Annotated in this window: 50 protein-coding genes (1 of these 50 cut by a window edge); 34 read left to right on the top strand and 16 right to left on the bottom strand. The window is 67.1% G+C overall.

Annotated elements, in window-relative coordinates; translation table 11 throughout:
- Nucleotides 1-206 precede the first annotated feature (206 nt).
- Nucleotides 207-2,141, top strand: a complete 1,935-nt coding sequence (locus tag AC3WQZ_RS04090; RefSeq protein WP_010810074.1) for a SurA N-terminal domain-containing protein — start codon at nt 207-209, stop codon at nt 2,139-2,141.
- 70 nt (nt 2,142-2,211) lie between these two features.
- Here the strand turns inward: AC3WQZ_RS04090 and AC3WQZ_RS04095 are convergent, their stop codons facing one another.
- Complete coding sequence (locus AC3WQZ_RS04095; RefSeq protein WP_010810073.1) at nt 2,212-2,868, bottom strand: arylesterase; 657 nt, start codon at nt 2,866-2,868, stop codon at nt 2,212-2,214.
- Between AC3WQZ_RS04095 and AC3WQZ_RS04100 the strand changes: the two genes are divergently transcribed.
- The gene (locus AC3WQZ_RS04100; protein WP_010810072.1) at nt 2,867-3,565 is read left to right on the top strand and encodes an ABC transporter ATP-binding protein; all 699 of its coding nucleotides are present in this window, start codon (nt 2,867-2,869) and stop codon (nt 3,563-3,565) included. The genes AC3WQZ_RS04095 and AC3WQZ_RS04100 overlap by 2 nt on opposite strands.
- On the opposite strand, the gene pgi is transcribed toward AC3WQZ_RS04100, so the two are convergent.
- From pgi to AC3WQZ_RS04140, 8 genes are all read right to left on the bottom strand, one after another.
- Nucleotides 3,562-5,205 (bottom strand): glucose-6-phosphate isomerase, encoded by a 1,644-nt coding sequence (gene pgi, locus AC3WQZ_RS04105; protein WP_492300053.1) that lies wholly within the window; start codon nt 5,203-5,205, stop codon nt 3,562-3,564. The genes AC3WQZ_RS04100 and pgi overlap by 4 nt on opposite strands.
- 143 nt (nt 5,206-5,348) lie before the next feature.
- On the bottom strand, nt 5,349-6,311 hold the full coding sequence (locus AC3WQZ_RS04110; RefSeq protein ID WP_492300055.1) for a DMT family transporter: 963 nt from the start codon (nt 6,309-6,311) through the stop codon (nt 5,349-5,351).
- Nucleotides 6,308-7,894, bottom strand: a complete 1,587-nt coding sequence (locus AC3WQZ_RS04115; protein WP_010810069.1) for a bifunctional ADP-dependent NAD(P)H-hydrate dehydratase/NAD(P)H-hydrate epimerase — start codon at nt 7,892-7,894, stop codon at nt 6,308-6,310. The genes AC3WQZ_RS04110 and AC3WQZ_RS04115 overlap by 4 nt, the downstream gene beginning before the upstream one ends.
- Before the next feature lie 6 nt (nt 7,895-7,900).
- Entirely contained in the window at nt 7,901-9,199 is a 1,299-nt protein-coding gene (locus AC3WQZ_RS04120; protein WP_011615125.1) for a D-amino acid dehydrogenase, read from the bottom strand.
- A 61-nt stretch (nt 9,200-9,260) separates the two neighbouring features.
- Nucleotides 9,261-10,571: a TRAP transporter large permease gene (locus tag AC3WQZ_RS04125; RefSeq protein ID WP_010810067.1), complete on the bottom strand. Its 1,311-nt coding sequence runs from the start codon at nt 10,569-10,571 to the stop codon at nt 9,261-9,263.
- Nucleotides 10,571-11,122, bottom strand: coding sequence for a TRAP transporter small permease subunit (locus AC3WQZ_RS04130; RefSeq protein WP_037023387.1), 552 nt, complete (start codon nt 11,120-11,122; stop codon nt 10,571-10,573). Before AC3WQZ_RS04130 ends, AC3WQZ_RS04125 begins: the two co-directional genes overlap by 1 nt.
- Nucleotides 11,123-11,226: 104 nt before the next feature.
- On the bottom strand, nt 11,227-12,192 hold the full coding sequence (locus tag AC3WQZ_RS04135; RefSeq protein WP_492300057.1) for a TRAP transporter substrate-binding protein: 966 nt from the start codon (nt 12,190-12,192) through the stop codon (nt 11,227-11,229).
- 123 nt (nt 12,193-12,315) lie between these two features.
- Complete coding sequence (locus AC3WQZ_RS04140; RefSeq protein WP_454750083.1) at nt 12,316-13,680, bottom strand: amidase; 1,365 nt, start codon at nt 13,678-13,680, stop codon at nt 12,316-12,318.
- A 251-nt stretch (nt 13,681-13,931) separates the two neighbouring features.
- Between AC3WQZ_RS04140 and AC3WQZ_RS04145 the strand changes: the two genes are divergently transcribed.
- Nucleotides 13,932-14,537 (top strand): winged helix DNA-binding protein, encoded by a 606-nt coding sequence (locus AC3WQZ_RS04145; protein WP_010810063.1) that lies wholly within the window; start codon nt 13,932-13,934, stop codon nt 14,535-14,537.
- 190 nt (nt 14,538-14,727) lie between these two features.
- Nucleotides 14,728-18,774, top strand: coding sequence for a phosphoribosylformylglycinamidine synthase (gene purL / locus AC3WQZ_RS04150; RefSeq protein WP_492300059.1), 4,047 nt, complete (start codon nt 14,728-14,730; stop codon nt 18,772-18,774).
- 95 nt (nt 18,775-18,869) lie between these two features.
- On the opposite strand, the gene AC3WQZ_RS04155 is transcribed toward purL, so the two are convergent.
- The 6 genes from AC3WQZ_RS04155 to AC3WQZ_RS04180 form a co-directional block, all read right to left on the bottom strand.
- Entirely contained in the window at nt 18,870-19,169 is a 300-nt protein-coding gene (locus tag AC3WQZ_RS04155; protein WP_010810059.1) for a hypothetical protein, read from the bottom strand.
- 42 nt (nt 19,170-19,211) lie between these two features.
- Nucleotides 19,212-20,006: a peptidylprolyl isomerase gene (locus AC3WQZ_RS04160; protein WP_010810058.1), complete on the bottom strand. Its 795-nt coding sequence runs from the start codon at nt 20,004-20,006 to the stop codon at nt 19,212-19,214.
- 4 nt (nt 20,007-20,010) lie between these two features.
- Nucleotides 20,011-20,325: a BolA family protein gene (locus tag AC3WQZ_RS04165; RefSeq protein ID WP_010810057.1), complete on the bottom strand. Its 315-nt coding sequence runs from the start codon at nt 20,323-20,325 to the stop codon at nt 20,011-20,013.
- 40 nt (nt 20,326-20,365) lie between these two features.
- Nucleotides 20,366-20,905 carry a septation protein A gene (locus AC3WQZ_RS04170; RefSeq protein WP_010810056.1) on the bottom strand — a complete coding sequence of 180 codons (540 nt, stop codon included), beginning with the start codon at nt 20,903-20,905 and terminating at the stop codon, nt 20,366-20,368.
- 38 nt (nt 20,906-20,943) lie between these two features.
- The gene (gene msrB / locus AC3WQZ_RS04175; RefSeq protein WP_010810055.1) at nt 20,944-21,408 is read right to left on the bottom strand and encodes a peptide-methionine (R)-S-oxide reductase MsrB; all 465 of its coding nucleotides are present in this window, start codon (nt 21,406-21,408) and stop codon (nt 20,944-20,946) included.
- Between the two features lie 116 nt (nt 21,409-21,524).
- Nucleotides 21,525-23,096: a protein adenylyltransferase SelO gene (locus tag AC3WQZ_RS04180; RefSeq protein ID WP_011615130.1), complete on the bottom strand. Its 1,572-nt coding sequence runs from the start codon at nt 23,094-23,096 to the stop codon at nt 21,525-21,527.
- A gap of 458 nt (nt 23,097-23,554) precedes the next feature.
- Between AC3WQZ_RS04180 and AC3WQZ_RS04185 the strand changes: the two genes are divergently transcribed.
- The 6 genes from AC3WQZ_RS04185 to AC3WQZ_RS04210 all read left to right on the top strand — a co-directional run bounded on the left by AC3WQZ_RS04185 (nt 23,555) and on the right by AC3WQZ_RS04210 (nt 30,509).
- Nucleotides 23,555-25,180: a 3-(methylthio)propionyl-CoA ligase gene (locus AC3WQZ_RS04185; protein ID WP_492300061.1), complete on the top strand. Its 1,626-nt coding sequence runs from the start codon at nt 23,555-23,557 to the stop codon at nt 25,178-25,180.
- Nucleotides 25,181-25,319: 139 nt separating this feature from the next.
- Nucleotides 25,320-26,570, top strand: a complete 1,251-nt coding sequence (locus AC3WQZ_RS04190; RefSeq protein ID WP_010810052.1) for a branched-chain amino acid ABC transporter substrate-binding protein — start codon at nt 25,320-25,322, stop codon at nt 26,568-26,570.
- A gap of 190 nt (nt 26,571-26,760) precedes the next feature.
- Complete coding sequence (locus AC3WQZ_RS04195) at nt 26,761-27,708, top strand: branched-chain amino acid ABC transporter permease (RefSeq protein ID WP_010810051.1); 948 nt, start codon at nt 26,761-26,763, stop codon at nt 27,706-27,708.
- A 4-nt stretch (nt 27,709-27,712) separates the two neighbouring features.
- Nucleotides 27,713-29,026: a branched-chain amino acid ABC transporter permease gene (locus AC3WQZ_RS04200; protein ID WP_010810050.1), complete on the top strand. Its 1,314-nt coding sequence runs from the start codon at nt 27,713-27,715 to the stop codon at nt 29,024-29,026.
- Nucleotides 29,023-29,796: an ABC transporter ATP-binding protein gene (locus AC3WQZ_RS04205; RefSeq protein ID WP_010810049.1), complete on the top strand. Its 774-nt coding sequence runs from the start codon at nt 29,023-29,025 to the stop codon at nt 29,794-29,796. The genes AC3WQZ_RS04200 and AC3WQZ_RS04205 overlap by 4 nt, the downstream gene beginning before the upstream one ends.
- Nucleotides 29,796-30,509: an ABC transporter ATP-binding protein gene (locus AC3WQZ_RS04210; RefSeq protein WP_011615132.1), complete on the top strand. Its 714-nt coding sequence runs from the start codon at nt 29,796-29,798 to the stop codon at nt 30,507-30,509. Before AC3WQZ_RS04205 ends, AC3WQZ_RS04210 begins: the two co-directional genes overlap by 1 nt.
- Here AC3WQZ_RS04210 and AC3WQZ_RS04215 read toward each other — a convergent pair.
- Nucleotides 30,484-32,073 (bottom strand): amino acid permease, encoded by a 1,590-nt coding sequence (locus AC3WQZ_RS04215; protein WP_492293353.1) that lies wholly within the window; start codon nt 32,071-32,073, stop codon nt 30,484-30,486. The genes AC3WQZ_RS04210 and AC3WQZ_RS04215 overlap by 26 nt on opposite strands.
- A gap of 489 nt (nt 32,074-32,562) precedes the next feature.
- Here AC3WQZ_RS04215 and AC3WQZ_RS04220 point away from each other — a divergent pair, with 489 nt between their 5' ends.
- The 24 genes from AC3WQZ_RS04220 to AC3WQZ_RS04335 all read left to right on the top strand — a co-directional run.
- Nucleotides 32,563-34,644 carry a 3-hydroxyacyl-CoA dehydrogenase NAD-binding domain-containing protein gene (locus tag AC3WQZ_RS04220; protein ID WP_010810046.1) on the top strand — a complete coding sequence of 694 codons (2,082 nt, stop codon included), beginning with the start codon at nt 32,563-32,565 and terminating at the stop codon, nt 34,642-34,644.
- Nucleotides 34,645-34,674: 30 nt separating this feature from the next.
- Nucleotides 34,675-35,319, top strand: coding sequence for a bifunctional nicotinamidase/pyrazinamidase (gene pncA, locus AC3WQZ_RS04225; RefSeq protein WP_439671611.1), 645 nt, complete (start codon nt 34,675-34,677; stop codon nt 35,317-35,319).
- A 47-nt stretch (nt 35,320-35,366) separates the two neighbouring features.
- Nucleotides 35,367-36,545 (top strand): acetyl-CoA C-acyltransferase, encoded by a 1,179-nt coding sequence (locus AC3WQZ_RS04230; RefSeq protein WP_010810044.1) that lies wholly within the window; start codon nt 35,367-35,369, stop codon nt 36,543-36,545.
- Nucleotides 36,545-36,991 carry a PaaI family thioesterase gene (locus AC3WQZ_RS04235; protein WP_010810043.1) on the top strand — a complete coding sequence of 149 codons (447 nt, stop codon included), beginning with the start codon at nt 36,545-36,547 and terminating at the stop codon, nt 36,989-36,991. Before AC3WQZ_RS04230 ends, AC3WQZ_RS04235 begins: the two co-directional genes overlap by 1 nt.
- A 111-nt stretch (nt 36,992-37,102) precedes the next feature.
- Entirely contained in the window at nt 37,103-38,965 is a 1,863-nt protein-coding gene (locus AC3WQZ_RS04240) for an acyl-CoA dehydrogenase (protein ID WP_011615135.1), read from the top strand.
- A gap of 46 nt (nt 38,966-39,011) precedes the next feature.
- Nucleotides 39,012-39,794: an SDR family oxidoreductase gene (locus tag AC3WQZ_RS04245; RefSeq protein ID WP_010810041.1), complete on the top strand. Its 783-nt coding sequence runs from the start codon at nt 39,012-39,014 to the stop codon at nt 39,792-39,794.
- A 127-nt stretch (nt 39,795-39,921) separates the two neighbouring features.
- Complete coding sequence (locus tag AC3WQZ_RS04250) at nt 39,922-40,359, top strand: PaaI family thioesterase (RefSeq protein ID WP_010810040.1); 438 nt, start codon at nt 39,922-39,924, stop codon at nt 40,357-40,359.
- 94 nt (nt 40,360-40,453) lie between these two features.
- Entirely contained in the window at nt 40,454-41,464 is a 1,011-nt protein-coding gene (locus AC3WQZ_RS04255; RefSeq protein WP_011615136.1) for an NADP-dependent oxidoreductase, read from the top strand.
- Nucleotides 41,465-41,541: 77 nt separating this feature from the next.
- On the top strand, nt 41,542-42,390 hold the full coding sequence (locus AC3WQZ_RS04260) for a class II aldolase/adducin family protein (RefSeq protein ID WP_492300063.1): 849 nt from the start codon (nt 41,542-41,544) through the stop codon (nt 42,388-42,390).
- Nucleotides 42,391-42,429: 39 nt separating this feature from the next.
- Complete coding sequence (locus AC3WQZ_RS04265; RefSeq protein WP_010810037.1) at nt 42,430-43,365, top strand: glutathione S-transferase family protein; 936 nt, start codon at nt 42,430-42,432, stop codon at nt 43,363-43,365.
- Nucleotides 43,366-43,424: 59 nt separating this feature from the next.
- A complete protein-coding gene (locus AC3WQZ_RS04270; RefSeq protein ID WP_010810036.1) occupies nt 43,425-44,327 on the top strand; it encodes an SDR family oxidoreductase in 903 nt (300 codons plus the stop codon).
- A gap of 34 nt (nt 44,328-44,361) precedes the next feature.
- Nucleotides 44,362-45,309, top strand: coding sequence for an alpha/beta fold hydrolase (locus AC3WQZ_RS04275; RefSeq protein ID WP_492300065.1), 948 nt, complete (start codon nt 44,362-44,364; stop codon nt 45,307-45,309).
- Between the two features lie 378 nt (nt 45,310-45,687).
- Nucleotides 45,688-46,470 carry a GntR family transcriptional regulator gene (locus AC3WQZ_RS04280; RefSeq protein WP_011615138.1) on the top strand — a complete coding sequence of 261 codons (783 nt, stop codon included), beginning with the start codon at nt 45,688-45,690 and terminating at the stop codon, nt 46,468-46,470.
- A 25-nt stretch (nt 46,471-46,495) separates the two neighbouring features.
- Complete coding sequence (locus AC3WQZ_RS04285; RefSeq protein WP_492300067.1) at nt 46,496-47,713, top strand: ABC transporter substrate-binding protein; 1,218 nt, start codon at nt 46,496-46,498, stop codon at nt 47,711-47,713.
- 105 nt (nt 47,714-47,818) lie between these two features.
- Nucleotides 47,819-48,691: a branched-chain amino acid ABC transporter permease gene (locus AC3WQZ_RS04290; RefSeq protein ID WP_492300069.1), complete on the top strand. Its 873-nt coding sequence runs from the start codon at nt 47,819-47,821 to the stop codon at nt 48,689-48,691.
- A 15-nt stretch (nt 48,692-48,706) separates the two neighbouring features.
- Nucleotides 48,707-49,672 (top strand): branched-chain amino acid ABC transporter permease, encoded by a 966-nt coding sequence (locus tag AC3WQZ_RS04295; RefSeq protein ID WP_492300071.1) that lies wholly within the window; start codon nt 48,707-48,709, stop codon nt 49,670-49,672.
- Nucleotides 49,673-49,682: 10 nt separating this feature from the next.
- On the top strand, nt 49,683-50,450 hold the full coding sequence (locus AC3WQZ_RS04300) for an ABC transporter ATP-binding protein (RefSeq protein WP_439668807.1): 768 nt from the start codon (nt 49,683-49,685) through the stop codon (nt 50,448-50,450).
- The gene (locus AC3WQZ_RS04305) at nt 50,443-51,156 is read left to right on the top strand and encodes an ABC transporter ATP-binding protein (RefSeq protein ID WP_439668810.1); all 714 of its coding nucleotides are present in this window, start codon (nt 50,443-50,445) and stop codon (nt 51,154-51,156) included. Before AC3WQZ_RS04300 ends, AC3WQZ_RS04305 begins: the two co-directional genes overlap by 8 nt.
- Before the next feature lie 46 nt (nt 51,157-51,202).
- Nucleotides 51,203-51,895: an isochorismatase family protein gene (locus AC3WQZ_RS04310; RefSeq protein WP_492296863.1), complete on the top strand. Its 693-nt coding sequence runs from the start codon at nt 51,203-51,205 to the stop codon at nt 51,893-51,895.
- Nucleotide 51,896: 1 nt separating this feature from the next.
- Entirely contained in the window at nt 51,897-52,823 is a 927-nt protein-coding gene (locus AC3WQZ_RS04315; RefSeq protein WP_492296861.1) for a polysaccharide deacetylase family protein, read from the top strand.
- Nucleotides 52,823-53,767: a polysaccharide deacetylase family protein gene (locus tag AC3WQZ_RS04320; protein ID WP_010810026.1), complete on the top strand. Its 945-nt coding sequence runs from the start codon at nt 52,823-52,825 to the stop codon at nt 53,765-53,767. Before AC3WQZ_RS04315 ends, AC3WQZ_RS04320 begins: the two co-directional genes overlap by 1 nt.
- Entirely contained in the window at nt 53,764-54,723 is a 960-nt protein-coding gene (locus AC3WQZ_RS04325; RefSeq protein WP_011615144.1) for a hydroxymethylglutaryl-CoA lyase, read from the top strand. Before AC3WQZ_RS04320 ends, AC3WQZ_RS04325 begins: the two co-directional genes overlap by 4 nt.
- A 16-nt stretch (nt 54,724-54,739) precedes the next feature.
- Nucleotides 54,740-55,930: a CaiB/BaiF CoA transferase family protein gene (locus AC3WQZ_RS04330; protein ID WP_058697273.1), complete on the top strand. Its 1,191-nt coding sequence runs from the start codon at nt 54,740-54,742 to the stop codon at nt 55,928-55,930.
- Nucleotides 55,927-56,245 carry the 5' end (the start) of a 3-isopropylmalate dehydratase large subunit gene (locus AC3WQZ_RS04335; RefSeq protein WP_492300073.1) on the top strand. 1,103 nt of this gene lie beyond the right edge of the window, so the window shows 319 of its 1,422 coding nt (coding positions 1-319); the start codon lies at nt 55,927-55,929; its stop codon lies beyond the right edge, outside the window. Before AC3WQZ_RS04330 ends, AC3WQZ_RS04335 begins: the two co-directional genes overlap by 4 nt.

Genomic DNA, 56,245 nt, shown 5'->3' on the forward strand with positions numbered 1-56,245 from the left:
AAGGGCTGCGCTTGCAAGCGCAGCAGCGGCCCGCGGGACGTGGGCGAGTCCCGTCCACTCCGCCAGTTTTATTGAAAACGCCCGCATCAGCGGGGCGTTTTCATTTGTTCCCTCATGTTTCCCACCCTGCACAAGGGTGCGTGCCCAGCGGCTCCTGATAGAATTGTGGAGTTTGTCTTTCGTGCCAATCCACTACCCGAATCCGCATGCTTGATTTCGTACGCAACAACCGGCGCCTGATGCTCTTGCTGCTGCTGGTGCTTGTTTTCCCGTCGTTCGTGTTCTTCGGCGTGGAAAGCTATTCGCGCTTCATGGACAGCTCGCACGATGCCGCCAAGGTCGACGGCCGCGCCATCAGCGTGCAGGAGATCGATAACGTCGTGCGCGACCAGAGCGAACGCGCGCGCCAGGTCCTGGGCGCCAGCTATGACCCGCGCCAGTTCGAAGGCCCGGACGCCCGCAGGGCCGTGCTGGACCAGCTGATCCTGCAGCGCGTGATGGCCAGTGCCGTGGCGCGTGAGCACCTGACCGTGTCCGACGCCAAGCTGCTCGAGGAAATCAGCAACCTGCCGGCGATCGCGCAGTTGCCGCGCACCAAGGACGGCAAGGTCGACGACAAGGCCTACCTGCAGCTGCTGCAGTCGCAGGGCATGACGCCCGAGCAGTTCGATGCCCGCATGCGCTTCGAGCTGGCCACGCAGCAGCTGGGCGCATCGGTCGCCGCGACGGCATTCGTGCCCAAGTCGCTGCTCGATCGCCTGATCGCCGTGCGCGATCAGCAGCGCGATGTGCAGGCGCTGCTGTTCAAGCCGGCCGGCTACACCGCCAAGGTGCAGCCCGATGCAGCCGCGCTGAAGGCCTACTACGACAGCCACCAGCAGGCCTTCTCGGTGCCGGAACAAGCCAAGGTCGAGTACCTGCTGCTGTCGGGCGAGGCCCTGGCCGCGACGCAGGCGGTCACGCCCGAAGAGCTGAAGTCCTACTACGACAGCAATATCGCGCGCTTCCGCATCGACGAGCAGCGCCGCGCCAGCCATATCCTGATCAGCGCGCCGAAGGATGCGCCGGCCGCCCAGCGCCAGGCCGCGAAGGACAAGGCCACCAAGCTGCTGGAGGACCTGCGCAAGCACCCTGACACCTTCGCCGACGTGGCGCGCAAGAACTCGCAGGACCCGGGCTCGGCCGAGAAGGGCGGCGACCTGGGCTTCATGGGCCGCGGCGCGCTGGTCAAGCCGTTCGAGGACGCCATGTACGCGCTCAAGGATGGCCAGGTCAGCGACGTGGTGGAAACCGACTACGGCTATCACATCATCAAGCTGACTGGCATCAAGCCCGCCGAGACCAAGCCGCTGGAAGCCGTGCGCACGGAACTCGAAGCTGAGCTGCGCAAGCAGTTCGCCGACAAGAAGTTTGCCGAGCAGGCCGATGCCTTCGGCAACACCGTCTATGAGCAGGCTGACAGCCTCAAGCCCGCCGCCGACAAGTTCAAGCTGACCATCCAGACCGCCGACAACGTCACGCGCCAGCCGAACCCGGCGCTGGGCGCGCAGAGCCCGCTCAACAACGACAAGCTGCTCAAGGCGCTGTTCAGCGACGACGCGATCAAGAATAAGCGCAACACCGAGGCCGTCCAGGTGGCCCCGAACACGCTGGTGGCCGCGCGCATCGTCGAGTACCGCCCGGCGGCCGTGCGCAAGTTCGAGGAAGTCGAAGCCAAGGTGCGCGAGGGCTATATCGCCCAGCAGGCGGCCGAACTGGCGCGCAAGGACGGCGAGGCCCGGCTTGCCGCACTGAAGAAGGCAGACAGCGCCGACGGCTTTGGCGCGGTGCAGACCGTGTCGCGCGCCAAGGCCGAGGGTATGCCGCCGAAGGCGGTCGAAGCGGTGCTGCGCGCCGATGCGAACAAGCTGCCCTCGGTGGTGGGTGTCGACCTGGGGGCCGAAGGCTACGCGGTCTACCGTATCACCAAGGTCAGCCAGCCGACGCAGGCCAACCCGGCGCAACGCCAGGCCGAAGCGCAGCAGCTGTCGCAGCTCGCCGGCCAGACCGACCTGCAGGCATTCTATGAAAGCCTGAAGGCACGCTCGAAGGTCAAGATGCTGACGCCGGTGGGTGCCACGCAGCCGCAAGGCGCCGAGTAAGCGCCAGATCAGCCGCGGCAGCCCCGCTGCCAGCAAGGACCCCTGCCAGGCGGCAGGGGTTTTTTTATTCTTACTTCGCGCCGCTGCGCCTGAGCATCGGCTTGAGCTGCGGCCACACCGTATCGAGCAGCGCTGGCTGTGCCGCGGCGGTCGGGTGGATGCGGTCGGGCTGGAACCAGTCCTGCCGCGCGATGACATTGTCGAGGAAGAACGGCACCAGCCGCACCTTGTACTCGCCGGCCAGCTTCGGATACAGCGAGACGAACTTCTCGGTGTAGTCCTGCCCGTAGTTGGGCGGGATGCGCATGCCGATCAGCAGCACGCCCGCGCCGGCCTTCTGTGCCATGCTGACGATGTTGCGCAGGTTGGCCTCAGTGGTCTGCAGCGGCAATCCGCGCAGCGCGTCGTTGGCGCCAAGCTCCACCACCACGATGGCCGGGCGGTGCCGCGACAGCAGCTCCGGCAGCCGCGTCTTGCCGCCGATGGTGGTCTCGCCGCTGATGCTGGCATTGACAACGCTATAATCGAAGCGCTCCTGCCGCAGGCGGTCCTGCAGCAGCGTGACCCAGCCCGCGCCGCGCGCGATGCCGTACTCGGCGGAGAGGCTGTCGCCAAGCACCAGCAGTGCCGGGGCCGCAGCCTGGGCTGAGGCCCCGGCCGATATCGTCAGTGCCATGCCGGTTGCCAGCAGCAGCCGGCGCCATTTGCCTCGGATCCCAATATCCATGTCTTCTTCCATTCTCGCTGTCGAGTCCCTCGGAAAGACCGTTGCCGACACGACCGGTTCGCTGACGATTTTGCACGACGTGACCTTTTCCGTCACGCCGGGCGAAACGCTCGCCATCGTGGGGGCGTCCGGATCGGGCAAGTCGACGCTGCTCGGGCTGCTGGCGGGGCTGGACCTGCCCAGCACGGGCACGGTACGGCTGCAGGGCCAGGACCTGTTCGCGCTGGACGAGGACCAGCGCGCCGCCGTGCGGGGCCGCCATGTCGGCTTTGTGTTCCAGTCGTTCCAGCTGGTCGGCCACCTGACCGCGCTGGAAAACGTGATGCTGCCGCTGGAGCTGCGCGGCGAAACGTCGCAGGTGCGCGAGCGCGCCCTGGACATGCTGCTGCGCGTGGGCCTGGGCGCGCGGCTGGGGCACTATCCGCGCACGCTGTCGGGCGGCGAGCAGCAGCGCGTGGCGCTGGCGCGCGCGTTCGTGGCGCGCCCGGACATCCTGTTTGCCGACGAGCCCACCGGCAGCCTCGATACCGCCACTGGCGAAGCCGTGATCGCGCTGATGTTCGAGCTTAACCGCGATGCCGGCTCAACGCTGGTGCTGGTAACGCATGACCGCTCGGTGGCGGCGCGCTGTGGACGTATCCTGACCATCGACGCCGGCCGCGTGGCCAGCGATGAATGGATGGGCGCGGAGGTCTAGCTGGCGGCGCCCGCCTTCAGCACCGCGCGGGCGCGCTCGATCAGCGACGTGGTGGAGGCATCGTGCTGGCCGATGGCATTCCCGGTCAGCTCGGCCTCGATCGGACGGGCCAGGATCTTGCCCAGCTCGACGCCCCACTGGTCGAAGGAATTGATCTTCCAGACCACGCCCTGCACGAAGGTGCGGTGCTCATACAGCGCAATCAGCGCACCCAGCACATGCGGCGTCAGGTTTTCCATCAGCAAGGTGTTGCTGGGGCGATTGCCCTCGAACACCATATGGGCGATACGGACTTCGTCCTTCAGGCCGGCGGCACGCAGCTCATCGGCGCTGCGCCCGCGCATCAGCGCCTCGGCCTGCGCAAAGCAGTTGGCCAGCAGCTTGGCGTGATGGCCTGCCAGCCGGCGCGGCGGCACCAGCGGCGCGACAAAATCCACCGGCACCACCTGCGAGCCCTGGTGGATCTGCTGGAAATAGGCATGCTGCCCGTTGGTGCCGGCCGTGCCCCACACCACCGGCGAGGTATGCGTGCGCACGGGCTGCCCGTCAAGCTGCACCGACTTGCCGTTGCTCTCCATCTCCAGCTGCTGCAGGAAGGCGGGAAACAGCTCCAGCGAGGTGGAGTAGGGCGCCATGCAGCTGGTGGGCAAATGCCAGAAATTGCGGTACCAGATGCCCAGCATGCCCAGGACCACCGGCATGTTGCGTTCCAGCGGCGCGGTGCGGAAATGCTCGTCCATGGCGCGCGCGCCGGCCAGCAAGTCGGCGAAGGCGTTGAAGCCCACGGCCAGCGTGATCGACAGGCCGACCGACGACCACAGCGAGAAGCGTCCGCCGATCCAGTCCCAGAACTCGAACATATTGGCCGGGTCGATGCCGAACTCGCGCACCGCTTCGGTATTGGTCGAGACTGCGACGAAATGCTTGGCAAGGTCATGCTCGGCCACGCCGTTGGCGACAAACCAGGCGCGCGCGCTGCGCGCGTTGGCCATGGTTTCCAGCGTGGTGAAGGTCTTGGAGCAGACGATCACCAGCGTCCGTTGCGGGTCGAGCCGCACCAGCGTCTCGGCCAGGTCGGTGCCGTCGACATTGGAAACAAAGTGCATGCGCGGCGCGGCATTGCCATCGGCATTGGCCAGGTGCGACAGCGCGCGGCACACCATGCGCGGCCCCAGGTCGGAGCCGCCGATGCCGATATTGATGACATCGGTGATGCGCTCGCCGGTGACACCCTTCCAGGCGCCGCTGCGCACGCGTTCCGAGAAATCGCGCATGCGTACCAGCACCTTCCGGATTGCCGGCATGACCTGCTCGCCGTCGACCTTGTAGCCGGCGCCGGCAGTCGCGCGCAGCGCTACGTGCAGTGCCGCGCGGTCTTCAGTCGTATTGATATGCTCGCCCGTGAACATCGCGTCGCGGCGTCTGGTCACGCCGGCCTCGGCTGCCAGCTGTACCAGCAGGCGCATGGTTTCGGGCGTGATCCGGTTCTTCGAATAGTCGAGATAGAGCCCGGCGGCTTCCAGCGAGAATTGTGCGACGCGCTGCGCGCCTTCGCGATCGAACCCGTCGCGCATCTGGGCGTCGCGAAGGGTGTCGTGGTGCCGCAGCAGGGCGTTCCAGGCGTGAAGGTCAGTGGGCATGCAGGACAATCGAGGTTGCGCGAGCCGCGTGGCGTTGCCGGCTCACAAGACAGAGATGCAAGTATATCGTCAGCGCTGCCGGGATCCGGCCTGGCAGCGGCGTCATATCGTTACCACTTGCAACATACCAGCGTGGGCGCAGGCTAAGTATCGGACATTGTCTGACGGAGCGCGCCGCCGAGCCGGGCCGCGATGGCGCGTAGCACGGGTTCTCCCCCAGCGACGCACAAGCCTCCCAGACAGATGATGCCGATGCCGATTGCGGTGGTCCAGTCGGGCAACTGGCCGAAGGCCAGGTAGCCGATCACCGTCGCGGACAGGATCTGCAGGTAGAGGAAGGGGCTCAGGAACGAGGCATCCGCGTACTGGAAGGCCCGGATGACGAAATAATGGCCAAGTGATCCGGTGATCCCCGCGGACAACAGCAGCGCACATTGCATCGGCGTAGGCCAGGCGCTGAACCAGAAGAAGGGCACGATCAGCGTGGTCAGGCAGGCGCCGGTTACGCCGCTCTGGATCAGCGTGGTCATCGGTGTGTCGTGCGCGGCAATGCGGCGTGTCAGCATCTGCATCAGCGCGAACACCAGCGCCGACACCAGGCCCAGGCCGACACCGAGCGGACTGAGCTGGCCCCCCGGGCGCACCACCACCAGCATGCCGGCAAAGCCGACCACCACACCGGTCCAGCGCATCCAGCGGGCATGGCGCCCGGGGCGCTCGCCCAGCAGCCACGGCGATAGTGCCACCACGAACAGCGGCGCGCAGAAATTCAGCGCCGTGGCCTGCGCCAGCGGCATCAGCATCAGCACGCTGAAGAACACCAGCGTCGAGACCAGCATCAGCGCGCCCCGCAGCCACTGCAGCCCTGGCCTTGCCGGCCGCCACTGGCGCCGCCAGCCGGCGGGGCCGAGCAGCAGGAAGATCGCGACCACATGCCCGACATAGCGCACCCATGCCACGGCCACCAGCGGCAGTCCTTGCTGCGTCAGGGTCTTGCTGGTGGCATCGAGCAGGCTGAGGATCCATTGTCCGATGACCAGCAGGGCGATGCCGGTGAGCAGGTGGCGGCGGTCGGCGGGATCGCGCAGCATCGCGCCGCGCGTCATGCGCGGGCCCCGGCCAGCAACTGGTTGAAGATGGTGCGCGCGGGCGCGTACAGTTCGCTTGCGGTGACGCCGGCCGGCCCGGTGCCCTGGGCGACAAGGGCATCGGCGGCGCGTCCATGGATCCACACCGCCGCCCGGGCCGCGGCCAGCGGCGCCATGCCTTGCGCCAGCAGCGCCCCCAGCATGCCGGCCAGCACGTCGCCGGTGCCGGCGCTGGCAAGTGCGGCATTGCCGCTCGGGTTGAGCGTGCATGGACTGCCGTCAGGCGCCGCGATCACTGTGCCCGATCCCTTCAGTACGACCACGGCCTGCCATTGCGCAGCCAGTGCTGCGGCAGCAGCGGGCCGGTCGCGCTGCACCTCGGCGACGGGAACGCCCATCAGCCGGGCGGCTTCGAGCGGGTGCGGCGTTATCACGCAGGCCGCGCCGCTGGCGGCCAGTGCCCCGGCCAGCGCCGGATCGGCAGCCAGCAGGTTCAGGGCATCGGCATCCAGCACAAGCGGCAGCGGCGCGGCTTGCAGCAGCCGCGCAAACTGCTTGTGTGCGTTGGCGTCCGTGCCCATGCCAGGACCGATCACCAGCGCCGACATGGCAGCGAGGGCCAGTGCGTCCACGGCATGCAGCATCAGCTCCGGATGCAGCGGATCGAACAGCGGTGCGGGCTGCGCCAGGAAGCCGATATGCACCTTGCCCGCGCCGAGGAACTGCGCGGCCCTGGCGCCCAGCAGCGGCGCCCCGGTCATGCCCAGGTTGCCGCCGATGAGCGCCAGCGAGCCATGCGTGCCCTTGTTGCTGGCATGGTGGCGGCGCGGCAGCGCCGTGCTGAACAGCGCCGGGCCGTTTACCAGGCAATGGGGCGTTTCGTCCGGCGGATAGTCAAGGCCGATCGGCGCGATATCGACCTCGCCGGCGCAGTCGCGCCCGTCGAGCGTCAGCAGCCCGGGCTTGGCGGCGATAAAGGTCAGCGTGCGCTGCGCGCGCACGGCCGGCGCGCCCGCGCCGGTGTCGGCGAACAGGCCGCTGGGGATGTCCAGCGCAAACACCGGCAGCGCGCTGCGGTTGATTTGTCCGATCCACCACGCCATGGTGCCGTCGGCGGGGCGGTTCAGGCCGATGCCGAGCAGGCCGTCGACGAGCGCAGCGGTGCCCGCGGGCCAGTCCGCGTCATGCGAGGCAGCGATGCCTGCGACCACGCTGACCGGGACGCCGGCTGCGTGCGCTTGCTGCCAGGCGGTCGCGGCGTCGGCGGGCAGGTGCTGCGGGTCCGCCGTCAGCCATACCTGCACGGCACGGCCGGCGCTGTGCAATTGCGTGGCGGCCACCAGCGCATCGCCGCCGTTATTGCCGGGGCCGGCCAGGAACAGCAGCGGGCCGGCGGGTGCATGGCAGGCCAGCCAGCGCGCGGCCGCGGCGCCGGCGCGCGACATCAGCGTAAAGGCGGGCAGTTGCGTGAAGGCGGCGTTCTCGATGCGGCGGATGGCGGCGACGTCGTACAGCGGAACCGGTGCGGAGGCAGCGGCATCGAGTGCAAACCAGCCGTCGCCGTTTGCGTGCGAGGTGGCGGTAGAGGCAGAGGGTGTCATGTGTGGTTATCTGGCGGGCCCCAGGCCGTAGCGGTCGGGCAGCAGGCCCTCCATGTCGATGTCCGGGCCGCCATGGGTGCCGGCGCTGGCGGCGATCTGGTCAGCCGCAATCTTGCCCGATCCGCAGCTCATCGCCCAGCCCGTCGAGCCATGGCCGAGGTTGAGGAACAGGCCGGGCACGGCTGTTGGGCCGATCAGCGGCGGCCCGTCCGGCAGCATCGGCCGCGCGCCCACCCATTGCGTGGCTTCCTGGTAGTTGCCTGCCACCGGGAACCAGTCGCGCGCGACCTTGACCAGGGTGTTCAGGGCGGCCGGCCGCAGATCAAGCTTGCGTGAGCCCAGCTCGGCCGTACCCGCCACGCGCAGGCGGTTGCCCATGCGCGTGATCGCGACCTTGTAGGACTCATCCATCAGCGCGCCCAGCGGCGCCTGCAGTTCGTCGCGGACCATCACCGTCACCGAGTAGCCCTTGACCGGATACAGCGGCATGCGCAGGCCCAGCGGGCGCAGCAGCGCGGTGCTGTCGGCGCCGGCCGCGACCAGCACGCGGTCGGCGCTCAGCACCTGGCCAGGGCGCTTCTTGTCGGAGTGCTGCAGCTCGACCTGCAGCTTGCCCGCGTTGTCGGGCCTGACGCGCGCCACCCGGGTGTCGAAGCGGAACGATACGCCTGCGGCCTCGGCATGCCGGTGCAGCGCGCGCACGAACATCGGGCAGTTGCCGGACTCGTCTTCCGGCAGGTGCAGCCCGCCAGCCAGCGGCGTGTCGGCCGCCAGGCCCGGTTCGATACGGCGGCATTCCTGCGCGCTGACCAGCCGGTGCGGCACGTTGTTCTCGCGCAGCAGGGCCACGGCGGGCGCGGCCAGGTCGAGGTCGCGCGCGGTGCGGAACAGCTGCAGGTAGCCTTGCGACTGCTCGTAGTCGATCTCCAGCTCGCTGCGCAGCCGGTGCAGGCACCCGCGGCTGTAGAACGCCAGCCGCTGCATGCGCAGCTTGTTGGCGCGGTAGCGCTCCAGCCGGCATTCGCGCAGCCAGCGCGCGATCCAGCGCCACATGGCCGGGTCGGCGGAAGGGCGGAACAGGACCGGCGCCTCGCGCGCAAAGAGCGTGCGCAGGATCTTGCCGGGCATGCCCGGCGCCGCCCATGGCGTGACATAGCCGGGCGCGATCACGCCGGCATTGCCGAAGCTGGCTTCCTGTGCCGGCGCGGCGCGGCGTTCGAGCACGGTCACGTCGAAACCGGCCTGCCGCAGGTACCAGGCGGAACTGACGCCGATCGCGCCGGCGCCGATGACGATCACATGCATCGGACTGGGACCCTCCAAATTGCCGGGCCGGCGGCAAATGGCCGGGCGGGGCCGGCCAATGCTATTTGACTTCCTGCTGCATGACAATGTCCGGCAGCCAGGTGACCACGCCCGGCCAGATCGTGACGATGGCGATCGCCACCACCATCATCATGAAAAAGGGCAGCGAGACCCTTGCTATGTAATTGCTGTCCTTGCCTGTCATGCTCTGCAACACGAACAGGTTGAAGCCCACGGGTGGCGTCACCTCGGCGATCTCCACCAGCAGCACGATGAAGATGCCGAACCAGACCAGGTCGAAGCCGGCCGCCTGCACCATCGGCAGCACCGTCGCGGTGGTCAGCGCGATCATCGAGATGCCGTCCAGCGCCGTGCCCAGCACGATGTAGATCACTGTCAGCACGGCGATCAGCGCCCACGGCGACAGGTGCATCGCCGCCACCCATTCCGCCAGCGCGCGCGGGATGCCGGTAAAGCTCATGGTAACCGACAGGAACGAGGTCGCGCCCAGCACGAACATGATCATCGCGGTCAGCCGCGTGGCCGACATCAGGCTGTCCCAGAACGCCGCGCGCGTGAGCGAGCCGCCCGCCCACGCCAGCGCCAGCGAAGCCACCACGCCATAGGCTGCGGCCTCGGTCGCGGTGGAGTAGCCGGTCACCATGATCACGGTGATAAAGGCGATCAGCACGATGCACGGCAGCAGCTGGCGGATCGATGCCAGCCGCGCACGCCAGTTGAAGTGCTCCGACGGCGGGGTTTTGTCCGGGTTGGCCAGTGCCCAAACCACGATATAGCCGGAGAACAGCAGCATCAGCAGCAGGCCGGGTATGAAGCCCGCCAGGAACACGCGGATGATCGACACGTCCGCCGACACCGCGTACACCACCATCGTGATCGACGGCGGGATCAGGATGCCGAGCGTGCCGGCGCAGGACAGCGAGCCGAGCGTAGTGCGCTCGTCGTAGCCGCGCCGCGTGAGTTCCGGCAGCGCCGATTTGGCGATGGTGGCGCAGGTGGCCGCCGACGACCCCGACACCGAGCCAAAAATGCCGCAGCCCAGGATATTGACGTGCATCAGCCGCCCGGGCAGCCAGCTCAGCCACGGCGACAGCCCGCTGAACATCTGCTCGGACAGCTTGGTGCGGAACAGGATCTCGCCCATCCAGACAAAGAGGGGCAGCGATGCCAGCGTGTATGAGGCGCTCGACGACCACCATGCGTTGGCCAGGCTGACCAGCGCCTCGCGGTCCGAGAACACCACCAGACCGACCCATGAGGTGACCGCAATGGCCACGGGGATCCACGCGCCGATCGCCAGGAAGACGATCATCACCAGCAGCAGGATCAGTGCAACCACGACTGTGCTCATCAGACCGTCTCCCCGAAATCGCCGGCGGCGAGCTTTTCTTCATGGGCCACCTGGTAGCGCGGCTTGTGTCCGCGCACCACGCGCAGCCATTCATCGGCGACCGCCAGCAGGAAGCCGACGCAGCCAAGCACCGCGAAGCTCTGCGGAATCCACAGCGGGATCACGATCTGGCCCTGGGAGACATCGCCGATTTCCCAGCTCTGCCACGCAAAGGTGCCAAGCGCCCAGGCCGCGTAGGCGGCAAACGCCAGGCAGACGGTCAGCGAGACCAGCTCCAGCACCCGGCGCCGGCGCGGGCCCACGGCCCCCAGCAGCATCTCGACGCGCACGATGCCGCCATGCTGGAAGGTCTGGCCAAGGATCAGGAAGGCGGACGCCGCGCACAGCCAGGCGACGATGTCATCGCCACCCTTGAAGATCACCGAGGTCTCCCGCGACAGCGACATCAGGATCATGATCACGCAGACGGCGAGGATGCACAGCGCGCCGAGCACGGCAAAGAGGTCAAGCAGGCGGTCGAGCCAGCGCTTGGAGGAGGGGGCAGTTGGCATGATGGGCAGCAGTTGAGGCAAGCGGGCAGCAGGCTTGCTGACGAACATCGATCAGGCAGGTTTGCTCCCCTCTCCCGCTGAGGGGAGAGGGAGCGCACATCAGCCTACTTGCGGTAGGCGTCCAGGATAGCCTTGCCGTCCTCGCCCGCGCCCTTGGCCCAGTCATCCACCATGACCTTGCCCACCTTCTGCATGTCGGCCTTGAGCTGCGGCGAAGGCGGCTGCACCGTCATGCCGTTGCGCGACAGGGTGGCCAGGTACTCCTTGGTCTTTTGCTCCGAGACCTGCCAGCCGCGCTTCTCGGCGTCGGCGACGGCCTTGAGCAGGGCCTCCTGGGTCGGCTTGTCCAGTGCCGCGAACGCTTTCTTGCTGACCACCAGCATGTTCTTGGGCAGCCAGGCGTCCACCGTGTAGAAGTACTTCACGCTCTCCCACACCTTGGTGTCGACGCCGGTTGCGCCCGACGACATGAAGGAGTTGACCGTGCCAGTGGCCAGCGCCTGTGCCAGGTCGGCAGCCTGGATGGTCACCGGCTGGGCGCTGACCAGCTCGGCGATGCGCGAGGTGGCCGGGTTGTACGCGCGCCATTTCAGGCCCTTCATGTCCGCGGCGGAATTGATCGGCTTGTTGGCATAGATGCCCTGCGGCGGCCAGGCCACCGCGTACAGCAGCTTCATGCCCTGTTTGTCGAGCACCTTCTCGGTGACCGGGCGCGAGGCCTGCCACAGCTTGTAGGCGTCGGCATAGCTGGTGGCCAGGAACGGCACCGCATCGACGCCGAACACCGGATTCTCGTTGGCCAGCAAGGACATCAGGATCTCGCCCATCTGCACCTGGCCGGTCTGCACGCCGCGCTTGATCTCGTTGGCCTTGAGCAGCGAGCCATTGGGGTGCAGCACGATCTTGAGCTTGCCGCCGGTGGCCTTGTCCACGTCGTTGGCCATCTGTTGCAGATTCTCGGTGTGCAGGTTGCTGGCCGGATAACCGGTCGGCAGGTCCCACTTGGTATCCGCCTCTGCCGCCACGGCGGCCAGCATCAGGCCGGCCGCAACGATTGCCTTGACTCGCATCTCGATCTCTCCTGGTGTGCGCGCGGGGGCGCGGTGGTACTGCTGGTTGCGTACTACCTGGTGCCGGTCGTGGCCCGCATTGGCGGGCACGCCGGCGCAAGATCAACGGCGCGGCGGCAGGGCTCAGTCGTCGCGCTGTGAAGGTTGCACGATGCGTTCCAACGCAAGGGCCGTGCCCAGCAGGCCGGCATCGCGCATCGGGCCGTGCGACAGCATCAGGCCCACGGGCAGCTCGTCCGGCGCGTGGCAGGGCAGCGAGATCGAGCAGCCGTCAAGGAAATTGAAGGCCGAGGTATTGCGCAGCAGCAGGGCATTGACGCGGAAGAACTGCGCATCATCGGTGCGCAGCGGCGCAATCTCGGGCGCGACCATCGGCACGGTCGGGCAGACCACGGCGTCGAAGCGGGCCAGGCGCGCTTCCATGCGGGCGATCCAGTCCAGCCGGGCGCGGCCCAGGTCGATATAGTCGGCGGCGCTGACATTGGCGCCGCGGTCGATGCGCGAGGCCACGCGCGGGTCGTACAGGTCGCGCCGGGCGGCCAGCAGGTGGCGGTGGATGGCAAAGGCTTCGGCCGAGCTGAAGCCGCCCTGGGCGTTCAGGCCCGCCAGTTCGCCGAGCTCGGGCAGGTCGACATGCTCCAGTTGCACGCCGGCGGCCGACAGCCGGCCCAGCGCGCGGTCAAAGGCGCGCGCCACCACCGGGTCGAGGTCGTCCAGCAGGACCTGGCGCGGGATCGCCAGCCGCGTCGCGGCGGGGTTGGTGACGCGCGGGATCACTGCGCTGTCCGCGATCACGCTGTCCACGGCAATGCAGTCGCTGACCGTGCGCGCCATCGCGCAGGCGGTGTCGAGCGTGTAGGACAGCGGAAAGGCCCCCGTCAGCGGCACGCGCCGCGCGGTGGGCTTGAAGCCGGTGATGCCGCATAGCGCGGCGGGGATGCGGATGGAGCCGCCGGTGTCGCTGCCAAGCGCCGCGACCGCCAGCCCCAGCGCCACCGAAACGGCCGCACCCGACGACGAGCCGCCCGGGATGCGCGCCACGCCATCGGTGCCGGCTGGGTTGGCCGGCGTGCCGTAGTGGGGATTGATGCCCACGCCCGAGAACGCGAACTCCGTCATGTTGGTGCGCCCGACCAGGGCTGCCCCTGCAGCGCGCAGGCGGGCGACCACGGTGGCGTCCGCGGTGGCCGGCGCGGCATCCTTGCGCACCAGCGAGGCTGCGCTGGTGACTTCGCCGGCCACGTCGTAAAGGTCCTTGACTGAAACCGGCAGCCCCGCCAGCGGATGCAGCGCCTTGCCGGCGCGGCCGGCGGCATCGGCAGCGCGCGCGACCTGGGCCGCGGCCTCGAAGGTGCTGTGCAGGAACACGGCCTCGGCAGCCGGCGCGGCGGCAAGCGCGGCCGCCTGCTCGATGATCTGCGCACGGCTGGTGGCGCCGTCGCGCAGGCGGGTGTTCAGGGTATCGAGGTCGGGAAGCATGGATGGCATGGGGTCTGCAAACGGGGTGCGAGGGCGGGGCGGGCACCGCCATGGTGGCGGCCGCCTGCCGGCACGGGGACGGGCGCGGTGCACATGCGCAGGGCCAGTCGTGGCCAGCGTCCCTCCCTCATGCTTTACCTGTATTTATTAGGTGTTCATGCTCATAATTCGCCAATAAACTGTCAAGCTAAAATTGCCGGGGCGCGCTCCGGGCTTATACCTAGCACGCCAGCGCCGTCCCATCGAAAGGAGTCTCCCGCATGCCACGCAAGCCAGCCGAGAGCGGGCATACCGCCGCCGCCGTGGCCGATGCCTCTGCCGTTGCCGATAAGGCAAGGCCGGCCACCGCGCTGTCGCGCGCGGCCGGGGCCAATATCGTGTCGTCCTCGCACCTGGTGTCGGTGCGCAGCCCCGAGCTGTCCGAGTTCGAGTTCGGGCTGAACACCGCCTACAATGCCTACAGCCGCTGGGTGGTGCGCTGCATGGGGGCGGCGGGGGTGCGCGACCTGACCTTCCTGGACGTGCTGGTGCTGCATCACGTGAACCATCGCGGCCGGCCCAAGCGGCTGGCCGATATCTGCTTCGTGCTGAACGTGGAAGACACCCACCTGGTGACCTACGCATTGAAGAAGCTGCAGGGGCTGGGGCTGGTGAGCGGGGAGCGGGTCGGCAAGGAGGCCACTTATTCGACCACCCCGGCCGGTGCCGAGGCCTGCGCACGCTATCGCGAGATCCGCGAACAATGCCTGACCAGCAACTTTACCGAAGGCAGCGAAGAGAATGCCGAGATCGGGGAGCTCGCCCGGCTGATGCGGGTGCTGACCGGCCTGTACGAGCAGGCCGCGCGCTCGGCGACGTCACTCTGAGCCGTCCATTCGGTAAAAGTGACGCATAAGCATTATCAGGGTGGGCGGTAACACGGCCCCGTCGTGATGTCGCAGTGCAAAATCCGGGTGCCGGCAAGGTACAATAGCGGTTTCCCGCCAGTCGGCACCCCATGCAGCGGTGCCGGCTAAGCAGCAGCCCCTACCTCACCGCCTCCCGACCGCTACGATCATGGCGCATTTCTCGTGCTTCCCCGGCGCTTTGGCGCTTTCCGCCTTCCGTCAGCAACGCCTGCTCACCGCCCTGCGGCAGATCGACGCCGATATTGAATCGGTGCATGGCCAGTTCCTGCACTTTGTCGACGCACAGACGCCGCTGTCGGCCGAAGAGCAGTCCCGCGTGGCGGCGCTGCTGACCTACGGCGCACCGTTTGCCGATCAGCCCGACGGCGACCGCTTCGTGGTGATCCCGCGCTTCGGCACGATCTCGCCATGGGCCAGCAAGGCCACCGACATCGCCCATAACTGCGGCCTCACGCATATCCACCGCATCGAGCGCGGTATCGAAATCACGGTCATCTGCAAGAAGGGCCTGCTGCGCGGCCGCAAGACGCTGGACGCGGATACCCGCGCCGCCGTCGCCGCGCACCTGTTCGACCGCATGACCGAGACCGTGGTCGCCTCGCGTGACGATGCCGCCGGCCTGTTCCAGGAACTGCCGGCCAAGCCGCTGCGCTTTATCGACATCTCGGCCGGGCGCAGCGCGCTGGCCGCGGCCAATGTCGAGATGGGCCTGGCGCTGTCCGAGGACGAGATCGACTACCTGGTCGATGCCTACGGCAAGCTGGAGCGCAACCCGACCGACGTCGAGCTGATGATGTTCGCGCAGGCCAACAGCGAGCACTGCCGCCACAAGATCTTCAACGCCACCTGGACCATCGACGGCGTGCAGCAGGACAAGTCGCTGTTCGCGATGATCCGCAATACGCACCAGCTCAATCCGCAAGGCTCGATCGTGGCCTACTCGGACAACTCGGCGGTGATGGAGGGGGACGTGGCCGAGCGCTGGTTCCCGCGCGGCGATGACCACAAGTACGGCCGCCACGAGGCGCTGACCCACACGCTGATGAAGGTGGAGACGCACAACCACCCGACCGCGATCTCGCCGTTCCCGGGTGCCTCCACCGGCGCCGGCGGTGAAATCCGCGACGAGGGCGCGACCGGCCGCGGCGCCAAGCCCAAGGCCGGCCTGACCGGCTTCACGGTGTCCAACCTGATGCTGCCCGAGGCCGTCGAGTCCTGGGAAAACGACCGCGACGCCGCCCAGCCGGTGGCGCACCGCAACCCGGAAGACAAGCCCGGCGTGACCGGCAAGCCGGACCGCATCGCCTCGCCGCTGCAGATCATGATCGACGGCCCGCTCGGCGGCGCCGCCTTCAACAACGAATTCGGCCGTGCCAACCTGGGCGGCTATTTCCGCGTCTACGAGCAGAACGTCGGCGGCACCGTGCGCGGCTACCACAAGCCGATCATGATCGCGGGCGGGATCGGCAATATCGACGCCGCGCACACGCACAAGAACCCGCTGCCGGCCGGCACGCTGCTGATCCAGCTGGGCGGCCCGGGCATGCGCATCGGCATGGGCGGCGGCGCCGCCAGCTCGATGGCGACCGGCACCAACACCGCCGATCTGGACTTCGATTCGGTCCAGCGCGGCAACCCCGAGATGGAGCGCCGCGCGCAGGAAGTGATCAACGCCTGCTGGCAGCTCGGCGACGCCAACCCGATCCTGTCGATCCATGACGTCGGCGCGGGCGGCATCTCCAACGCCTTCCCCGAACTGGTGGACGGCGCCGACCGCGGGGCACGCTTCGACCTGCGCCAGGTGCACCTGGAAGAGTCCGGCCTGTCGCCGGCCGAGATCTGGTGCAACGAGTCGCAGGAACGCTATGTGCTGGCGATCGCGCCGGACAGCTTCCCGCAATTCCAGGCCATGTGCCAGCGCGAGCGCTCGCCGTTCGCGGTGGTTGGCATTGCCACGGAAGAAAAGCAGCTGCAACTGGTCGACGCCAGCGTCGACGCCGCGCTCAAGGAGCACTACGCCGTCGACATGCCGATGGACGTGCTGCTGGGCAAGCCGCCGCGCATGCATCGCGACGTCAAGCGCGTCGAGCAGGAACTGCCGGCGGTGGACGTGACCGGCATCAGTCTGGAGCAGGCGGTGCGCGACGTGCTGCGCCATCCGACCGTGGCCAACAAGTCGTTCCTGATCAGCATTGGCGACCGTACCGTGGGCGGCATGAACGCGCGCGACCAGATGGTCGGCCCGTGGCAGGTGCCGGTTGCCGACGTGGCCGTGACCACGCTCGACTACCAGGGCAAGGCCGGCGAAGCGATGACCATGGGTGAGCGCACCCCGCTGGCCGTGATCAATGCGCCGGCCTCCGGCCGCATGGCGATCGGCGAGGCGCTGACCAACCTGGCCGCCGCGCCGGTCAAGGACCTGGGCAAGGTCAAGCTGTCGGCCAACTGGATGGCGGCCTGCGGCGTGGAAGGCGAAGACGCGAAGCTGTATGACACCGTGCACGCCGTCGGCATGGAACTGTGCCCGGCGCTTGGCATCAGCATCCCGGTCGGCAAGGATTCGCTGTCGATGCGCACCAAGTGGCAGGACGACGGCGTCAACAAGGAAGTGGTCGCGCCGGTGTCGCTGATCATCTCGGCCTTTGCCGCGGTGGACGACGTCAATCGCACGCTGACCCCGCAACTGCGCACCGACGCCGGCGACACCGTGCTGATCGCCGTCGACCTGGGCCGTGGCAAGAACCGCATGGCCGGCAGCATCCTGGCGCAGGTGACGCAGCAGGTCGGCGACAGCGCCCCCGACGTCGATAACGCCGAAGACCTGAAGAACTTCTTCAACGTGATCCAGCGCCTGAACCGCGAAGGCAAGCTGCTGGCCTATCACGACCGCTCGGATGGCGGCTTCATGGCCGCGCTGGCGGAAATGGCCTTTGCCGGCCACTGCGGCATCTCGCTCAACGTCGACATGCTGGCGCTGGACCCGCAGCAGGAGCAGGACTACGGCGACGCCAAGAACTGGGCGCAGCAGATCGCCGAGCGCCGCAACGACCAGACCTTGCGCGCGCTGTTCTCGGAAGAGCTCGGCGCGGTGGTGCAGGTGCGCATGGAAGACCGCGACACGGTCTTTGCCGTGCTGCGCGAAGCCGGCCTGTCGGCCTGCAGCCATGTGGTGGGCAAGCCCAACGCGACCGACCAGATCGAGGTCTATCGCGATGCCAAGAAGGTCTTCGGCGCCTCGCGCACCGACCTGCAGCGCAACTGGAGCGAAGTCAGCTGGCGCATCGCGCGCCTGCGCGACAACCCGGCCTGCGCCGACAGCGAATACGACCGCCTGCTCGACGCCGCCGACCCCGGCATCAGCCCGGTGCTGACCTTCGATGCGGCCGAAGACATCGCCGCGCCGTTCATCGCCACCGGCGCCCGCCCGCGCGTGGCGATCCTGCGCGAGCAGGGCGTCAACTCGCAGATCGAGATGGCGTACAGCATGGATCGCGCCGGCTTCGATACGCACGACGTGCACATGAGCGACCTGATCGCAGGCCGCGCCAATCTGGCCGACTTCAGCGGCTTTGTCGCGTGCGGCGGCTTCAGCTACGGCGACGTGCTGGGCGCGGGCGAGGGCTGGGCCAAGACCATCCTGTTCAACGCGCAGATGGCCGAGCAGTTCGCTGCCTTCTTCAACCGCCAGGACACTTTTGCGCTGGGCGTTTGCAACGGCTGCCAGATGATGAGCAACCTGGCCCCGATCATCCCGGGCGCAGGCGCCTGGCCGAAGTTCACGCGCAACCAGTCGGAGCAGTACGAGGCGCGCTTTGTCACGGTCGAGGTGCAGTCGTCGCCGTCGATCTTCTTCGCCGGCATGGAAGGCAGCCGCATTCCGATCGTGGTTGCCCACGGCGAAGGGTTTGCCGACTTCTCGCAGCAGGGCAATATCGACCAGGCCCACGTGGCGCTGCGCTTTGTCGACAACTACGGTGCGGTCACGCAGACCTATCCGCTCAACCCCAACGGCTCGCCCGACGGGATTACCTCGGTGACCACCGTCGATGGCCGCTTCACGGTGCTGATGCCGCACCCGGAGCGCGTGTTCCGTGCCGCGACCATGAGCTGGGCGCCGGATGCGTGGAAGCAGGTTGCCGACGGCGGCAGCCCGTGGATGCGGATGTTCCGCAATGCGCGGAAGTGGGTGGGGTAAGTATCAGCCCAGGGCCTGCGCCCTTCGTCCCAACCAAGAGCCACCGGCAGCGCCGGTGGCTTTTTAGTTTTTCGCTGCGCCGGTGAAGGCAGGTTTCAGCCGGCAAGCGGAGGGAGCAGGCGTGAACTCCACGACGCATAGGCATAAGTCAGCATCCGCCCGGCTTCAAAACCAGGGGGCGCCCTGATCTCGCCGCGAGCCTCCTTGTAAGCCACCACGGCGTGCAGGATCTTCTCGGGCGCGTAACGGTCACGCAACGGGAGATAGGGGTGGAGCTGGCGCCAGCCGGGGGCGGCGCCGTCCAGGGTCGCCCAGGCCAGTGCGCAATAGCACATGCCCCGGGACGAGAGATGCCAGAGTTGCCAGTAGCGGCCAGTCGACTCCACGCGCTGCATCCTTGAATCTTGCAGGACCGGCGGGGGCGACCGGACCGTGCCTTACTGGATCTTGGCCTTGTCCTTGAGTGACTTCATCATGGCCTGGAACTGCTCGCGCTGCCAGTTCTGGTCCCCCATCAGCATCTGCGTGAGCTGCGGTTTGACCTCTTCGAACGACGGGATCTTGGCGTCGCGCACGTCGACCAGTTCGATGATATGCCAGCCGAACTGGGTCTTGACCGGGGTATCGGTCAGCTGGCCCTTTTTCAGGCCGGTCATGGCAGCCGAGAACTCAGGGACGTAGCTGCTGCTGTTGGCCCAGTCCAGGTCGCCGCCGTTGGCGGCCGAGCCCGGGTCCTTGGACGAGGCCTTGGCCATGTCCTCGAACTTGGCGCCGCCCTTGATCTTGGCGATGATCGCCTTGGCGTCGGCTTCCTTTTCCACCAGGATATGGCGGGCGTGGTATTCCTTGCCGTTGCCGAACTGCGACTTGATCTTGTCGTACTGCTTGCGCAGCTCGGCGTCGCTGGCGCCGTGGGTCTTAACGTAGTCTTCGAACACTGCGCCGGCCAGCACGTTCAGGCGGGCCTGTTCCAGTTGTTCCTGCACGTCGTCGCGCTGGGTCAGGCCGCGCTTGTTGGCTTCCTGCACGAGCAGTTCGCGGTCGATCAGCATGTTGCGCGCGCGCGAGCGCAGCTCCGGGTTGTCGGGCTGGCCGGTGCCGGCGATCAACTTGTCCAGCTTTGCCGATGAAATGGCCTTGCCATTCACGACGGCGGCATTCTGGGCGATGGCCGGCAGGCTGCCGGCAGCAAGCACAGCCGCCAGGCTGAACGAGAGGACGGTGGTCTTCATGGAATCAGGTCTGAGAGTTGCTGGAAGAATCGCGTGATGATGCGCGGGATTGGTACTCTTGGTCGGTGAACGCAGTCACGGCAAGTGCGTGGATCTGCGCGGGGAACAGACCGCGCAGCGCATCATACACCATGCGGTGTCGCGCAACCCGGCTGTGACCCGTAAAGCGCTCGCTGACGATTGTCACGTCGTAATGTCCGCCGCCGGATGCGGCGCCGGCATGTCCGGCGTGCAGCGCGCTGTCGTCGCGCACGGCCAGGTGGCTGGGGGCGAGCGCTTCGCGCAGCATCGCCTCGATAGTGGCGGGATCGGCTGCCATCAATGGTTTCCTTCGATTCGGGGGTGCGGGGGCGGGGCCGTCAGTCCTGGCTGTTCTCGGGCATGTGGCGCGACAGCCAGACACTCTGGGCGACGATGAACACCAGCATCAGCCCCATGCTGCCGAACAGCTTGAAGTTGACCCAGGCCTCGGTCGAGAACTGGTAGGCCACGTACAGGTTCAGCACGCCCATGGCGGCAAAGAAGCCGGCCCAGGCGGCGTTCAGGCGCGCCCACACCGGGTCGGGCAGGGTCACCTGTTTTTCCATCATGGCGCGGATCAGGTTCTTGCGCCAGCCGATCACCGAGCCCAGCAGCCCCACCGCGAACATCCAGTAGAGCACGGTCGGCTTCCACTTGATGAAGGTCTCGTTGTGCAGCACCAGCGTGGCACCGCCGAACACCGCGATGATCAGCAGGCTGACCCACTGCATCGGCTCGACCTTGCGGTGGCGGAACCAGACCCAGCCGATCTGCAGCACGGTGGCGCCAATGGCCACGGCGGTGGCGGTGTAGATGTCAGCCAGCTTGAAGGCGGCAAAAAACAGGATGACCGGGAACAGGTCGAACAGGAATTTCATGCGGTACCAGGTTGTGTCCGGCGTGCTTGCCGGAGCATTCAGCGCTGCGGGTCGCGCCGGGGGTTGTCGTCGCTGCCGGCGGCGTGGGCATCATCCGCCGCACGCTGTGCCGGGTCGCGATCATCGAATTTTAGCGCAGCCGAGTTGATGCAATAGCGCAGGCCGGTCGGGGCGGGGCCATCCTCGAAGACATGGCCGAGATGGCTGCCGCATTCCTTGCAGCGTACCTCCACCCGCGTCATGCCGTGGCTGTGGTCGACGTGCTCGGCAATCACCTCGCCGTTGATGGCGCGGAAATAGCTGGGCCAGCCGCAGCCGGCATCGAACTTGGTGGCGGATTCGAACAGCGGCGTGCCGCAGCCCACGCAGTGGTAGATGCCGTTGTCCCAGTGGTCCCAGTAGCGGCCGGTGAACGGGCGCTCGGTGGCGGCCTCGCGGGTCACGCGGTATTCGATGTCGGAGAGTTGTTCACGCCACTCGGCGTCGGTCTTGGTGGTGGTCATGGTCTTGTCCTCGCAGGGCTTCCTCGGATGGGTTCCTCAGTTAAGGCATTGGTCGTGCGAACTGCGCGAACCTTACACCGGCAGGCGCCGGCGTGCAGGGCACGGATCACATGACGTCACGACGAGCAACTGACTTCCAGGCCGGAGGCCCAGTCCGGCGGCAGCGCCGCGTAGTGCTCTGCTTCCGGCTGCTCGTCGAAGGGGCGCGACAGCACTGCCAGCAGGCGGTCCACTTCGGTGAAGTCCTTCTCGCGTGCGTGCCGGATCGCGGTTTCGGCCAGGTGGTTGCGCAGCACGTACTTGGGGTTGACTGCCAGCATTTCCAGTTCGCGCGCGGCATCGTGCGACTGCTCGGCGCGCAGGCGCACGCGATAGTCGGCCACCCATGCGTCGAAGGCGGCGCGGTCCAGGAACAGGTCGCGCACCGGCGCGTCGCGCGAGGCATCGGTGGACGAAATGCCGCACAGCTTGCGCCAGAACAGCGTGTAGTCCACGCGCTGGCCGTGCAGCAGCTGGAACAGGCTGGTCAGCAGCGGCTCATCGCTCTTGTCATCGCCGCCGGCGGGCGGGCGCAGGCCCAGCTTGGCGCGGTAGTGGCGGAAGAATGCCGCGGCATAGCGGTCGCGGAACGGGTCCAGCGCCGCGCGCGCGGCTGCCACGGCAGCGTCGCGCGCGCCTTCCTGGTCGGCATCCTCTGGCGGCAGCCACAGCGGCAGCAGCGCCTGCGCCAGGCAGTGCAGGTTCCAGAATGCCACCTGCGGCTGCTGGCTGTAGGCGTAGCGGCCCTGCGTGTCGGAGTGGTTGCAGATATGGTTGGCGTCGAACGCGTCGAGGAAGCCAAATGGGCCGTAGTCGATGGTCAGGCCCAGGATCGACATATTGTCGGTGTTCATCACGCCGTGGCAGAAGCCCACCGCCTGCCAGTGCGCGATCAGGTCGGCGGTGCGCAGCGAGACCTCGCGCAGCAGCGCCTGGTAGGGCTGGGCGTCGTCGCGGCACGCGGGCATGAAGTTGTCGATGACGAAATCCGCCAGCTTGCGCAGCGCGGCGACGTCGTCGTGCGCGGCGAAATGCTCGAAGTGCCCGAAGCGGATAAAGGTCGGCGACAGCCTGGTCACCACCGCGGAGGTTTCGATGGTCTCGCGCCGCACCGGCGCGTCCGAGCCCATGATAGACAGCGCGCGCGTGGTCGGCACGCCCAGTGCGGCCATGGCTTCGGAGCAGAGGTACTCGCGGATCGACGAGCGCAGCACCGCGCGGCCATCGGCCATGCGCGAGTAGGGCGTCAGGCCCGCGCCCTTGAGCTGGATTTCCCACGGGCCGGTGGCGGTCTCGGCCTGCGCCAGGCGGATGGCGCGGCCGTCGCCGAGCTGGCCAGCCCAGACCCCGAACTGGTGCCCGGAATAGACCGTGGCGAGCGGGTCGGCCCAGTCCGGCACCTGGTTGCCGATAAAGGTCTCGATGAAGTCCTGCTGGCTGCCGATGCCGGCATCCCAGCCGAGCAGGGCCGCAGCGGCCGGCGCCACCCCCACCAGGTAGGGCGCTGGCAGCGGCGTCGGGCGCAGCCGCGTGAAGAACTGCGCGCCGAGTTCGGCAAAGCCGGGCGCGGTGCGCCAGGGCGCGGACAGCGTTGCCGGCGTGGCTGCGTCGGAGGGCTGCGGAGCTTGTGACTGGGGCGTGTCTGGCATCGCGTAGGGGCGCCTCGGGGCGCAAGGGGCGGTGCGAATTCCGTGCGCTCGCCCATGTGCGGCGAACCGCGTAAAAGGCGGTGCGGCGCGGCATGCCGGGGGCACGAAAATGCGGTGGTGGCTAGGGAAAACGACATGTTGAGGTGCAACATGCCACGCAGTATTGTACGTCCTCAACGGCACTCGACCGCTCGACCGAGTTAATGCCGCCATGCACCGCACGGTTATTTTCCTCCTTCAGTGCGCACATGAATCCGGTGCATGGGCTTTTCGCAGAATTGCGGCCCCGAATTCGATGGCAATGCCGGCGGCAACCCCGACGGCAATACACAACAACAGTACGGCAGTGCACAACGAGATCGGCCGGACGCCGATTTGGTGCATGGAAACGACCGACAAAAAATAGTACGGTTGTTCGTTTTCAGGCGAATCACACAAGACTTTCAGGAGGCAGGTTCATGGCATTGATGGGTCAAATGATGAGCGCGCCGCTGCTCATTTCCTCCATCATCAAACACGCCGCGCGTTATTACGGCAGCACCGAGATCGTCTCGCGGCGCACGGAGGGCGACCTGCATCGCTACACGTACCGCGATTGCGAACTGCGCGCCCGCAAGCTGGCGCAGGCGCTCGGCGCACTGGGCGTGAAGCAGGGCGAGCGCGTCGGCACGCTGGCCTGGAACGGCTACCGCCACCTCGAGATCTACTACGGCGTGTCCGGCATGGGCGCCGTCTGCCATACCATCAACCCGCGCCTGTTTCCCGAGCAGATTGCCTATATCGTCAACCATGCGGAAGACGGCTATGTCTTCTTCGACCTGACCTTCCTGCCGCTGGTGGAAGGCGTGGCGCCGCATTGCCCCAACGTCAGGGGCTGGGTGGCGATGACCGACCGCGCGCATATGCCGGCCGATTCCAAGGTGCCGCTGCTGTGCTACGAGGAGCTGGTCGACGCGCAGGACGGCGACTACGAATGGCCGCAGTTCGACGAGAATCTGGCGTCGAGCCTGTGCTACACCTCGGGCACCACCGGCAACCCCAAGGGCGCGCTGTACTCGCACCGCTCGACGGTGCTGCACTCGTACGCGTCGGCACTGCCCGACGCGCTGGGCTGCTCCGCCAGCGACGTGATCCTGCCCGTGGTGCCGATGTTCCACGTCAATGCCTGGGGCCTGCCGTACTCGGTGCCGCTGGTCGGCGCCAAGCTGGTGCTGCCCGGTGCCAAGCTGGACGGGGCGTCGATCTATGAACTGTTCGAGCAGGAAAAGGTGACCTTCTCCGCCGGCGTGCCGACGGTGTGGCTCGGCCTGCTCCAGCACGTGCAGTCGAACAAGCTGAAGTTCTCCAGCTTCCGTCGCACCGTGATCGGCGGCTCGGCTGTGCCGCCCGCGATGACCCGTGCGTTCGAGGCGCTGAACGTCGAAGTGATCCATGCCTGGGGCATGACCGAGATGTCACCACTTGGCACGGCGTGCAAGCTGCTAGCCAGGCACGACGCTCTCTCTGACGCGGATCGCCACAAAATCCAGGAAAAACAGGGCCGCGTGATCTTCGGTGTGGACATGAAGATTGTCGACGGCGAAGGCAAGGAGCTGCCGTGGGACGGCAAGGCCTTCGGCGACCTGATGGTGCGCGGCCCATGGGTCATCGAGCAGTATTACCGCAATGGCACCAGCCCCCTGGCCGACGGCTGGTTCCCGACCGGCGACGTGGCCACCATCGACGCCGATGGCTTCATGCAGATCACCGACCGCAGCAAGGACGTGATCAAGTCCGGCGGCGAATGGATCTCGTCGATCGATATCGAGAACGTCGCCGTCGCGCACCCCGCGGTGCATATGGCGGCCTGCATCTCGGCCTACCACCCCAAGTGGGATGAACGCCCGCTGCTGGTGGTGGTGAAGAAGCCCGGCGCCGAAGTCACCCGCGAAGAACTGCTGCAGTTCTTCGATGGCAAGGTCGCCAAGTGGTGGATCCCGGACGACGTGGCCTTTGTCACCGAGATCCCGCTGACCGCCACCGGCAAGATGCAGAAGCTCAAGCTGCGCGAGCAGTTCAAGGACTACAAGCTGCCGACTGCCTGACGCCGGCACGCGCTTTCCGGTGCGCCATGCCTGCTTGCGGCATGGCGTGTTCGGGGCGGCTGCAAGGCGTGGCATGGAGGACGCCGCGCAGCCAGCCAAATTCGACGACAAGCCAACGACAAGAGTGAAGGAGACAGGTATGACCAAAATGCGTCCGCTGGTGGCCGGTGTGGCCGTGTTTGCCGCACTGGGTTCTGCGCTGGTTTCAGGTACCGCACTCGCGGATACGGTGAAGATTGCCTTCATTGACCCGCTATCGGGGCTGATGGCTCCCGTTGGGCAGAACCAGCTCAAGAGCTGGCAGTATGTCGCCGACATCGCCAACCAGAAGAACTGGGCCGGCGCGCACAAGTTCGAGGTGGTGGGTTTCGACAACAAGCTGTCGCCGCAGGAAAGCCTGACCATCCTCAAGCAGGCGGTCGACCAGGGCATCCGCTATATCGTGCAGGGCAACGGCTCGTCGGTCGGGCTGGCGCTGCAGGACGCGGTGGCCAAGCACAACGAGCGCAATCCGGGCAAGGAAATCGTCTACCTGAACTACGCCGCGGTGGACCCGGACATGACCAATTCCAAATGCAACTTCTGGCATTTCCGGCTCGACGCCAACTCGGACATGAAGATGGAGGCGCTGACCACCTTCCTGGCCAAGGACCCGAACGTCAAGAAGGTCTACCTGATCAACCAGAACTACTCGTTCGGCCACCAGGTGGCGCGCGCCGCCAAGGACTACCTGAAGCGCAAGCGCCCGGACATCCAGATCGTCGGTGAAGACCTGCACCCGCTGGCCCAGGTCAAGGACTTTGCCCCGTACGCGGCCAAGATCAAGGCCTCCGGCGCCGATACCGTGATCACCGGCAACTGGGGCAGCGACCTGGCGCTGCTGATCAAGGCGGGCAAGGATGCCGGCCTGACCACCAACTACTACACCTACTACGCCGGCACCACCGGCGTGCCCACGGCGATGGGCGCCACCGGTGCCGAGCACGTCAAGTATGTCGGCTACTACAACCCCAACAACAAGGGGTTCAAGGGGGCTGATGTCATCGAGGGCTTCAAGAAGAAGTACAACGACGACTTCTACGTGATGGCCTCCTACACCGGCATTGCCATGCTGTCCAAGGCCTTCAAGGACACCGGCTCGACCGATCCGATCAAGGTTGCCAAGGCGCTCGAGGGCATCAAGGTCGACAGCATGAACGGCACGGTCGAGATGCGCAACTCGGACCACCAGGCGCAGCAGCCGCTGGTGGTCGCCACCTGGACCAAGGTGGATGGCAAGGAAATCAAGTACGACCAGGAAAACACCGGCTACGGCTGGAAGACCAACGCGCTGATGGACCAGTACGTGTCGGCCCAGCCGACCTCCTGCCAGATGAAGCGGCCCGGCTGATCCTGTCCGTGACGGGCCGGCCACGCTGACAAAGTGGCCGCCCGATCCTGCATACTTTCAGTCTTTTTCGGTCGATACCGGGGAGCGTCCGGGGCGGGCAACCGCCCCCGGAGGGGGACGCTCACCCTCAATCCAACCGGACGGACGCCGGCATGCCCACGCATGGCGGCGCCAGCTTGAAGGACACGCTGTGGAATTCTTCGTCATCTCACTGCTGAACGGCATCAGCTACGGGCTGCTGCTGTTCATGCTGTCATCGGGCCTTACGCTGATCTTCAGCATGATGGGCGTGCTCAACTTTGCCCATGCCAGCTTCTACATGCTGGGCGCCTACTTCGCCTACACCATCGCCAGCAAGGTCGGGTTCTGGCCGGCGCTGATCTTCGCGCCGCTGCTGGTGGCCGGCGCGGGCGCGCTGGTGGAGCGCTTCGGCCTGCGCACGGTGCACAAGTACGGCCACGTGGCCGAGCTGCTGTTCACCTTCGGCCTGGCCTACCTGATGGAAGAGGGCGTCAAGCTGGTGTGGGGCCTGGCGGCGGTGCCGTACCGGATCCCCGCGGAGCTGGACGGGCCGCTGTTCACGGTGTTCACCTCGTCCTTCCCCAAGTACCGCGCCTTCATGATGCTGGTGTCGCTGGGCATGCTGGTGGCGATCTACCTGGTGCTGACGCGTACCCGCATCGGGCTGGTGATCCAGGCCGCGCTGACGCACCCGGAAATGGTCGAGGCGCTGGGCCACAACGTGCCGCGCGTGTTCATGATGGTGTTTGGCGGCGGCGCCGCGCTGGCCGGGCTGGCGGGAGTGATCGGCGGCAATGCCTTTGTCACCGAGCCATCGATGGCCGCGGCGGTCGGGTCGATCGTGTTCGTGGTGGCGGTGGTGGGCGGCATGGGATCGCTGGTGGGCGCCTTCATTGCGTCGATCCTGATCGGCGTGCTGCAGACCTTCGCGGTCACCATCGACGCCTCGCTGGCGGGCCTGATGACCAGCCTGGGGCTGGCGGTCAGCGAGGCCACGCCGTTCTATTCCTTGTGGAAGCTCACGGTCGCCCAGGTGGCGCCGGTGCTGCCGTACCTGCTGCTGGTGGTGATGCTGATCTTCCGCCCGCGTGGACTGATGGGAACCCGGGAGAGCTGACACCATGGAGCAAGCGATGCAACAACCCCGCGAGCCGGTGGTGACCGGCCGCACCCTGCGCTACCGCCCGCTGAACCTGGCGCGCTGGATCATCTGGAGCCTGACCGTGCTGGTCATGCTGGTGCTGCCGCTGATCTTCACCGGGGGCTTCGCCATCACGCTGATGTCGCAGATGGGCATCATGATCATTTTTGCGCTGTCGTACAACATGCTGCTCGGGCAGACCGGCATGCTGTCGTTCGGCCACGCGGTCTACTCCGGCCTGGGCGCGTTTATCGCCGTGCATGTGCTGAACATGGTCGGGGCGGGCAAGGTCTGGCTGCCGGTGTCGATGCTGCCGCTGGTGGGCGGCCTGGCCGGCGCCTTCTTCGGCGTGATCTTCGGCTACGTCACCACCAAGAAGTCCGGCACCACCTTTGCCATGATCACCATGGGCATCGGCGAGATGGTGTTCGCCAGCTCGCTGATGTTTCCGGAGTTCTTCGGCGGCGAGGGTGGCATCTCCACCAACCGCGTGGTCGGCGATCCGTTCCTGGGCATCACCTTCGGGCCCGGGCGCCAGGTCTACTACCTGATCGCGGCGTGGTGCCTGCTGTCGATGGTGGCGATGTACGCCTGGACGCAGACGCCGCTGGGCCGCATCGCCAACGCCGTGCGCGACAACCCCGAGCGGGTCGAGTTCATCGGCTACAACACCCAGCGCGTGCGCTACCTGGTGCTGATCCTGTCGGCATTCTTCGCCGGTATCGCCGGGGCGCTGGGCGCCATCAACTTCGAGATCGTCTCGGCCGAGAACGTCAGCGCGGTGCGCTCCGGCGGCGTGCTGCTGGCGGTGTTCATCGGTGGCGCGGGCGTGTTCTTCGGGCCCATCATCGGCGCGGTGGTGTTCGTGCTGTTCGCGGTGGCGCTGTCGGACCTGACCAAGGCCTGGCTGCTGTACCTGGGCCTGTTCTTCGTGCTGATGGTGATGTTCGTGCCGGGCGGGCTGGCCAGCCTGCTGCTGATGCAGGTGCCGCTGCTGGGCAAGGGCAAGCTGGGCCGCATGCTGCCGTCCTACGCGCGTGCCGGCGGCGCCGCCGTGGTGCTGCTGCTGGCCATGATCCTGACGGTCGAGCTGGTCTACAAGGTGCAGGTCGACAGCGCCAACGGCACCACGATGTCGCTGTTCGGCGTCGGCTTCGATGCCGCGACCTGGACGCCATGGCTGGCGGCGGCCGCGCTGTGGGCGGCTGGCCTGTTCGCGTGGCGGCTGGCGGCGGCGCGGGTGCGCAGCGCGTGGGACAAGGTACAGATGGAAATCGCAGGAGGCAGGCCATGACAGCGGCACTGGAACTGACCGATGTACGCAAGAAGTTCGGCCAGACGGAAATCATCCGCGGCGTGAACCTGAGCATCCCGAAGGGCGAGCGCCATGCGCTGATCGGGCCCAATGGCGCAGGGAAGTCGACGACCTTCAACCTGATTTCCGGCCGGTTTGCGCCGAGCAGCGGGACCGTGCGGCTCAATGGCGCGGAGATCGGCGGGCTGCAGCCGTTCGTGATCAACCGCATGGGGCTGTCGCGCAGCTTCCAGATCACCAACATCTTCCATCGGCTGTCGGTGTTCGAGAACCTGCGCTGCGCGGTGCTGTGGTCGCTCGGCTACAAGTATTCGTTCTGGCACCGGCTCAAGGGCCTGCGCGACACGCGCGAGCGCGCGGAGGAGGTGCTGGAGCTGATCGGCATGCAGCACCGCCGCGACAGCCAGGCGGGCCTGCTGACCTATGCCGAGCAGCGTGCGCTGGAGATCGGCATCACCATCGCCGGCGGCGCCGAGGTGATCCTGCTGGACGAGCCCACCGCGGGCATGAGCCGCTCCGAGTCCGATCACGCGGTGGAGCTGATCCGCAAGGTCACCGTCGGCAAGACGCTGGTGATGGTGGAGCACGACATGAGCGTGGTATTCGGCCTGGCCGACCGCATCTCTGTGCTGGTCTACGGCGAAGTGATCGCCACGGACACCCCGCAGGCCATCCGCAACAACCGCAAGGTCAAGGAAGCCTACCTGGGCACAACCCTCGACGAGGAAGCCACCGAAGGAGCGCACTGATGGGCAAGCGCATGCTGAACGTCCAGGGCCTGCACGCCTACTACGGCAAGAGCCATATCCTCCACGGCGTGGACGCGCATATCGACGAAGGCGAGATCGTCGCGCTGCTGGGCCGCAACGGGGTGGGGCGCTCGACCATGGCCAAGGCCATCCTCGGCATGGTCAAGGCCGAGGGCTCGGTGCGGTTTCGCGACGAAGAGATCCTGGGGCGGCGCACCTTCGAGATCGCGCACCTCGGGATCGGCTATGTGCCGGAGAACCGGGATATCTTTCCGACGCTGACCGTGCGGCAGAACTTGCTGCTGGGCGAGAAGCGCAACCCACGGCAGGCCAGGCCGCGCTGGACCGTCGAGGACATGTTCAACATGTTCCCGCGGCTGAAGGAGCGCGAGAACACCTCGGCCGGCGTGCTCTCCGGCGGCGAGCAGCAGATGCTGACGTTGTGCCGCACGCTGATGGGCGACCCCGACCTGGTGCTGATCGACGAACCGACCGAAGGCCTGGCGCCGATGATCGTGGCCCTGGTCGGGGACTACCTGAAGACGCTGAAGGAGCGGGGTATTTCCGTGCTGCTGATCGAGCAGAAGCTGGCGATCGCGCTGGATATTTCCCAGCGCGTCTACGTGATGGGGCACGGGCATATTGTGTTCGAGGGGACGCCCGCGGAACTGAAGGCCAACTCGCAGATCAGGAAGGAGTGGCTGGAGGTATGACTTCGGCCACTGTGCGCTCCCCTTGCCAACTGTGTGCTCCCTCTCCCGCTTGCGGGAGAGGGCCGAAAACCGCCGGCTTTGGCAAGTCAAACGGCATATCCTCATAGTCGATCAGCCGCGACTTCTTCACCGCCCGGTACCCCCACCACAGCGCCAGGAACGCCGGCACGCCGATATAGGTCGCCACGATCTCCGGCCACCGGTTCGGAATATCCGCAAACGCCTGGTAGTTCTGCCCGGCCACGATCACCACGCACAGCACCACGGTAAAAATGGGGCCGAAGGGATAGAGCGGCGAGCGGTAGGCCAGCATGCCAACGTCATAGCCCTGGTGCACCAGCCCGCGACGGAAGCGGTAATGGCTGATGGCAATGCCCAGCCAGGCAAAGAAGCCGGTCATGGCCGAGGTGTTGAGCAGCCACAGGTAGACCGCCTTGTCCCCGAACAGCGAACTGAAGAAACACAGCGCGCCCACGGCGGTGGTGGCCAGCAGCGCATTGAACGGCACGCCGCTCACGGTCAGCTTGCCGAACGCGCGCGGCGCGCGGCCGCTGACGGCGAGGCCGTAGAGGATCCGGGTCGATACATACATGCTGGAGGTGCCGGCCGAGAGCAGCGCGGTCAGCACCACCGCGTTCATCAGCCCCGCAGCAAAGGCCAGGCCAGCGTGGCGGAACACCAGTGCAAACGGACTCACGCCCACGTCGGTGACGTCGTTGCGCAGCAGGCTGGGATCGGTATAGGGAATCAGCACCCCGATGATCAGGATCGCGACCACATAGAACAGCAGGATGCGCCAGAAGGTCTGCCGGATCGCGCGCGGGATGGTCCTGGCCGGGTTCTCCGCTTCGCCGGCGGCCACGCCCACCGTTTCCGTGCCCTGGAAGGAGAAGCCCGCGATCATCGCCACGCCGATCATGGCCGGGATGCCGCCGACAAAGGGCGCGTCACCCATGGTGAAGTTGTGCCAGCCAGACTGCGGGCCGCCTTTCATGATGCCGAAGATCATCAGCAGGCCCACGCCCAGGAACACGATCACGGTCACCACCTTGATCAGCGCGAACCAGTACTCGGCCTCGCCGAAGCCGCGCACCGAGAACGCATTGAGCCCGAACATCAGCAGCAGGAACGCGGCGCTCCAGACCACGCCGGGCATTTCGGGGAACCAGTACTGCATCACCAGCTGCGCCGCGGTCAGTTCCACGGCGATGGTCACCGCCAGGCTGAACCAGTAGTTCCAGCCCAGCGCGAAGCCGAAGCCTTCGTCGACATAGAGCGCGCTGTAGGTGACGAAGGAGCCGGCCACCGGCATATGCACCGCCAGCTCGCCCAGGCTGGTCATCAGACAATAGACCATCAGCCCGAGCAGCATATACATCAGCAGCGCGCCGCCGGGGCCGGCCTGCGCGATCGAGGCGCCCGAGGCCACGAACAGCCCGGTGCCGACCGCGCCGCCGATGGCAATCATGCTCAGGTGGCGGGCCTTGAGCCTGCGCTTGAGGTGGTCGTGCTCGACCACCGGGTGCTGGTGCTCGTGGGCGTGGGAATGTGAGGGGGAAGACATCAGGGTCGCTGGACCTTCCGCCGATCCGGCATCTTGTGGAACCCGGACGGCAAAAAACGAAAAGCCGCGAGTTTACAGGGTCGGCCCGCGCGATTTGTCCGTGTCGGCCAAATAAAGTCCGATACTGGTTTAGAGGCGGCACTTAGTCGCACTCGGCAAGTGCTTTATCCGCCATGGCGGGACGATTTGGCACCGCGTCAGGCGCCCCGCCATGCATCGCGGTCAGGGGCGGCATTAGCGCCGCGCATGTCGCCGGAAAAGTCCGAAAATTAAAATTGAACGACCGTGCTATTTTGTGTATGCTTGTTTCGCCCAGGCGCCGGAAGGCGTTGCGGGACGCGGGAAAGCGGCAGGTCGGGCGGAGGGTTTACCCGCTCATGACGGCAGCCTCCCGCAGCAGTCGCCGGCCGCTGCCGGCCGCGCCGTGCAGTAAAAATTGAATTCGAGAATTCGAATCCCGAGACAACTTTTGACACCAAAGGAACCAGCATGACAGCGCAGTATCAGGTTCAGGACGGCGTAGCCGTCATCACGCTCGACAATCCCCCTGTCAACGGCCTGGGTCACAGCACCCGGCTTGGCATCGTCGAAGGCATGACCCGTGCGCTGGACGATGCCGCCGTCAAGGCCATCGTCATCACCGGCGCTGGCAAGGCTTTCTCGGGCGGCGCCGACATCCGTGAATTCAATACGCCCAAGGCCATGCAGGAGCCGACGCTGCACTCGGTGATCCGCGTGCTGGAAGGCTCGTCCAAGCCGGTCGTGGCCGCCGTGCACTCGGTCGCCATGGGTGGCGGCCTGGAGCTGGCGCTGGGCTGCAACTACCGCGTGGCGTCCAAGGGCGCCCAGATCGCGCTGCCGGAAGTGAAGCTGGGCCTGCTGCCGGGCGCCGGCGGCACGCAGCGCCTGCCGCGCGTGATCGGCCTGGAGGCCGCGGCCAATATGATCGTGTCGGGCACCCCGGTGCTGTCCGAGAAGTTTGCCGGCACCAAGCTGTTCGATGAAATCGTCGACGGTGACGTGCTGCCCGCCGCGGTCAAGTTCGCGCAGAACGTTGGCGCCGCCACCGGCCCGCATCCGAAGGTGCGCGACCTGAAGGTGCGCCACGAGAACCCCGAAGGCTACCTGGGCTTTGCCCGCAATACCGTGGCCGCGATGGCCAAGAACTTCCCGGCGCCGCTGAAGTGCCTGGAAGCGGTGGCCGGCTCGCTCAAGCCGTTCGAACAGGGCCTGAAGCAAGAGCGCGAGGGCTTCCTCTACCTGGTCACCACGCCGGAATCGCGCGCGCTGCGCCACGCCTTCTTTGGCGAGCGTGCCGCCAGCAAGATCCCCGATGTGCCCGAAGGCACGCCGACCCGCAAGATCGAGAAGGTCGCCGTGATCGGCGCCGGCACCATGGGCGGCGGCATCAGCATGAACTTCCTCAACGCGGGCATCCCGGTCACCATCCTGGAAACCAAGCAGGAAGCGCTCGACCGCGGCGTCGGCATCATCCGCAAGAACTACGAGAACAGCGCCAAGAAGGGCAAGCTCACGCAAGAGAAGGTCGAGCAGCGCATGGGCCTGCTCAGTACCACGCTGTCCTATGACGACCTCAAGGACGCCGACCTGATCATCGAGGCCGTGTTCGAAGAGATGGGCGTCAAGGAGACCGTGTTCAAGAAGCTGGATGAAGTCGCCAAGCAAGGCGCGATCCTGGCCTCGAACACCTCCACGCTGGACGTCAACAAGATCGCCTCGTTCACCAAGCGTCCGCAGGACGTGGTCGGCATGCATTTCTTCAGCCCGGCCAATGTGATGAAGCTGCTGGAAGTGGTCCGCGGCGAGAAGACCGGCAAGGACGTGCTGGCCACGGTCATGCAGGTCGGCAAGAAGATCAAGAAGACCGCGGTGGTGTCGGGCGTTTGCGACGGCTTTATCGGCAACCGCATGATCGAGCAGTACAGCCGCCAGGCTGGCTACCTGCTGGACGAAGGCGCGCTGCCGGAGCAGGTCGACAAGGCCATCGAGAAGTTCGGCTTTGCCATGGGCCCGTTCCGCATGGGCGACCTGGCCGGCAACGACATCGGCTGGGCCATCCGCAAGCGCCGCGCGGTGGACAAGCCGGAGATCCAGTATTCCAAGACCGCCGACCTGCTGTGCGAGATGGGCCGCTTCGGCCAGAAGACCGGCGCGGGCTGGTACGACTACAAGGCGGGCGACCGCAAGCCGTACCCGAACCAGCAGGTCAACGACATGATCGTGCAGCACTCGAAGGACCTGGGCATCACGCGCCGCAAGATCTCTGACGAAGAGATCGTCGAGCGCCTGGTGTTCGCGCTGGTCAACGAAGGCGCCAGGATCCTGGAGGAAGGCATTGCTTCCAAGGCCTCGGATATCGACATGGTGTACCTGACCGGCTACGGCTTCCCGCTGTTCCGCGGCGGCCCGATGCTGTACGCGGACCAGGTCGGCCTGTACAACGTGGCGCTGTCGATGAAGCGCTACGCCAAGGGCTACCACGGTGAAGCGTGGCAGGTCGCGCCGCTGCTGCAGAAGCTGGCGGACGAAGGCAAGGGCTTCAACGGTTAATACCGCCACATGGTTCAGCCTGGAGCTGAGATGAACACCACCATCGGACCGGACGATTGCCTGCTGGTGATCGACGTGCAGAACGACTTCATGCCGGGCGGCGCGCTTGCCGTGCCCCACGGCGATGAAGTGGTGCCCGTCATCAACCGGCTGGCGCGTGCGTTCGGTCATGTGGTGCTGACGCAGGACTGGCATCCCGTCAGCCACGTCTCGTTCGCGGCCAACCATGCGGGCACGCAGCCGTTCCAGACGCTGGCGCTGCCGTATGGCGAGCAGGTGCTGTGGCCGGTGCACTGCGTGCAGGGCACGCCCGGCGCTGCGCTGCATGCGGGCCTGCACGTGCCGCATGCGCGGCTGGTGATCCGCAAGGGCCATCACGCCGATGTGGACAGCTACTCCGCCTTCCTGGAGGCGGACCGCACCACGCGCACCGGGCTGGCCGGCTACCTGCGCGAGCATGGCGTCAAGCGCGTGTTCTGCGCGGGTCTGGCGACGGACTACTGCGTGGCCTGGAGCGCGCTCGATGCACGCGCCGCGGGCTTCGCGGCCGCGGTGATCGAGGATGCCTGCCGCGCCATCGACCTGGAAGGGTCGCTGGCCAAAGCATGGCAGAACCTCGGCGCCGCCGGCGTTGCGCGCGTCACGTCCGCTGAACTGCTCAAGGGCCAGGGCTGAACCGAACCACCGAACTGAACGACACAAGAGATTCCGAGGAGCAAGACATGAACGAAGCAGTCATCGTATCCACCGCGCGGACCCCGCTGGCCAAGAGCTGGAAGGGCGCCTTCAACATGACCCACGGCGCCACGCTCGGCGGTCATGCCGTCCAGCACGCCATTGCCCGCGCCAAGATCGAGGCCGCCGAAGTGGAAGACGTGCTGATGGGCTGCGCCAACCCGGAAGGTGCCACCGGCGCCAACATCGCACGCCAGATCGCACTGCGCGCCGGCTGCCCGGTGACCGTGCCCGGCGCCACCGTCAACCGCTTCTGCTCGTCCGGCCTGCAGACCATCGCCATGGCCGCGCAGCGCGTGATCGCTGATGAGGGCGACATCTTCGTCGCCGGCGGCGTGGAAAGCATCTCGTGCGTGCAGCAGGAGATGAACCGCCATATGGTCCAGGAAAGCTGGCTGCTGAAGAACAAGCCGGAAATCTACTGGAACATGCTGCAGACCGCCGAGAACGTGGCCAAGCGCTACAACATCTCGAAGGAGCGCCAGGACGAGTACGGCGTGCGCAGCCAGCAACGCGCCGCCGCCGGGCAGGAAGCCGGCAAGTTCAAGGACGAGATCGTGCCGATGACGGTGCTGGCGGGCGTGGCCGACAAGTCGACCGGCCAGCTGGTGACCAAGGAAGTCACCGTCTCCGCCGACGAGGGCATCCGCGCCGATACCACGCTGGAAGGCGTGTCCAAGATCCGCAGCGCGGTGCCGGGTGGCGTGATCACCGCCGGCAATGCCTCGCAGTTCTCGGACGGCGCTTCGGCAGCGGTGGTGATGAATGCGCGCGTCGCCGAGGCCCGCGGCCTGCAGCCGCTGGGCGTGTTCCGCGGCTTTGCCGTGGCTGGCTGCGAGCCGGACGAGATGGGTATCGGCCCGGTCTTTGCTGTGCCCAAGCTGCTGAAGAAGGCCGGCCTGAAGGTCGACGACATCGGCCTGTGGGAGCTGAACGAAGCCTTCGCCGTGCAGGTGCTGTACTGCGCCGACACGCTCGGCATCCCGATGGACCGGCTGAACGTCAACGGCGGCGCCATCGCCGTGGGCCACCCCTACGGTGTGTCGGGCGCGCGCCTGGTCGGCCATGCGCTGATCGAAGGCAAGCGCCGCGGCGTCAAGTACGTGGTGGTGACCATGTGCATCGGCGGCGGCCAGGGCGCGGCCGGCCTGTTCGAAGTGCTCTGATGTCGGCTGCGGGCACCGCGCGGGCCACGCCCGCCGACATGCTCGCCTGGGGCCGGGAGGTGCTGGCCAGCCAGCCCTTCTCGGTCCTGGTCGGCACCGAACTGGCGGCGTTGTCGCCGGGCAAGGCTGAGTTGCGCCTGCCGATCCGTCAGGACCTGCGGCAGCAGCACGGCTTCCTGCACGGCGGCGTGGTCAGCTACCTGGCCGACAATGCGCTGACCTACGCGGGCGGCGCGGCCATGGCGGTGCCGGTCGTGACATCCGAGTACAAGATCAACTACGTGCGCCCGGCGATCGGCGAGCTGCTGGTCGCCCGCGCCGAATGCGTCAGCGCCGGCCGCCAGCAGGCGGTGGTGCGCTGCGACGTGTACGTCGTCAGGGATGGCGAGGAGAGGCTCTGCGCGGTGGCGCAGGGAACGATCGCGCGCCTTGGCGAAGGCGCCTGAGCGGCACGCAGGGAAGGGCGCGGCAGCGCCCTTTTTTGACCGCGCCCGGCGCCTCCCATGCTAGCAAAAAGAACTCGCGGCACGCCACGCAGTGCGCCGCATGGAGACACCATGTCGATGATCCTATCCCGCCGCGACCTGAATTTCGTGCTGTACGAATGGCTCAAGGTCGACGAGCTCACGCGCATCCCGCGCTATGCCGACCACTCGCGCGAGACTTTCGACGCCGCGCTGGACACCTGCGAGAAAATCGCCACCGACCTGTTCGCGCCGCACAACAAGAAGAACGACCAGCAAGAGCCGCATTTCGACGGCGAGACCGTCAGCATCATCCCCGAGGTCAGCACCGCGCTGAAGGCCTTCTGCGAGGCCGGCTTGATGGCCGCCGGCCAGGACTACGAACTGGGCGGCATGCAACTGCCGGTGGTGGTCGAGAAGGCTGGCTTTGCCTACTTCAAGGGTGCCAACGTCGGCACCAGCTCGTACCCGTTCCTGACCATCGGCAACGCCAACCTGCTGCTGACGCACGGCACGCCGGCGCAGGTCGAGACCTTCGTCAAGCCGGAGATGGACGGTCGCTTCTTCGGCACCATGTGCCTGTCCGAGCCGCAGGCGGGCTCGTCGCTGTCGGACATCACCACGCGCGCCGAGTACGAGGGCGAATCGCCGCTGGGCGCGCAGTACCGGCTGCGCGGCAACAAGATGTGGATCTCTGCCGGCGAGCACGAGCTGTCGGAAAATATCGTCCACCTGGTGCTGGCCAAGATCCCCGGCCCGGACGGCAAGCTGATCCCGGGCGTGAAGGGCATCTCGCTCTTCATCGTGCCCAAGTACCTGGTCAATGAAGACGGCTCGCTGGGCGAGCACAACGACGTGGTGCTGGCCGGCCTGAACCACAAGATGGGCTACCGCGGCACCACCAACTGCCTGCTCAACTTCGGCGAAGGCATGAAGTACCGGCCGGGCGGCAAGGCCGGCGCGATCGGCTACCTGGTGGGCGAGCCGCACAAGGGCCTGGCCTGCATGTTCCACATGATGAACGAGGCGCGCATCGGCGTGGGCCTGGGCGCGGTGATGCTGGGCTATACCGGCTACCTGCACGCGCTGGACTACGCGCGCAACCGCCCGCAAGGCCGCGCGGTCGGCCCCGGCGGCAAGGATGCGGCCAGCCCGCAGGTGAAGCTGGTCGAGCACGCCGATATCCGCCGCATGCTGCTGGCGCAGAAGAGCTATGTCGAAGGCGGCCTGGCGCTGAACCTCTATTGCGCGCGCCTGGTCGACGAGGAAGAGGCCGCTGCGGCCGCCGGCGACCAAGCCGCGCATGCGCGCCTGGCGCTATTGCTCGATATCCTGACCCCGATCGCCAAGAGCTGGCCGTCGCAATGGTGCCTGGAGGCCAACAACCTGGCGATCCAGGTGCATGGCGGCTACGGCTATACGCGCGAGTACAACGTCGAGCAGTTCTACCGCGACAACCGCCTCAACCCGATCCACGAAGGCACGCACGGCATCCAGGGCCTGGACCTGCTGGGCCGCAAGGTGGTGATGAAGGACGGCGCCGCCTTCAAGCTGCTGGGCGAGCGCGTTCAGGACACCATCACCCGCGCGCTCGCCGCCGGCAATGCCGAGTTGTCGCAGCAGGCAGGCGCCCTCGGCACCGCCACCAAGCGCCTGGCCGAGGTCACGCAGGCGCTGTGGAGCGCGGGCGACCCCAACGTGACGCTGGCCAATGCCTCGGTCTACCTGGAGGCCTTCGGGCACGTGGTGGTGGCGTGGATCTGGCTGGAACAGGCACTGCTGGCGCAAGCCGCGCTGCCGCGCGCGAACGGCAAGGAAGACGAGGACTTCTACCGCGGCAAGCTGGCCGCGGCGGCCTACTTCTTCCGCTGGGAGCTGCCCAAGGTCGGCCCGCAGCTGGCGCTGCTCGAGTCGCTCGACCGCACCACGCTCGACATGCAGGACGCGTGGTTCTGAGCGGCGCTTGCCCATCCCCGAACACTACAGAACGAAGGAAGACAATATGCGTACCATCCAGCAACTGTTTGACCTGAAGGGCAAGACCGCGCTGATCACCGGCGGCTCGCGCGGGCTTGGCCTGCAGATTGCCGAGGCGCTGGGCGAGCAGGGCGCGCGCCTGGTGCTGTCGGCGCGCAAGGCCGACGAGCTGCAGGCGGCGCAGGCGCACCTGAAGTCGCTCGGCATCGAGGCCGACTGGATCGCCGCCGACGGCTCGCAGGAGTCGGAGATCGCGCGCCTGGCCGACGAGGCCATCGCGAAGCTGGGCCACGTCGACATCCTGGTCAACAACGCCGGCGCCACCTGGGGCGCGCCGGCCGAAGACCATCCGGTCGAAGCCTGGGACAAGGTGATGAACCTGAACATCCGCGGCCTGTTCCTGCTGAGCCAGCGCATCGGCAAGCTGTCGATGATCCCGCGCCGCTACGGCCGCATCATCAACGTGGCGTCGATCGCGGGGCTGGCCGGCAACCCGCCGGGCAGCATGGAGACCATTGCCTACAACACCTCCAAGGGTGCGGTGGTCAACTTCACGCGCACGCTGGCGGCCGAGTGGGGCGAGCACAACATCACCGTCAACGCGCTCGCGCCGGGCTTCTTCCCGTCGAAGATGACCAAGGGCTCGCTCGAGCGCATGGGCGTTGAGGCCATGTGCGCCGGCGTGCCGCTGCACCGCCTGGGCGACGACGAGGACCTGAAGGGCGCCGCGCTGCTGTTTGCCAGCGACGCCGGCAAACACATCACCGGCCAGATCCTGGCGGTGGACGGCGGCGTCAGCGCGGTCTGAGCCGGGCAGGGCGCATTCCGGGCAAGCCGCACCGTGCGGCTTGGCGGAATCCCGGATTGCCCTCAAACTTGGGGCCGGCGCAAGGCCTCGGCCTCGCCGGCACCTAATTCTCGGACTCGCAATTGCCATGAACCAGTTCAAAGGCCCCCTGACCCACATTCCCTTCCTCGCCGACCTCGGCGTGACCTGCAACCTCGCCGAAGGCGGCCGCAGCGAGATCGCGCTGCCGATCGAGAAGCGCCACCAGAACAGCTGGGACATGGCCCACGGCGGCGTAATCATGACGCTGCTCGACGTGGCCATGGCGGTGGCCGGCCGCAGCAGCGACGCGGATGGCCGGGGCGTGGTCACCATCGAGATGAAGACCAGCTTCATGGCGCCGGGGCGCGGCGCGCTGACCGCGCGCGGCACCACCGTGCACCGCACCACCACCATGGTGTTCTGCGAAGCCGAGATCGTCGACGCCGACGGCAAGACCGTGGCGCGCGGCTCGGGCACCTTCAAGTACATCCGGCGCATGCCGCCGCAGCGCCCGGGTGAGACCGATACCGGTGCCGACGGCTGAGCGCCGGCACCGATGCAGCAGACGGGGCAGCGCGGCTGTCCCTTCCCGACGCAGTATTCAAGCCGTTCCATATTCCTACTGAAAGGAATCGACCATGTCCAAAACGTTCAAGCGCATCGTCCTGGCCTCGCGTCCCGAAGGCGCGGTGACGCCGGCCAATTTCCGCCTGGAAGAAGTGCCCGTGCCGCAGATCGCCGACGGCCAGGTGCTGGTGCGCAACCACTACCTGTCGCTGGACCCGTACATGCGCGGCCGCATGAACGACAGCAAGTCCTACGCCGCGCCGCAGCCGCTCGATGAGGTCATGATCGGCGGCACCGTGGGCGAAGTGGTGGAAAGCAGGAACAGCAAGTTCAAGCCAGGCGACAAGGTGGTCGGCATGTTCGGCTGGCAGGAGATGGGCGTCAGCGACGGCACCGGCCTGCAGCCGGTCGACACCACGCATATCCCGCTGTCGGCCTACCTCGGTTCGGTCGGCATGCCGGGCGTGACCGCCTGGTATGGCCTGAACAAGATCATCCTGCCCAAGCCGGGCAAGACCATCGCGGTCAGCGCTGCCTCCGGCGCAGTGGGCAGCGTGGTCGGGCAGCTGGCCAAGCTGGCCGGCTGCCGCGCGGTCGGCTTTGCCGGCGGCAAGGACAAGTGCGACTACGTGGTCAATGAGCTGGGCTTCGATGCCTGCATCGACTACAAGGCGGCCAAGGATCCCAAGGAGCTCTACAAGATGCTCAAGGAAGCCACCCCGGACGGCATCGACGGCTATTTCGAGAATGTCGGCGGCGATATCCTGGACGCCGTGCTGACGCGCATGAACGCCTTCGGCCGCATCGCCATGTGCGGCATGATCGCGGGCTATGACGGCCAGCCGCTGCCGCTGAAGAACCCGCAGCTGATCCTGGTGTCGCGCCTGACCATCGAAGGCTTTATCGTCTCCGAGCATATGGAGGTCTGGCCGCAGGCGCTGAAGGAACTGGGCACCGCCGTCGCCCAGGGCAAGCTCAAGTTCCGCGAGAGCATTGCCGAAGGCCTGGCCAGCGCGCCTGAAGCCTTTATCGGCCTGCTCAAGGGCAAGAACTTCGGCAAGCAGCTGGTCAAGCTGGTCTGACCGGCGCGTGCAGGGCCGCGGCGCGCCTGCCGGGCGCGCCGCGGGCAACGGATTTCACCAAAAAGATGGAGACACCGATGAATGCCCCGCAAGCCCCGCAAATCCAGAGCGGCGACGAGATCGGCGCCGGCCTGTCCGAAGAGGTCAAGGCCCGCTACCGCAACCTGCCGCGCCCGCCGCAGTTCGCCACCGCCGCCGCAGAGCGCCTGCACCGCAAGCAGCGCCTGGCCGCGGCCTTCCGGCTGTTTTCCAGGTTCGGTTTCGACGAAGGCGTGGCCGGCCATATCACCGCGCGCGACCCGGAGTTTCCCGATACCTTCTGGGTCAATCCCTTCGGCGTCCATTTCAGCCAGGTCAAGGTCTCCAACCTGATCCGCTGCGACCACCACGGCGACGTGGTCGAGGGCGACTACCCGGTCAATGCCGCGGCCTTCGCCATCCATTCGCGCGTGCACCAGACCCGCTCCGACGCGGTCGCGGCAGCGCATTCGCACAGCACCCATGGCCGCGCGTGGTCCACGCTGGGCCGCCCGCTCGATCCGCTCACGCAGGACGTGTGCGCGTTCTACCAGGATCATGCGGTCTATGACGATTTCGGCGGCGTGGTGGTGGAGCTCGACGAAGGCCAGCGCATCGCCAATGCGCTGGGCCAGAACAAGGCCGCGATCCTGCAGAACCATGGCCTGCTGACGGTCGGCAAGACCGTGGACGAAGCCGCCTGGTGGTTCATCACCATGGAGCGCTCCTGCCAGGTCCAGCTGCTGGCCGAAGCCGCCGCGGCGCGCACCCAGGCGCCGCTCAAGCTGATCTCCGATGCGGCCGCGCGCCAGGCCTATTCGATCGTCGGCACGGCGCAGGCGGGCTGGTTCCAGTTCCAGCCGCTCTATGCCCGCATCGTCAAGGAGCAGCCGGACCTGCTGGACTGAACCGCACGGCACCCGCTGGCAAACATGGAGTTGGATCGCATGGCCGACATCATTCTTCACCAGTACGCAACTTCGCCATTCTCCGAGAAGGTCCGCCTGCTGCTGGGCGCCAAGGGACTGGCCTGGCACGCGGTGGAAATCCCCGCCATCCTGCCCAAGCCTGACCTGCTGGCGCTGACCGGCGGCTACCGCCGCACGCCGGTGCTGCAGGTCGGTGCCGATATCTACTGCGATACCGCGCTGATCTGCGAGGTGCTGGACGCGCTGGCGCCCGCGCCGGCGCTGTATCCGCCGGCCCAGGCCGCGGCGGCGCGGGTCGCGGCAGCCTGGTTCGATGCGGCGCTGTTCACGGCATCGGTGACCTATGTGTTCCAGCCGGCCGGCGTTGCCAGCATGCTGGGCCACCTGTCGCCGGCGCAGGTCCAGGCCTTCAGCGCGGACCGCAAGGCCATGCGTGGCGACACCAATGCGCTGCGCATGCCGTTGCCCGAAGCCACCGCGCTGCTGCATGAAACGTTCGGCCAACTGGAAACGCAGTTCGCTGCCGGGATCGGGCATGTGGCCGGGCCGGCGCTGTCGGTTGCCGATTTCTCGCTGTACCACAACCTCTGGTTTATCCGCCGCGCCGGCGCGCTGGCGCAGCTGCTGGAGGCTTATCCGCGCTTGCAGGCCTGGTATGCGCGCATGAACACCTTCGGCCATGGCCGGCCGCGCGTGATCGACAGCGAGGACGCGATCGGCGCCGCGCGCAGTGCCGATCCGCTGGCGCTGGATGAGGGCGTGGTCGTGGATGCCGGCCTGCAGGCCGGCGACGCTGTCACCGTCACGCCCACCGACTATGCGCGCGACCCGGTGGCCGGCGTGCTGCTGGCGCTGAGCGCGCGCCGCGTCACGCTGCGCCGCCAGGATCCGCGCGCCGGCGCGCTCAATGTGCATTTCCCGCGGCAGGGCTACCAGGTGCAGCGCGCCGCCTGAGCGCGCATGGCACACGGCCCGCCGTTTCCCAAAACGAATCACGCGACAGGACAGACGATATGAAGGACTTCTCCAACAAGGTGGCTGTCATTACCGGCGGCGCCTCGGGTTTCGGCAAGGAGTTTGCCCACATTGCCGCCGACCTCGGCATGAAGCTGGTGCTGGCGGATGTGCAGGAAGACGCGCTGGACGCGACCGTGGCGGAATTCAAGGCACGCAATGTGCCAGTGATCGGGTTGCGCACGGACGTCTCGCGTGCCGACCAGGTGCAGGCGCTGGCCGATGCCGCCATCGAGGCCTTCGGCCAGGTCAACCTGCTGTTCAATAACGCCGGCGTGGGCGCGGGCGGCCTGATCTGGGAGAACTCCGAGAAGGACTGGGAGTGGGTGCTGGGCGTCAACCTGTACGGCGTCGTGCACGGCGTGCGCATCTTCACGCCGCTGATGCTGGCCGCGGCGGAGAAGGATCCGGCCTACCAGGGCCATATCGTCAACACGGCGTCGATGGCGGGCTTGCTGAACCCGCCGGCAATGGGCGTGTACAACGTGTCCAAGCACGCGGTGGTGGCGTTGACCGAAACCCTGTACCAGGACCTGGGCCTGGTGACGGAGCAGGTGCGCTGCTCGGTGCTGTGCCCGTACTTCGTGCCCACCGGCATCAACCAGTCCCAGCGCAACCGGCCCGCCGACCTGGCCAACCAGGCGCCGCCGACGCGTTCGCAGCTGGTGTCGCAGGCCTTGTCGGACAAGGCCGTCGGCTCCGGCAAGGTGACCGCCGCCGAGGTCGCGCAGCTGACCTTCGATGCCATCCGCGACGAAAGCTTCTATATTTATTCCCACCCCCAGGCGCTCGCCCCCGTGCGCCAGCGCTTCGAGGACATCGTCGGGCAGCGCAATCCCGGCGATCCGTTTGCCGACAAGCCCGAGGTCCGCGCGGGCCTCGTTGCCGCGCTGCGCGGCTGACGCCAGCACAACGCCACAACGAGGAGGACCGCATATGGAGAACAACATGGCTGCCCCCGCCGCCGTGATCCGCCACCTGCAGTACGCCACGCTGCCCAACGGCACCCGCCTGCACTACGCCAGCGCGGGCGAGCGCGGCAAGCCGCTGATGCTGTTCGTGCACGGCTTTCCTGAATTCTGGTTCGAATGGGAGGCCCAGCTGGCCGAGTTCGGACGCACGCATTTTGCCGTGGCGCCGGACCTGCGCGGCTACAACCTGTCGAGCAAGCCCGCCGAGGTCGAGGCCTACCGGCCGCGCCATATCGTCGAAGACCTGGTGCAGCTGGTCAGCGCGCTGGGCTATGACCAGGCCGTGGTGGTGGCGCACGACTGGGGCGGGGCGATCTGCTGGAACCTGGCGATCCAGTTCCCGCAGCTGGTGCGCCAGCTCGTCATCGTCAACTCGCCGCATCCGTACCTGTTTGCGCGCGCGCTGGCCACCGATCCCGAGCAGCAGGCCGCTTCCGCCTACATGAACTGGCTGCGCAAGCCGGGCTCGGAAAAGGCGCTGGCCGCCAACGACTTCGCGCTGCTGGACCGGATGCTGGCCGATGCCGACTGCAAGCCGGCGGCATGGTACACGCCGGAGACGCGCGCCAGGTACCACGCGGCATGGTCCCAGCCGGGCGAAGGCCAGGACGCCGGCGTCCATCCGCTCACCGGCGGCGTCAATTTCTACCGCGCCTCGCCCATGCACCCGCCGGGCGAGGGCGAGCCGCCGCCCGATATCTCGCGCCTGGATCCGGCCGCGTTTGTGGTCAAGGTACCCACGTTGGTGATCTGGGGCGAACGCGACCGCGCGCTGCCGAAGTCGCTGGTGGACGGGCTGGGCGACTTCGTGCCTGACCTGCGCCTGGAACGCATCCCCGAGGGCACGCACTGGGTGATCCATGAGCAGCCGGAACGCGTCAACCTGCTGATCCGGAGTGCGCTGCCGGGGTAGCTGCCAGATGTCGTTCGGGCCGCCAACGAAACCCCAGTCAGCAGCTTCAGCCCCGCCTTGATGGCGGGGCTTTTTGTTGGTGCGCCATGCCTGGCGCTGTCCGGCTCGCGCTGGTGTTTCCGGAACGTCTGAAGCATTTACTGAGTAATCCGGACGACCCCTGACTTTTTATTAAGGGCTGGCTTTCATTCCATGTCTCATTGGGGAAAATATCTACGATGTCCCATTAGTTGTCCTATTGAAGCGACAATAATACTGATATATCTTTCGGTCCATGCTTCAGAGCCGATATTCCCTTGACTAATTGGCCTGAACGGGAAGTATCGATGTCGGTGAACCGATAAATTTCAACGGGTCGAAAGATAGCAGCCGCCATTTATGGGAAACCAAAATTCGCCGATGCCGCGGTATCACCGCATTTACCTGGTGCTGCGGCAGAAAATCCTGAACGGGTTATACGACGAGAGCGGGCTGCCGGCCGAGTTCCGCTTGATGGAGCAGTATCGCGTGGCGCGGGTGACGGTGCGGCGGGCGTTAGCCGAGCTGCTCCAGGAAGGCCTGATCTACCGGCGGCCCGGGCAGGGGACATTCGTCAATATCGAGCAGGTTCGGCTGAACAGGCCACCAGCGCAGATGTGCGGCCTGCTCGACAGCCTGCTCGAAGTCGTCGCCGGCACCTCGGTGCGGGTGGTCGATTTCGGCATGCGGAGCTGCCCCACGCACGTCCGGGAGGCGCTGCGGCTGGCGGAGCGGGACGAAGCCCTGCACGTGATGCGCGTGCGCCTGCACCGGGACGAACCGGTCTCGCTGATCACGACATGGTCGCCGCCGCACGTGGCGCTGTTGCTGACACCGGGCGCGCTGCAGCAGCAGCCCATGCTGGCGCTGCTGGAAGACGGCGGGGTTCGCATCGGCCACGCCGACCAGACGCTGTCCTGCTGCCTTGCCGACGCGCAGGCCGCGGCGCTGCTGGACGAGCCGGTGGGTGCGGCGCTGCTGTCGGTGGTGCGCGTGGTGCGCGATGTCGACGGCAACCCGGTCCAGTGGCTCAGCGGCCTGTATCGCCCGCAATGCTACGACTACCGCATGGCGCTGACGCGCGCTGGCGAAGACAAGGCGCGTATCTGGCTTGCGCGCGACCTATCCACCGCGACGCGGTGATCCAAGAAATCGGGAGGAGACAGAAATGACCAAGACTTATCCGGCAAGACGCCGGTTCCTGGGCCAGGCCGCGCTGCTTGGCGCCGGTGCGCTGGCGCCGCAGATCGGACGGGCCCAGCCCAGGCTGGTGCGCATCGGCGTGCTGCATCCGGTCACCGGAGCGCTGGCGTTTTCCGGCACGCAATGCCGTGCCGGCGCGCTGCTGGCGATCGCCGACATCAACGCCGCCGGCGGTATCAAGTCGCTGGGCGGCGCCAGGCTGGAAGCGGTGCTGGGCGATGCCCAGTCGCAGCCGGAGATCGGCGCGGCCGAAGTCGAGAAGATGAACGAGGCCGGCGTCAGCGCCGTGGTCGGCGCCTATGCCAGCGCGATCTGCCTGGCCACCACGCAGGCGGCGGCGCGGCATGGCCTGGCGCATGTGGTCGACGTGGGCGTGGCCGATGCCATCGTCGAGCGCGGCCTGACCAACACGTTCCGCTTCGGCCCCGGCTACAAGGTCGCCACCGAAACCGCGATGAGCAACCTGCGCACGCTCAACCAGCTCAACGGCAACCGCGCGCGCACGGCGATGATCATCCACGAGGAATCGCTGTTCGGCAGTGGCACGGCCAAGCTGCTGAGCCAGCGCCTGCCGGAGTTCGGTTTCGAGGTGAAGGAGGTGGTCAAGCACGCCAACCCGATGCGCGACTTCAGCAATATCGTGCTACGCATGAAGGTGGCCAATCCGGACATCGTGATCGCGGCCAACTACTACAACGAGTACGCCCTGCTGATGCGCACCATGCAGCAGCAGAAGTTCCGGCCCAAGGCGGTCTACTCGGTGCTGGGCGGCGCGGCGTCGAGCTTCAAGTTCATCAAGGAGTTCCCGGCGGCGGCGCAGCATGTGCTGGACTGCAACCACTGGTACAACCCCAGGGATCCTCGCGCCATTGCGCTGCGCAAGCGCGTTGAGGCCAGCGGCCTGTTCTTTACCTACGAGGTTTTCTGCACCTATGCGTCCACCATGCTGCTGGCCGACAGCATTGAGCGCGCCGGCTCGGCGCAGCGCGAGCGCGTGATCGAAGCGCTCGCCAGCAGCAGCTTCAGCAGCCACTTCATGCCGTACGGGCCGACGCGCTTCGTCAACGGCCAGAACACCGGCGCGCAGCCGCTGCTGACGCAGGTGGTGGATGGCGACATCAAGGTGGTCTTCCCCAACGCCTACCGGCAGGTCGACGCGGTGTTCCCGCTGCCGGCCAGCTAAGCGCTTCACGCCGGTCGCGCCGGTACGCCGTTTATCCCTAGTCGCTACGGTCGGGAAGCCCGCTTCCCGACCGCTGGACTCCTGTTGCCGCGAGGAACGCATTACATGTTCGATATCCCGATACTCTGGGCCTCCTGGCTCAATGGCCTGACCACCGGGGCGATCTATGCCCTGGTCGCGCTGGGCCTGACGCTGATCTACGGCGTGCTCCATATCGTCAACTTCGCCCACGGCGCCGCGCTGATGGCGGCGCTGTATGGCGTCTATTTCCTCTTTACCCGGCTCCATGTCGATCCCTACGCGGCGCTGCTGGTGATGGTGCCGGCCATGTTCGCCGCGGGCTACCTGCTGCAGCGCCACCTGATCGCGCGGGCAAGTCGCGGCAACGAGCAGAACGTGCTGCTGGTCACGCTGGGCATCTCGATCGTGCTGGAGAACCTGGCGCTGTACCTGTTCCGCTCCGACACCTACACCATCGACACGCCCTATGCGCTGTCCACCGTCGAGCTGCTGGGTGCATCGATCGCGCTGCCCAAGGTGATCGCCTTCGCCGGCGCACTGTTGGCCTGCGGCCTGCTGATGCTGATGATCCGGCGCACCACGCTGGGCCGCGCCATCCGTGCGGTGGCCAGGGAAAAGCAGGGCGCGCGCGTGGTCGGCATCGATGTCGAGCGCGTCTATGCGCTCAGTTTCGGCATCGGCCTGGCCTGCCTGGGCGCGGCCGCCTGCTTCCTGCTGCCGGCCTACTACGTCAATCCGCGCGTCGGCGACGGCTTCGCGCTGATCGCCTTCACCGTGGTCGTGCTGGGTGGCATGGGCAGCTTCGCCGGGGCGCTGTGGGGCGGCCTGCTGATCGGCGTGGTCGAGTCACTGGGCGGCCTGTGGCTGGGCGACAGCCTGGGCCAGGTCGGCATTTTCCTGATCTTCATCCTGGTGCTGCTGTTCCGTCCGCAGGGCCTGTTCGGCGCGAAGGCGTGACTCGAGGAGCCTGACATGAATCGAATTTCTTCTCTTCCCACGCTCGGCTGGATCGCCATCGTTCTGGCCGGCTTTGCCGCGGCGCCGCTGTGGCTGTCCTCCGGCTTCGCGCTGAACCTGCTGGTGATGGTGCTGCTGATGACGCTGATGGCGCAGTCGTGGAACATCCTCGGCGGCTTTGGCGGGCAGTTCTCGTTCGGCCACGCGGCGTTCTTCGGCACCGGCGCCTATGCCATGGCGATCTTGCAGGTCGCGTTCGGCATGAATGCGTGGCTGGCGCTGGTGCTGGCGACCGGCGTCGGCGCGCTCGCCGGCGTCGGCGTGGGCGTGCTGTCGTTCCGCTACGGGCTCAAGGGTTCGTACTTCTCGCTGGCGACGCTGGCGGTGGCCGAGGTGCTGCGCATCGTGGCCAATGCGGTGGGCTTTACCGGTGCCGGCGCAGGCATGCAGTTGCCGTTGCAGCCCGGTGCCTTGCATCTCCAGTTTGCCGGCAAGGCTGGCTACCTCTGGTTCATCCTGACGTTCGTCGCCGCGGGCCTTCTCCTCTCGTGGTGGCTGCGCAGGTCGCGCTTCGGTGCCTGCCTGATGGCGGTGCGGGACAGTGAAGACGCGGCGAAGGCGCTCGGCATCGATGTGCTGCGCGTCAAGTTGGTGGCGATTGCCATGTCCGCGGCGCTGATGGCGGCGGCCGGCGTTTTTTATACGCAGTACCTGCAATACCTCGATCCGCATATCGCCTACGGTCCGGCCTTTTCGGTGGCCGCGCTGGTTGGGGCGGTGATCGGCGGCACCGCCACGGTGTTCGGCCCGCTGCTCGGCGCGCTGGCGCTGCAGCTGCTCAACGAGCTGACGCGCAATGCGCTGGGCGATGTGCCGGGCGTGAGCCTGGTGATCTACGGCGCGCTGCTGGTGCTGATGGTGATATTCCTGCCGCAGGGCCTGGCCGGGGCGGCCGGATCGGTGCGCAAGGCGAGGGCATAAGGCAAGGGAAATGACGATGCAGACCATACTTTCGACCCACGGACTGTCGATCCGCTTCGGCGGCCTGGCGGCGGTGCAGGACGTGAACCTGTCCATTGCGCGCGGCCGCATCACCGGCCTGATCGGCCCCAACGGCGCCGGCAAGTCGACCCTGTTCGGCATGCTGTCCGGCTTCCTCGCGCCCACGCAGGGCACGGTGGAGCTGGAAGGCCGCACCCTCAACGGGCTCGCGCCTCATGTCATCTGCCGGCTCGGGCTGGCGCGCACCTTCCAGATCGTGCAGCCGTTTGCCGGGCAGACCGTGCGCGAGAACATCGCGGTCGGCGCGCACCTGCATGTGCGCGGCCGCAATGTGGCGCTGGCACAGGCCGATGAAGTGGCCCGCCGGGTCGGGCTGGAAGACCAGCTGCACAAGAGCGCTTCGAGCCTGACCGTGGCCGGGCGCAAGCGCCTGGAGCTGGCGCGCGCACTGGCCACGCGGCCGCGCCTGCTGCTGCTGGACGAGGTGCTGGCCGGGCTCAACCCCGGCGAAATCGCCGCGATGATCCCGGTGGTGCGCGGCATCTGCGACGACGGCGTCACCGTCGTGATGATCGAGCACGTGATGCAGGCGGTGATGAGCCTGGCGCAGGACGTATTCGTGCTGGCCGGCGGCCGGCTGATCGCGCAGGGTTCGCCCGCGCAGGTGACGCGCGACCCGCAGGTGATCGAGGCCTACCTGGGCCACGGCATGGCGCAGCGCATCGGTGCGCAGCAGGAGGCGGCCGCCCATGCCTGAGACCCTGTTGTCGGTGCAAGGGCTGCACAGCGGCTACGGCGCGGTGCAGGTGCTGCACGGCGTCAGCGTGGAGGTGAATCGCGGCGAGATCGTGGCCCTGCTGGGCGCCAACGGCGCCGGCAAATCGACGCTGATCAACACGGCCTGCCGCCTGGTGTCCGGCACCTCCGGCACGGTCCGCTTCGACGGGCGGGACGTCAGCCGGGCCCGGCCGCAGGACATCGTCGGCGCCGGACTGATCCAGGTGCCCGAAGGGCGCCGCATCTTCCCCAACCTGACCGTGCTGGAGAACCTGGAGCTGGGCGCCTGCCGCCGCGCCACGCGCCAGCTCAAGGCCAACCTGGAATGGGTGCTCGATACCTTCCCGCGCCTGCGCGAACGGCTGGGCCAGCGCGCCGGCACCATGTCCGGCGGCGAGCAGCAGATGCTGGCCATCGGCCGCGGCCTGATGGGCGATCCGCGCCTGCTGATCCTGGACGAGCCCTCGCTCGGGCTGTCGCCGCTGATGGTCGAGGAGATGTTCGGCCTGGTCCGCCGCCTGCACAAGGAAGGACTGTCGATCCTGCTGGTCGAGCAGAACGTGGCGCTGTCGCTGGAAATCGCCTCGCGGGCCTACGTGCTGGAAAACGGCGAAGTCAGGTTCTCCGGTACGCCCGGGACGCTGCTGGCAGCCCCTGAACTGCGGGCCGCTTACCTGGGCGTGTGAGCGTACCCATCCAGCAATCAGAGAAGCAAAGAACGGAGTCAAACCGATGGAATTGTCAGACAAGACCGCGCGCCAGATCTGGCAGGAGGTCAGGGCCAACCCCAGCCGGGCGCGCTTCGGCTTCGGGCGCAAGGCGGTGCTGGTCAATATCGACCTGCAGAACGCCTACACCTGCACCGACCGCTTCAAGACCGCGTACGAGACCGATCCCGCGCAGCTGGCGCATATCAACGGGCTGGCGGGGCGCTTCCGGGCGCTGGGCTGGCCGGTGGTGTGGACGCGGGTGGCGTACATGGCGTCCGGCGAGGATGCGGGCATCTGGGGCACCCGCACCGATACGCCGGATTCGCTGCAGAACATCAAGCATGGGTCGGAGCGCGCGCAGTTCGACAGCCGCGTCGATGTCGATCCGGTGCGCGACGTGGTCTATTGCAAGAAGATGCCGTCGGCGTTCTTCGAGACCCAGCTGCAGTCGTTGCTGGTGTGGCACCAGGTGGATACCGTGGTCATCACCGGCGGCTCCACCTCGGGCTGCGTGCGCGCCACGGCGGTGGATTCGCTGTCGCGCGGGTATCGCACCATCGTGCCGGAGCAGTGCGTGGCCGACAAGCATGAGAGCTACCACTTCGCCAACCTGACCGACCTGATGCTGAAGTACGCCGACGTGCTCGACGTGCTCGAGGTGCAGAACTGGCTCGAGGACAGGCAAGCCGCGCCGCGCTTGTCCAAGGGGGACTGACATGCTTGAAACCCCCGGTTACTACGACTACTGGCCCTACCAGGACCGCCCCAGGATCCGCTGGCCGGGCGGGGCACGGCTGGCCTTCTGGGTCGCGCCCAACATCGAGTTCTATGAACTCGACCCGCCAGGCAATCCGCACCGGCGCGCATGGCCCCATCCGTACCCCGCGGTGCCGGGCTACTCGATCCGCGACTACGGCAACCGCGTCGGCCATCAGCGCCAGATGCGGCTGCTGGACAAGTACGGCATCCGCGGCTCGGTGTCGCTGTCGGCGGCGCTGTGCGTGCATCACCCCGAGATCGTGGCGATGTGCATGGAGCGCGAGTGGGAGTTCTTCTCGCACGGCATCTACAACACGCGCTACACCTACGGCATGTCCGAGGAACAGGAGCGCGAGATGATCCGCGAGTCGATGCAGATCATCGAGGACTGCACCGGCAGCAAGCCGGCCGGCTACCTGGCGCCAGCGCTGTCGCACAGCGAATCGACTCTGGACTTGTTCGCCGAACTGGGCGGCCGCTATACCTGCGACCTGTTCCATGACGACCAGCCCACGCCGGTGCGCGTGCGCGGCGGCCAGCGCTTTATCTCGCTGCCGTACTCGCTGGAGATGAACGACACCATCGCCTACGTGGTGAACAAGGTCGAGCCGCGCCGCTACGGGCAGATGCTGAAGGACTGCTTCGACCGGCTCTATGCGGAAGGGGCCGAGTCCGGCACCGTGATGTGCATCCCGACCCATAACTACCAGGTCAGCTGCCCGCACCGGCTGCGCGCCTTCGAGGAAGCGCTGGAATACATCACTGGCCACGCGGATGTCTGGGTCACCACCGGCCGCGAGATCGCCGATTACTACCTCGAACATTGCTACGACACGGCCGCGGCTGCGATTGCCGCAGCCAACCCGGTGCGGAGGGCGTGCTGATGCCACGCGACCATCAAGCCCCGCAATACCCGCACCGCCGCGCCGGCATGGACCACGACCGCTATGACTGGTCGATGCTGGCAAGCCGCGCGCCGGTGCGCTGGCCAGGCGGCAAGACGCTGGCCCTGTGGGTCAACGTCAGCCTGCAGTTCTTCCCGCTGAACCCGACCGGCAAACCGGTGGCGGTGCCGGGCAACATGACCATGCCGTATCCGGACCTGCGCCACTACACGCTGCGCGACTACGGCAACCGCATCGGCATCCACCGGATGCTGCGCGGCTTCGACCGCTACGGCGTGCGCCCGACCTTTGCCATCAATGCGCGGCTGGCCGAGCTGTATCCGTCGCTGCTCGCCACGGTGAGCGAGCGCGGCGACGAGATCATCGGCCATTCATGGAGCATGGACACCGCACACGCCGGCGGCCTGGATGAAGCCGTCGAGGCGGAAGTCGTCCGGCGTTCGCTGGACCGGCTGCGTACGCTCAGCGGGCAGGACGTCCGCGGCTGGCTCAGCCCCGGCAAGCTGCAGAGCGCCAATACGCCGGAGCTGCTGCGCGCCAACGGCATCGAGTACCTGTGCGACTGGGTCAACGACGACATGCCTTACCCGTTCCGCACGCGCCACGGCAAGTTGTGGGCGATGCCGCTGTCGACCGAGCTCGAGGACCGCTTCGTGCTGATGGAGAACCTGCACCCGGAAGCATCGTGGGCGCGGCAGGTGAAAGACGCCTGCGACCTGCTGCTCGACGAAGCGCGCGAACAGGGCGGGCGCATCCTCGCGCTGTCCGTGCACCCGTGGGTGCTGGGGCAGCCGCACCGGATCCGCTACCTGGAAGCCGCGCTCGAATACGTGATGGCAAGACCTGAAGTCTGGAGCGCGGGCGCGGGCGAGATTCTCGCGGCGTTCGCGGCACAGGATTCCCAACCACAGGAAAACCCATGACAGCAAACATGCAGAACATCGACGTACTGGTCAGCGAAGTCGGCCCGCGCGACGGCCTGCAGATGACCCGGCGCGTGATGGCGACCGCGGCCAAGAAGGCCTGGATCAGCGCGGAAGCCGCCGCCGGCGTGCGCGAGATCGAGGTCGGCTCGTTCGTTCCGGCCACGGTGCTGCCGCAGATGGCGGACACGGCCGAGGTGGTGGCGCACGCGCTCGGCATCGGCGGGCTCACGGTGGCGGCACTGGTGCCCAATTACGTGGGCGCCGAGCGCGCCATCGGCGCCGGCGTGCACAAGCTCACCATCCCGGTGTCGGTCAGCGAGACGCACAGCCTGCGCAACGTCAACCGCACCCATGAGCAGATGCTGCGCGAGGTCCGGCGCATTGCCGAACGCATCCGCGCCTTGCCGGCCCATGCGCGGCCGCGCTTCGAGGCGGGGCTGTCGACCGCATTCGGCTGCACGCTGGAAGGCCCGGTCGCCGAGGCGCGCGTGGTCGGGCTGGCCGAAGCGCTGATGGACGCGGGCTGCGACGAAGTCGGCCTGTCCGACACCACCGGCTACGGCAATCCGCGCCAGGTGCGCAGCCTGACGCTGGCGGTATGGCGCGCGATCGGGCAGCAGCACCTGAGCGGCATCCACCTGCACAACACGCGCGGGCAGGGGCTGGCCAATGTGCTGGCGGCGATCGACGTGGGCCTGACCACGGTCGATGCCTCGCTGGGCGGGCTCGGCGGCTGTCCGTTCGCGCCCGGCGCGAGCGGCAATGTGGTGACGGAGGACCTGGTGTTCCTGCTCGAGTCGATGGGGCTGCGCACCGGCATCGACCTGGAGGCGCTGTTCCGCGTGCGCGACATCGTCAGGGCCAACCTGGCGGACGAACCGCTTTACGGGCACACGCCGGAGGCCGGCCTGCCCAAGGGCTTCGTGCCTGCCGTCCTGGCGGCGTGGCAATGATCAGCAGGAGCGACGGATGACAACAATGGAAAGGCCGCTGGTTGGCCTGAAGGTAGTCGAATTCACCCACATGGTGATGGGGCCGGCGATCGGCATGATCCTCGCCGACATGGGCGCGGAGGTGACCAAGGTCGAGCCGCCCGGCGGCGACAACACGCGCCGGCTGGGGGGCTCGGGCGCGGGCTACTTCGCCATGTACAACCGCAACAAGCAGAGCCTGTGCGCGGACCTGAAGTCGGCAGCGGGCAGGGACGCCGTGCGCAGGCTGGTGGACAGCGCCGACGTGGTGATCGAGAACTTCCGTGCCGGGGCGATGGACGAGAACGGCTTCGGCTACGGCGTGCTGGCGGCGCACAACCCCGGCCTGATCTACTGCTCGGCCAAGGGCTTTCTTGCCGGCCCCTACGACCGGCGCGTGGCACTGGACGAAGTCACCCAGATGATGGGCGGGCTGGCCTATATGACGGGCCTGCCGGGCAAGCCGATGCGCGCCGGCGCCTCGGTGATCGACGTCACCGGCGCGATGTTCGGCGTGATCGCCATTCTCGGCGCGCTGCAGGAACGGCACCGGACCGGACGCGGGCAGCATGTGTGCAGCTCGCTGTTCGAGACCACGGCCTTCCTGGTCGGCCAGCACATGGCACAGCAGGCCGTGACGGGCACGCCCGCTCCGCCGATGACGGTGCGCAGTTCGGCGTGGGGGGTTTATGACACCTTCGAGACCATGGAAGGCGCCCCGGTCTTTGTCGGCATCGTCAGCGACACGCAGTGGCGCAAGTTCTGCGAGGCGTTTGCACTGGCCGACTTCATCGGCGACCCTACCCTGGACCGCAACGACGGACGCGTGCGGCAGCGGCCGCGCGTGCTGGGCGCGCTGGCGCCGATGTTCCGCAGCTTCGGCAAGCAGGAACTGATGGCGAAGCTGGAAGCGTGTGGCCTGCCGTTCGCGCCGATTTCCCGGCCCGAAGACCTGTTCGACGATCCGCACCTGAACGCGGGCGGCGGGCTGGTGCCGGTGACGCTGCCCTCGGGCCAGCAGGTGCGGCTGCCGGCGCTGCCGATTGCGATGGACGGGCGGCGCTTCGACGTCTACCGCGACCTGCCGCGCGCCGGCGAGCATTCGCGCACGGCACTGCTGGCCACGGGCATGAGCGGCGACGCCATCGACACGCTGGAGAGTGAGCGCGCGATCGGAGCGCAGCGATGAGCGCCATGTCCCAGGGCCGGACCCTGTTCGACAAGATTTGGCAGGCGCATGCCATTGCCGAACTGGACGGCGCCAGCCTGCTGCATATAGACCGCGTCTTCCTGCACGAGCGCACCGGCAGCATCGCGCTGAGCTCGCTGCGCGCGGCCGGGCGGCGCGTGCGCGCGCCGGCGCTGGCGTTCTGCACCATGGACCATATCGTCGATACGCGGCCCGGGCGCAACGACAGCACGCTGATGCCGGGCGGCGAGGCCTTTATCACCAGCACGCGCGACAGCGCCAGGCGCGAGGCCATCCGGCTGTTCGATATCGGCG

Source organism: Cupriavidus sp. FW305-26, assembly GCF_058787975.1.

What these genes read in the sequence shown, in the direction of transcription:
- AC3WQZ_RS04090 (WP_010810074.1), top strand. Translation starts at nt 207, where the DNA reads ATGCTTGATTTCGTACGCAACAACCGGCGCCTGATGCTCTTGCTGCTG.
- AC3WQZ_RS04100 (WP_010810072.1), top strand. Translation starts at nt 2,867, where the DNA reads ATGTCTTCTTCCATTCTCGCTGTCGAGTCCCTCGGAAAGACCGTTGCC.
- AC3WQZ_RS04095 (WP_010810073.1), bottom strand. Translation starts at nt 2,868, where the DNA reads ATGGATATTGGGATCCGAGGCAAATGGCGCCGGCTGCTGCTGGCAACC.
- pgi (WP_492300053.1), bottom strand. Translation starts at nt 5,205, where the DNA reads ATGCCCACTGACCTTCACGCCTGGAACGCCCTGCTGCGGCACCACGAC.
- AC3WQZ_RS04110 (WP_492300055.1), bottom strand. Translation starts at nt 6,311, where the DNA reads ATGACGCGCGGCGCGATGCTGCGCGATCCCGCCGACCGCCGCCACCTG.
- AC3WQZ_RS04115 (WP_010810069.1), bottom strand. Translation starts at nt 7,894, where the DNA reads ATGACACCCTCTGCCTCTACCGCCACCTCGCACGCAAACGGCGACGGC.
- AC3WQZ_RS04120 (WP_011615125.1), bottom strand. Translation starts at nt 9,199, where the DNA reads ATGCATGTGATCGTCATCGGCGCCGGCGCGATCGGCGTCAGTTCCGCC.
- AC3WQZ_RS04125 (WP_010810067.1), bottom strand. Translation starts at nt 10,571, where the DNA reads ATGAGCACAGTCGTGGTTGCACTGATCCTGCTGCTGGTGATGATCGTC.
- AC3WQZ_RS04130 (WP_037023387.1), bottom strand. Translation starts at nt 11,122, where the DNA reads ATGCCAACTGCCCCCTCCTCCAAGCGCTGGCTCGACCGCCTGCTTGAC.
- AC3WQZ_RS04135 (WP_492300057.1), bottom strand. Translation starts at nt 12,192, where the DNA reads ATGCGAGTCAAGGCAATCGTTGCGGCCGGCCTGATGCTGGCCGCCGTG.
- AC3WQZ_RS04140 (WP_454750083.1), bottom strand. Translation starts at nt 13,680, where the DNA reads ATGCCATCCATGCTTCCCGACCTCGATACCCTGAACACCCGCCTGCGC.
- AC3WQZ_RS04145 (WP_010810063.1), top strand. Translation starts at nt 13,932, where the DNA reads ATGCCACGCAAGCCAGCCGAGAGCGGGCATACCGCCGCCGCCGTGGCC.
- purL (WP_492300059.1), top strand. Translation starts at nt 14,728, where the DNA reads ATGGCGCATTTCTCGTGCTTCCCCGGCGCTTTGGCGCTTTCCGCCTTC.
- AC3WQZ_RS04155 (WP_010810059.1), bottom strand. Translation starts at nt 19,169, where the DNA reads ATGCAGCGCGTGGAGTCGACTGGCCGCTACTGGCAACTCTGGCATCTC.
- AC3WQZ_RS04160 (WP_010810058.1), bottom strand. Translation starts at nt 20,006, where the DNA reads ATGAAGACCACCGTCCTCTCGTTCAGCCTGGCGGCTGTGCTTGCTGCC.
- AC3WQZ_RS04165 (WP_010810057.1), bottom strand. Translation starts at nt 20,325, where the DNA reads ATGGCAGCCGATCCCGCCACTATCGAGGCGATGCTGCGCGAAGCGCTC.
- AC3WQZ_RS04170 (WP_010810056.1), bottom strand. Translation starts at nt 20,905, where the DNA reads ATGAAATTCCTGTTCGACCTGTTCCCGGTCATCCTGTTTTTTGCCGCC.
- msrB (WP_010810055.1), bottom strand. Translation starts at nt 21,408, where the DNA reads ATGACCACCACCAAGACCGACGCCGAGTGGCGTGAACAACTCTCCGAC.
- AC3WQZ_RS04180 (WP_011615130.1), bottom strand. Translation starts at nt 23,096, where the DNA reads ATGCCAGACACGCCCCAGTCACAAGCTCCGCAGCCCTCCGACGCAGCC.
- AC3WQZ_RS04185 (WP_492300061.1), top strand. Translation starts at nt 23,555, where the DNA reads ATGGCATTGATGGGTCAAATGATGAGCGCGCCGCTGCTCATTTCCTCC.
- AC3WQZ_RS04190 (WP_010810052.1), top strand. Translation starts at nt 25,320, where the DNA reads ATGACCAAAATGCGTCCGCTGGTGGCCGGTGTGGCCGTGTTTGCCGCA.
- AC3WQZ_RS04200 (WP_010810050.1), top strand. Translation starts at nt 27,713, where the DNA reads ATGGAGCAAGCGATGCAACAACCCCGCGAGCCGGTGGTGACCGGCCGC.
- AC3WQZ_RS04205 (WP_010810049.1), top strand. Translation starts at nt 29,023, where the DNA reads ATGACAGCGGCACTGGAACTGACCGATGTACGCAAGAAGTTCGGCCAG.
- AC3WQZ_RS04210 (WP_011615132.1), top strand. Translation starts at nt 29,796, where the DNA reads ATGGGCAAGCGCATGCTGAACGTCCAGGGCCTGCACGCCTACTACGGC.
- AC3WQZ_RS04215 (WP_492293353.1), bottom strand. Translation starts at nt 32,073, where the DNA reads ATGTCTTCCCCCTCACATTCCCACGCCCACGAGCACCAGCACCCGGTG.
- AC3WQZ_RS04220 (WP_010810046.1), top strand. Translation starts at nt 32,563, where the DNA reads ATGACAGCGCAGTATCAGGTTCAGGACGGCGTAGCCGTCATCACGCTC.
- pncA (WP_439671611.1), top strand. Translation starts at nt 34,675, where the DNA reads ATGAACACCACCATCGGACCGGACGATTGCCTGCTGGTGATCGACGTG.
- AC3WQZ_RS04230 (WP_010810044.1), top strand. Translation starts at nt 35,367, where the DNA reads ATGAACGAAGCAGTCATCGTATCCACCGCGCGGACCCCGCTGGCCAAG.
- AC3WQZ_RS04235 (WP_010810043.1), top strand. Translation starts at nt 36,545, where the DNA reads ATGTCGGCTGCGGGCACCGCGCGGGCCACGCCCGCCGACATGCTCGCC.
- AC3WQZ_RS04240 (WP_011615135.1), top strand. Translation starts at nt 37,103, where the DNA reads ATGTCGATGATCCTATCCCGCCGCGACCTGAATTTCGTGCTGTACGAA.
- AC3WQZ_RS04245 (WP_010810041.1), top strand. Translation starts at nt 39,012, where the DNA reads ATGCGTACCATCCAGCAACTGTTTGACCTGAAGGGCAAGACCGCGCTG.
- AC3WQZ_RS04250 (WP_010810040.1), top strand. Translation starts at nt 39,922, where the DNA reads ATGAACCAGTTCAAAGGCCCCCTGACCCACATTCCCTTCCTCGCCGAC.
- AC3WQZ_RS04255 (WP_011615136.1), top strand. Translation starts at nt 40,454, where the DNA reads ATGTCCAAAACGTTCAAGCGCATCGTCCTGGCCTCGCGTCCCGAAGGC.
- AC3WQZ_RS04260 (WP_492300063.1), top strand. Translation starts at nt 41,542, where the DNA reads ATGAATGCCCCGCAAGCCCCGCAAATCCAGAGCGGCGACGAGATCGGC.
- AC3WQZ_RS04265 (WP_010810037.1), top strand. Translation starts at nt 42,430, where the DNA reads ATGGCCGACATCATTCTTCACCAGTACGCAACTTCGCCATTCTCCGAG.
- AC3WQZ_RS04270 (WP_010810036.1), top strand. Translation starts at nt 43,425, where the DNA reads ATGAAGGACTTCTCCAACAAGGTGGCTGTCATTACCGGCGGCGCCTCG.
- AC3WQZ_RS04275 (WP_492300065.1), top strand. Translation starts at nt 44,362, where the DNA reads ATGGAGAACAACATGGCTGCCCCCGCCGCCGTGATCCGCCACCTGCAG.
- AC3WQZ_RS04280 (WP_011615138.1), top strand. Translation starts at nt 45,688, where the DNA reads ATGGGAAACCAAAATTCGCCGATGCCGCGGTATCACCGCATTTACCTG.
- AC3WQZ_RS04285 (WP_492300067.1), top strand. Translation starts at nt 46,496, where the DNA reads ATGACCAAGACTTATCCGGCAAGACGCCGGTTCCTGGGCCAGGCCGCG.
- AC3WQZ_RS04290 (WP_492300069.1), top strand. Translation starts at nt 47,819, where the DNA reads ATGTTCGATATCCCGATACTCTGGGCCTCCTGGCTCAATGGCCTGACC.
- AC3WQZ_RS04295 (WP_492300071.1), top strand. Translation starts at nt 48,707, where the DNA reads ATGAATCGAATTTCTTCTCTTCCCACGCTCGGCTGGATCGCCATCGTT.
- AC3WQZ_RS04300 (WP_439668807.1), top strand. Translation starts at nt 49,683, where the DNA reads ATGACGATGCAGACCATACTTTCGACCCACGGACTGTCGATCCGCTTC.
- AC3WQZ_RS04305 (WP_439668810.1), top strand. Translation starts at nt 50,443, where the DNA reads ATGCCTGAGACCCTGTTGTCGGTGCAAGGGCTGCACAGCGGCTACGGC.
- AC3WQZ_RS04310 (WP_492296863.1), top strand. Translation starts at nt 51,203, where the DNA reads ATGGAATTGTCAGACAAGACCGCGCGCCAGATCTGGCAGGAGGTCAGG.
- AC3WQZ_RS04315 (WP_492296861.1), top strand. Translation starts at nt 51,897, where the DNA reads ATGCTTGAAACCCCCGGTTACTACGACTACTGGCCCTACCAGGACCGC.
- AC3WQZ_RS04320 (WP_010810026.1), top strand. Translation starts at nt 52,823, where the DNA reads ATGCCACGCGACCATCAAGCCCCGCAATACCCGCACCGCCGCGCCGGC.
- AC3WQZ_RS04325 (WP_011615144.1), top strand. Translation starts at nt 53,764, where the DNA reads ATGACAGCAAACATGCAGAACATCGACGTACTGGTCAGCGAAGTCGGC.
- AC3WQZ_RS04330 (WP_058697273.1), top strand. Translation starts at nt 54,740, where the DNA reads ATGACAACAATGGAAAGGCCGCTGGTTGGCCTGAAGGTAGTCGAATTC.